Origin of the sequence: Lysobacter capsici, from assembly GCF_018732085.1 — a bacterium.
Classification (GTDB): Bacteria; Pseudomonadota; Gammaproteobacteria; order Xanthomonadales; family Xanthomonadaceae; genus Lysobacter; species Lysobacter capsici_A.
Genome location: NZ_CP076103.1, coordinates 5,333,979 through 5,391,649, shown reverse-complemented (window position 1 = coordinate 5,391,649; position 57,671 = coordinate 5,333,979). Strand labels below are relative to the sequence as shown.

Genomic DNA, 57,671 nt, shown 5'->3' with positions numbered 1-57,671 from the left:
GTTCGAGGACAGCGGGCGGCTGCGTGAGTGAGTGAACCTTGTGGGATTGAAACAGGCTGGTCCAACCGAGTCTGAGCGAACAGCGCCGGGGCTCAAGCTCCTCCCACAAGAAACCTCGTAGCGACGCAATCTTTTGTGGGAGGGGCTTTCAGCCCCGACGCTCTTCGCTCAGATCGCCGCGAAGTATTCGATGCCGAAGTCGCAATCGATCGGCTCGATTCGAACCGCTCGATGCGCGCGCCGTCCTTATCAGTCCTCGCGATCCAGATCGCCCCGCAACGCCCGATAATCGCGCGGCGCCATCCCCACCGTCGCCTTGAACTGCCGCGCGAACGCGCTTTGATCGGAAAAACCGCAGGCCAATCCGACCTGGGCGATGCTGGCGTCGCCGCGCAGATGATGCATCGCCGCCTCGATCCGCAGCTTGGTCAAACCCTGCTGCGGAGTCAGCTGGAACACGCGTTGGAAATGCCGCTCCAACTGCGCCACCGACAGGTTCGCCAGTTGCGCCAGCGCGGTGACGCGCAGCGGCCCGGCGTAATGCTGCTGCATGTGTTCGGTGACCCGGCGCAGGCGTTCGTAGGTGGGATCGCGTCCGTCGGGCGCACCCAGGTCGCGCGACAGGCCGACCAGTCCGCAGCCGCCGTCGGACAAGGGCAGCGGCCGTTTGCCGGTCAGGCACCAGCCCGGCTGCCGGTTCGGATACAGATGCACTTCCAGCTGGTTCTCGATGATGTCGCCGGCGAGCACGCGCCGGTCCTGCAAGGCATAGCGCCCACCCAGACGCGCGGGAAACACGTCGGTGACCGCGCGCCCGATCACGTCCTCGCGCCGCTTCAGGCCCAGGCGCCGCACCAGGGTCAGGTTGGCGTGGGTGTAGCGGCCGGCGGCGTCCTTGACGAAGAACACCACGTCCGGCAACGCGTCGCACAGGGTCTGCATCAGTCCGGCGTCGATCCGGACGGATGCGTCGTTGAGGCTGGCGGTGGGCGAGGGCATGGTGGCGGGAGAGGGCCGGACCGGCGGTGGATCGATTATGCCGAATTCCGCATCCGGCGCCGGCAAGCTGCGCTAGACCGCGTCCGGCCCCGGCCGCGAGCATGGACGCATGCACAGCCTCGACATCATCGACTCGCACACCGGCGGCGAACCCACCCGCGTGGTGATCTCCGGATTCCCCGATCTGGGCGCCGGCAGCCTGGCGCAACAGCGCGAACGCTTCCGCGACCAGTTCGATCATTGGCGCAGCGCGATCGCCTGCGAGCCGCGCGGCTCGGACACGGTGGTCGGCGCGCTGCTGTTGCCGGCGCAGGCGGCCGACGCCTGCGCCGGGGTGATCTTCTTCAACAACGTCGGTTACCTGGGCATGTGCGGGCACGGCACGATCGGGCTGGTGCGCAGCTTGCAGCATCTGGGACGGATCGCGCCGGGGCGGCACCGGATCGAAACGCCGGTCGGCACGGTCGGCGCGGAACTGCACGCGGACGGGCGCGTGTCGATCGACAACGTCGAAAGCCGGCGCCATGCCGCCAACGTCAGCGTGCAGGTCGAGGGCTACGGCGAAGTCAGCGGCGATGTCGCTTGGGGCGGCAACTGGTTCTATATCGCCAAGACCTCGCGCGAGATTTCGCTGGCCACGCAACGCGAATTGACCGCGTACGCCGAAGCGATCCGCCACGCCCTGGTGGCGGCCGGCATCACCGGCGCCGACGGCGCGCAAATCGATCACATCGAACTGGAAACCGCCTCACTCACGCCCGGTGTCGACGGGCGCAACTTCGTGCTGTGCCCGGGCCTGGCCTACGACCGCTCGCCCTGCGGCACCGGCACCAGCGCCAAGCTGGCGTGCCTGGCCGCCGACGGCAAACTCGCGCCGGGCGCGGTGTGGCGACAGGAAAGCGTGCTCGGCAGCGTGTTCGAAGGCCGTTATCGCGTGAGCGAACACGGCGTGCTGCCGACCATCACCGGCAGCGCCTACATCACCGCGCGCGCGCAGTTGCTGATCGACGACAACGATCCCTTCGCCTGGGGCGTGGTGGCGCGCTGAGCGATGGCGGCCTTCGACCTCATCGTGATCGGCGCCGGCATTGTCGGCACCGCCTGCGCCGAACTCGCCGTGCGCGAAGGGCTGCGCGTGGCCGTGGTCGAATCCGGCGCGGTCGGCGGCGGTGCGACCGCGGCGGCGATGGGGCATCTGGTGGCGATGGACGACGATCCGGCCGAACTGGCGCTGTCGCGTTATTCGCTGGGCTTGTGGGAACGTTTCGCGAGCTTGCCCGAGGCCGAATTCAGCCGCTGCGGCACCTTGTGGGTGGCGCGCGAAGCGAGCGAGTTCGCCGGCGTTCCGGCGAAGATCGCACGACTGGCCGCGGCCGGCGTGGTCGCGCGACGGATCGATGCCGATGAGTTGTATCGCCTGGAGCCTGCGTTGGTCGCCGGCCTGTGCGGCGGCATGCTGGTGGCCGACGAAGCGGTGGTGTATCCGCCGCGGGTCGCGCTGCACCTGCTCGGCCTGGCGCGCGCCGGCGGTGCGAGCTGTGTGCTGGGTCGGCGCGCGGTCGCGTTGAGCGCCGACGGCGTGCGCCTGGACGACGGCTCCACGCTGATCGGCCCGGTGCTGGTCGCGACCGGTTGCGCCGTGCCCGAGTTGCTGCCGCAATTGCCGATGCGTTCGCGCAAGGGCCATCTGGTCATCACCGAGCGTTACCCGGGGCGCGTGCATCACCAATTGCTGGAACTGGGTTACGCCGACAGCGCGCATGGCGATGCCGACAGCAGTGTCGCGTTCAATGTGCAACCGCGTCCGACCGGGCAGATCCTGATCGGGTCCTCGCGCGAGTTCGGCGTCGACGATCGCGACGTATCGCCGGCGATGCTGCGGCGCATGCTCGAACGCGCATTCGCGTTCCTGCCGATGCTGCGCGAATTACAGGCGCTGCGGGTGTGGACGGGATTCCGCCCGACCAGCTTCGACGGCCGGCCGTATATCGGCGCGGTCGCCGATCGCGCGCACACCTGGGTCGCCGCTGGCCACGAGGGCCTGGGCGTGACCACCGCGCTGGGTACCGCGCAGTTGCTGATCGACCAGGTGCTCGGCCGAGCGCCGGCGATCGATCCGATGCCGTTCCTGCCTTCGCGTGCGCTGCAATGAGCGAGCCGAGCGTGCATCTGCATATCGACGGCGTCGCGGTCGAAGTGCCGGCCGGGGCCAGCGTCGCCGCGGCGATCGCCACCAGCAGCGAAGTCGCACCGCGGTTTCGCCGCTCGCGTTCGGGCCAGCCGCGCGCGCCCTTGTGCGGCATGGGCGTGTGTTTCGAATGTAGGGTGACGATCGACGGCGCCGCGCACCAGCGCGCCTGCCTGACCGTCGCGCGCGAGGGCATGCAGGTGCGGTGCGATGACTGAGCACTGCGACGTGCTGGTGATCGGCGCCGGTCCGGCCGGGCTGGCCGCGGCATGCGCGGCCGCATCGCACGGCGCGAAGGTGGTGCTGGTCGACATGCAGCCGCGCGCGGGCGGGCAAGTGTGGCGGCAGGATCTGCGCAAGCCTGCGGTCGCGACGGCGCGTGCGGCCTTCGCCGAAGTGTCGGCGCGACCCGATATCCGATGCCTGCAACAAGCGCAGGTGGTCGCGGCGCGGCCCGGGCACGTACTGATCGAGCACGCCGGCACGGCGATGGAACTGCGTTACCGCGCCTTGGTGCTGGCGACCGGCGCGCGCGAACTGCTGCTGCCGTTTCCGGGCTGGACCTTGCCGGGCGTGACCGGCGCCGGCGCATTGCAGGCGTTGGTCAAGCAAGGCTGGCCGATCGCCGGCAAGCGCGTGCTGGTCGCCGGCAGCGGTCCGCTGTTGCTGGCCGCGGCGGCGACGCTGCAGGCGCATGGCGCGCAGGTGCTGGCGATCTGCGAACAAGCGCCGGCGGCGCAATTGCGCGGCTTCGCGATGCAGCTGTGGCGCTGGCCGTCCAAGCTGATACAAGCCGCCGGGCTGCGTACGCGTCTGGCCGGCGTGCCGTATCGCAGCGGCACCTGGGTGCGTGCTGCATCGGGCGATGAGCGCGTGACCGAGGTCGAGATCGAAAGTGCGCGCGGCGTCGAGCGTATCGCCTGCGATCACGTGGCCGTCGGGTATGGGTTGGTTGCGAATACCGAACTGGCGCAGAAGCTTGGCTGCGAACTGACTATGCAGGACCCGCACCCGCATGTGCGCGTGGATACGCGCCTGATGACCAGCGTGGCCGATGTGTATGCGGCCGGCGAAGCCTGCGGCATCGGCGGTGTCGACACCGCCCGGATCGAGGGCGCGATGGCCGGCTGCTTCGCCGCGGGCGCCGATAAAGAAGCCGAAGCGCTGCGCGCGCGTCGCGATCACGCCCGCGCCTTCGCCGAACTGCTGCCGCGCCACTTCGCCCTGCGCAAACAAGTCCACCTCGCCGCGACCCCGCAGACCGTGGTCTGCCGCTGCGAGGACGTGAGCCTGTCGCAACTGCAAGGTCAAGCCGACTGGCGCGCGGCCAAGCTCGCGACCCGCTGCGGCATGGGCAGTTGCCAGGGCCGCATCTGCGGCGCGGCGCTGGCCGAGCTGCGGGTGTTCGACAGCACGCTCGCCGTTTCGAATGCGCCCAATCCCAATCCCGTTCCCCCGACACCGGCCGCGTCCGCGCAGGGCGCGCGACCGCCGGTCTTCCCCACCCGGTTGGCCAGTCTGGCCGGGACTTTTTCTTCCGAACGCGAATCGTCCGAGAACCAATCGATCGCGCAAAAATAGCCTTAGCCCTGTCCCAGCTTCGCCTTTCCGAACGCCTTCACTTCAGTCCCGAACACAAGGAACCAACTCCATGGCCAACGCAACTTTCTGGCGCGGCGTCATCCCCGCGATCACCACGCCGTTCAACGCCGACGGTTCGATCGATCACGAGTTTCTCGCTCGCCACGCCAACACCCTGATCGACGCCGGCTGCGTCGGCATCGTGCCGCTGGGCTCGCTCGGCGAAGCGGCGACGCTGAGCTTCGACGACAAGCTCGCGATCCTGCGCACCCTGGTCAAGGCACTGGACGGCCGCGCGCCGGTGATTCCGGGCATCGCCGCCTTGTCGACCGACGAAGCGGTGCGGCTGGCGCGCGAAGCACAGGCGATCGGCTGCGCCGGCCTGATGGTGCTGCCGCCCTACGTCTACTCGACCGACTGGCGCGAGATGAAGGCGCACGTGAGCGCGGTGATCGCCGCCACCGATCTGCCGTGCATGCTCTACAACAACCCGGTGGCCTACAAGACCGACTTCGTACCCGAGCAGATCGCCGAACTCGCCGCGCAGCACGCCAATCTGCAGGCGGTGAAGGAATCCTCGGCCGACGTGCGCCGGTTCGCGGCGATCCGCGCCTTGCTCGCCGATCGCCTCGATCTGTTGGTCGGCATGGACGATGCGATCGTCGAAGGCGTGGCGATGGGCGCGACCGGCTGGATCGCCGGCCTGGTCAACGCGTATCCGAAGGAATCGGTGCGCTTGTTCGAACTCGCCCGCGACGGCGGCGCGCCTGCGGCGGCGGAACTGTACGCGTGGTTCCTGCCGCTGCTGCGCCTGGACACCGTGCCGAAGTTCGTGCAGCTGATCAAGCTGGTGCAAGAGCGCGTCGGCCTGGGCAGCGAGCGCGTGCGCGCGCCGCGCATGGTGCTCGACGGCGCCGAGCGCGCGGCGGCGCTGGCGGTGATCGAACACGCGATCGCCGTGCATCCGAACGCGGGGCGCTGAGATGAGCGCGCGCGCGCCGGTATTGATCGACGGCCGCTGGCAGGCATCGCGCGATGCCGGCGGCGACTTCCGTGCCTTCGATCCGGGCAACGGCGAAGCGGTCGGGCCGACGTTTCCGGTGTCGGGCGCGGGCGATGTCGAGGCCGCGCTGGCCGCGGCCGCGGCGGTCGCCGACGAACTGGCCGCCTGCGATCCGCAAAGAATCGCCGATTTCCTCGATGCGTATGCGCTGGCGATCGAGCACGACGCGGCCGATCTGGTCGCGCTCGCGCATCTGGAGACCGCGCTGCCTAACGAGCCGCGCCTAGCCAAGGTCGAACTGCCGCGCACCACCGGGCAGTTGCGCCAGGCCGCGCGTGCGGCGCGCGAGCGGTCCTGGACCCAGCCGACGATCGATACTGCCGCCGGTCTGCGCAGCCTTCTGGCGCCGCTGCACAAACCGGTGCTGGTGTTCGGGCCGAACAATTTCCCGTTCGCCTTCAACGCGGTGGCCGGCAGCGATTTCGCGTCGGCGATCGCGGCGCGCAACCCGGTGATCGCCAAGGTCCATCCCTCGCATCCGGCGACCAGCCGGCGCTTGGCCGAACTCGCGCATCGCGCGTTGATCGAAGCGGGTTTGCCGGCCGCGGCGCTGCAGGTGCTCTATCACCTGCCGCCCGAACTGGGCCTGCGACTGGCCGGCGACGCGCGCCTGGGTGCGTTGGCGTTCACCGGCAGCCGCCGCGCCGGCTTGGCGTTGAAAGCAGCGGCCGATGCGGCCGGCGTGCCGGTGTATCTGGAACTGTCGAGCATCAACCCGGTGTTCGTGCTGCCCGGCGCCTTGCGCGAACGCGGCGCGGCGCTGGCGCAGGAGTTCTTCGCGTCGTGCACGATGGGCGCCGGGCAGTTCTGCACCAATCCCGGCGTGGTGGTGGTCGCGCGCGGCGAACTCGGCGACGCCTTCGTCGAGGCGGCCGCGGCCTTGTTCGCGCAGGCGCCGGCCGGCGTGCTGTTCTCGCAAGGCGTGGTGGATCACTTTCGCGAATCGCTGGCGCAATGGCGGGAGGCCGGCGCGGACCTGATCGGCGGTGGCGCCGAGGCGGCCGACGCAGGGTATCGCGTGCAACCGGCGCTGTGGTCGGTCGACGCGGCGGCCTTCGTCGCCGACGCGCGCCTGCGTGGCGAGGCGTTCGGGCCGGCGAGCCTGATCGTGCGCACGCGCGACGATTACTACGACATGCTCTCGATTGCGCAAAACCTGGAAGGCAATCTGACCGCGACGATCTACGCCTCGGGCGACGACGCCTACGTGCAAGCCGCATTGGCCGCGCGACTACGGCCGCGCGTGGGACGACTGATCGGCAACCGCATGCCGACCGGGGTCGCGGTCAGCGCGGCAATGAATCACGGCGGACCGTATCCGAGCACCGGCCATCCGGGCTTCACCTCGGTCGGCCTGCCGGCCGCGATCCGGCGCTTCGCCGCGCTGCATTGCTACGATCAGATCGACGACGCGTTGCTGCCGCCGGAACTGCGCGATCGTAATCCTGGCGGGGTCGCGCGTTGTGTCGACGGACAATGGCGAACCCACGACATCGGAGCATCGGCATGAATCGCGGCGCATCGCAGATCGGCGGCCTGAGCCTGGAGCAGGCGCGCGCGCAACTTGGCCCATGGACGCAGCGCGCGCCGGCGATCGGCGAGGACGAATACCAGCAACGCATCGAACGCGCGCGCGCGCTGCTGCGCGCGCACGGCCGCGATGCATTGCTGATCGGCGCGGGCACCTCGCTGCGCTATTTCACCGGCATCACCTGGGGCGCGAGCGAGCGACTGATCGCGATGCTGCTGACCCTGGACGGCGATCCGTTGCTGATCTGCCCGGGGTTCGAAGCCGGCTCGCTCGCGCATGAGTTGAAGATCCCGGCGCAGCCGCGCTACTGGGAGGAACACGAAGACCCATACGCGCTGGTCGTCGACGGCCTGCGCAGCCGCGGCGCGAGCCGGCTGGCGCTGGACCCGGCGGCGGCGTTCGCGATCTTCACCGGGTTGCGCGCGGCTTCGCCCACGCTGGACCTCAGCGATGCCGGCGTCATCGTCGATGGCTGCCGCGCACGCAAGACGCCGGCCGAACTGGCGTTGATGAAGCAGGCGACCGCGATGACCCTGCAGGTCCATCGCCTCGCCGCGGGCTTGGCCGAGGCCGGCGTGACCACCACCCAACTGCGTCGTTTCATCGACGAAGCGCATCGCGCGTTCGGCGCCGACAATGGCTCGACCTTCTGCATAGTGCAGTTCGGCCAGGCCACCGCGTATCCGCACGGCATTCCCGGCGAACAGACCTTGCGCGAAGGCGAGCTGGTGCTGATCGACACCGGCTGCGCGGTGCATGGCTATCAGTCCGACATCACCCGCACCTACATCTGCGGACGCGCCGACGCGCAGCAGTCGCGAATCTGGGATCTGGAGCTGGCCGCGCAACAGGCCGCGTTCGCCGCGGTGCGTCCCGGCGTCAGCGGCGAGGCGGTCGATCGCGCCGCGCGCGAGGTGCTCGAACGCGGCAGCCTCGGGCCCGATTACCGACTGCCCAGCCTGCCGCATCGCACCGGTCACGGTTGTGGCATGAGCGTGCATGAAGCGCCGTATCTGGTGCGCGGAAATACGCGCGGCCTGGAGAGCGGCAACTGCTGCTCGAACGAGCCGATGATCGTGGTGCCCGATCGTTTCGGCGTTCGTCTGGAGGATCATTTCTACGTCACCGAAGACGGCGCGGCCTGGTTCACCGCGCCATCGCTGGCGATCGATCGGCCGTTCGCGAATTAGTCCGATCCGGGTGGTCGCGCCGCGGCTTGTGGCGGCGCGACTCGGCCCATCGAAACGAATGCTTCGGCATCTGTTGTGGGAGGGGCTTCAGCCCCGACGCGCTTCGCTCCGATCGAGTCGTAGTTTCGAAGCCTGTGATCGGAAAGCGTCGGGGCTGAGGCCCCTCCCACAAAAGACTTCGATGCTGGCGATGAGTAGCGAGCATATGGCCATAGGACTGGCGTTCGCGGATTAGTCCGATCCGGGTGGTCGCGTCGCGGCTTGTGGCGGCGCGACTCGGCCCATCGAAACGAATGCTTCGGCATCTGTTGTGGGAGGGGGCTTCAGCCCCGACGCGCTTCGTTCCGGTCGAGTCGGAGTTTCGAAGCCTGTGATCGGAAAGCGTCGGGGCTGAAGCCCCTCCCACAAAAGACTTCGATGCTGGCGAGGAGTGGTTGACTGTCGTGCATGGAGCATCGGCGCCGAAGCCATCTCTCACTTCTGCGCGTCGGGTCATGGTTTGGGCGAGGCCGCCGGGCCGTCCGGCACGTGCGCCGATCGCGCCGGCCTTGCCAGCCTGTCGACTCCGCCGTACGGCCGGATGCCGTGCGCTACCCAGGAGGTTGGCATGTTCGGTTTAAGATCATCGGCCCCACGTTCGCCTGTTGTCGCTGCGATTGGATCGGAGGCGATCCCTCGCGCAGTAATGAATCGCCTCGCCCGCATCGGCACGCGCTTCGCCGCGACGACGCTGTTGTCGCTTGCGACACTGACCGCGTTCTGCGCGCCCGCATCGGCAGCATCGGCATCGCCGTTGTCGTCGCCGCCGCGCCACGGCGCGAGCACGCCCAAGCGATTCGATCTGCCGCCGACCACCGGTCCCTACCGCGTCGGCACCACGATCCTGCATCTGGTCGACCGCTCGCGCATCGATCCCTTCGTCGGCGGTCCGCGCGAAATCATGGTGACCATCGCCTATCCGATCCAGCCACATGCGCAAGGCCCACGCGCGGCCTGGGTCGACCCGTCGCTGGTCGGCGAGATCGAGGCGTTGTACGACGACTACGGCTTCGTTCCCGGATCGATCGACTGGGCCGGCGCGCGTCGGCCGGCGATCGAAGGCGCGGCGTTGAAACCGTCGCCGCGCGGTTGGCCGGTGGTGCTGTTTTCGCCGGGCCTGCAGTTCTTCCGCGAACTCTACAGCGCCAGCGTCGACGACCTAGCCAGTCACGGCTATGTGGTCGCGTCGATGACCCACACCTACGAAGCCTTCTTTGCCGCGTTCCCCGGCGGACGCGTCGCGCGCGGCGTGGCGCTCACCGAGACGGTGGAATCCACCCAGATGTGGCTCGACACCCGCGTCGCCGACAGCCGCTTCGTGCTCGACGTGTTGAGCGCGATCAATCAAGGCCACAACCCCGATGCCGAACACCGGCGCCTGCCGGCGGGTTTCCGCGGCGGCCTGGATCTGTCGCGGGTGGGGTTCTTCGGCCATTCCTATGGCGGCACCACCGCGGCGGAGACGATGTTCTTCGATCGCCGCGTCGATGCCGGCATCGATTTCGACGGCCAACTGTCGACCACCTACGGCCCGCCGCAAAACCTGCCTTACGGTCCTACCCGCGCGGCGCGGTTCGGCCTGGACAAACCCTTCCTGCTGATGGGCGCGGCCGGTCATTCGCATCGACCGGTGCCCCACCAGGACCCTTCGTGGATCGACTTCTGGGCCAATCAGCGCGGCTGGAAGCGCGAGCTGCAGTTGCCGCTGGGCCTGCATTTCAGCTTCAGCGACTATCCCGCGATCGTGCCGCGGCTGGGCGATGCGGCGCCGGCGGGATTCCTGCAACTGGCCAACGGCAGCATGCCGGCGGCCGAGTCGGTGGCCGGTTCGCGCGCGTACGTGCGCGCCTTCTTCGATCTGCACCTCAAGCATCGGCCGACCCGGCTGTTCGACGCGCCGCATCCGGCGTATCCGAACTTCGAACTCGTGCCGTGAGCGGCCGCGGCGGCGCGACCTCGGTCCGCCGCCGCATCGCCCCGGCATCGCCGTCGGCGGCAGACACTTCAGGCACATCCGCGGCCGCGCGCTTTGCCGCATGATGGCCGACACCCGTCCGCAACCCATCCGAGCCTTGCGATGACCTCGAACCGCTCCTGCTTCGCGCGCGTACACCTGTCCGCGCTCACCGCCGCGCTCGCGCTCGGCCTGAACCTGACGCCGGCCTTCGCCGCCGAACCCGCGCCCGCGCAGGCCGCCACCAACGCCGCAACCCCGGCGAGCAGCGACGCCGCCACGCGTTTCAAGGCGCTGTACACGCGCGAATGGAAGTGGCGCCAGGCCCAGTTCGCCGGCGGCGACGACGAGGACGTGCAGGGCCAGCCGGCTTCGCGCCTGCCCAAGGTCGACCTGGCCACCCAGGCGATGCGCGAGCGTTATTGGGCGCAGGTGATGAGCGAGCTCGACGCGATCGACCCGTCCGCGCTCGGCGCCGAAGACCAGGTCAACTACGAAGTGTTCCGCCAGCAGATCCGCAGCCTGCTCGCCAACCAGCGACTGCGCGACTGGGAGATGCCGTTCAACAGCGACAGCGCGTTCTGGACCAACCTGGGCTTCGGCGCGCGCCGGCCGATCCGCGATGTCGTCGGCTACGAACGCTACATCGGCAAACTGCGCGACATCCCGCGCTACTTCGACGATCAGATCAGCAACATGCGCGACGGCCTCAAGCGCGGTTACAGCGTGCCGCGGGTGACCCTGACCGGCCGCGACGTGTCGATCAAGGAAGTGGTCGACGCCAAGCTCGAGGACAATCTGCTGTACACCCCGTTCAAGCAGATGCCGGCGAACATTCCCGCGGCCGAACAGGCGCGCTTGCGCGGCGAGGCGGCCAAGGCGATCGACGAATCGGTGCTGCCGGCGTATCGCAAGCTGCTCGCGTTCATGCAGAACGAATACATGCAGCAGGCGCGCACCACGCTGGCGGCCGAGGTGATGCCGGGCGGCAAAGAGCTGTATCGCGCGAAGATCCGCGAGTTCACCACGCTGGATCTGTCGCCGGCGGAGATTCACAAGATCGGCGTGGAGGAAGTCGCGAAGATCCGCGCGCAGATGGACGAAACCATCGTCAAGACCGGGTTCAAGGGCACGTTCCCGGAGTTCCTGCATTACCTGCGCACCGATCCCAAGTTCTATCCCAAGACCGGCGAGGAACTGCTGATGCGCGCCTCGTGGCTGGCCAAGCGCGTCGACGGCGAGATCGGCAACTACATCGGCCTGTTGCCGCGCCAGCGTTTCGCGATCCGGCCGGTGCCGCCGGACCTGGCGCCGTTCTACACCGCCGGCCGCGGCGGTCGCGACGTGTACCTGCTCAACACCTACGACCTGCCGTCGCGCCCGCTGTTCAATCTGCCGGCGCTGACCTTGCACGAATCCTCTCCGGGGCATTCGCTGCAGACTTCGCTCGCGGCCGAGCACGAAGGCCTGCCGGATTTCCGCCGTTACACCTATATCTCGGCGTACGGCGAGGGTTGGGCGCTGTATTCGGAGAAGCTCGGCATCGAGATGGGGCTGTACGACACGCCCTACGATTATTTCGGTTACCTGACCTATCAGATGTGGCGCGCGAGCCGGCTGGTGGTCGATACCGGCATTCACCACCTGGGCTGGACGCGCGAACAGGCGCAGGCGTTCCTGCGTGACAACACCGCGTTGAGCGAGCACGAGATCGAGACCGAAGTCGATCGCTACATCGGTTGGCCGGGGCAGGCGCTGTCGTATTACCTGGGCGAGATGAGCATCGTGCGTTCGCGCGAGAAGGCCGAGAAGGCCTTGGGTTCGGACTTCGATATCCGTGCGTTCCACGACGCGATCCTGGCGCTGGGTTCGGTGCCGTTGCCGGTGCTGGAGCGGCGGGTGGATCGGTTTATCGAGGAGAGCCGGGTCAAGGCGGCGGAGAAGAAGGCGGGTAAGGCGAAAGCTTCGTCTTGAGCCGATGCGGGTCGCGGGTTGTCGCTCGCGACCTGCGAGTCAGGAGTTGCGGGTTGCGGGTTCAACATCGTGCCTGCGCCGCAGGCGCGGTGTCGCGGTCGCGGCTCGCGCCGCTCCTACAGTCGCAAACGCGGTCGCGTATCCCCCTGTAGGAGCGGCGCGAGCCGCGACCGCGACACGTCGCTTACGACGTAATTACAACGCAACCGCGCCGCAGCATTCGCCGCGCACGACCGAAGAAAATTCTTCGGAAGATTTCCCGCAGAATGTCGCCGCTACAGCGACGAAACGCCCCCGCTCACGCCCCATCCCCCGGCGCCGGCAACCCCCACGACTTCCACAACCTCCGATACTCCGCCTGCGGCAACAGCACGAACACCGGCTGCGCCTGCGGCTGCAACCAGCCCAGCAGCTCGCTCATGCGCGCATCGTCCATCGCGGTGCAACCGGCGGTGGTCTCGCCTGGGGCTTTCCACAGGTGAGCGAAGATGCAGCTGCCCGCGCCGGGCACGCGCGAGGCGTTGTGCTCGATCACGAAGCCCTGGCGATAGCGCTGATCGCCATCGGCGTGCAGGTCGCGGCGCATCGGTTCGGTCGAGCCTTCGATCGCGGCCGCGCCGACCTCGTCGGCATCGACGATGCGGTTGTACAGCGGCGACTGGCTGACATCGATGCAGTAATCCGACGCGTGCATCGCCGCATAGGGCAGGGCGGTGGCGGAGCGGTCGGCGTAACCGAACGCGGTGCCGATGCGGAACATGCCGGCCGGCGCACGGCCGTCGCCTTCGCGTTTGACCGGTCCGTCGGTCTGCGGCGCGTGCAGGCCCAGGCCCCAGGCCGAACCGGCGCGGCCGATGGTGACCGCGGCGGCCTCGCCGACGGCGTGCCACTGCCCGCCGGCGCGTTCGAAGCGCTGCATGCGGCCCTGATTGGCGTCCCAGTCGGCGGTGGTGACGAGCACGAGTTGCTGCGCCTGCGCGGGGCCGTCGGGGACACGATCGGTGCGCAGGCCGGTGCAGGCGGTGGTCATGGCGGCGGCGATGGTGAAGATGGCGAGGCGAAGGTGGCGGCCGATGCTTCGGCGGTCCGGGGCGATTTTCGACATCGCCGCGATCTGAGCGAAGGGCATCGGGGCTGAAGCCCCTCCCACAAAAAATTCCGAGGCCGCGCGGTCGCTTGCAGGTTTCATGCCGATTCCCAGGTCGTTTGCGGCAGGGGCACCAGCCCCGCAGTCTTTCGCCAAAGCACAGCCGGCCCCGGAATGCTTTGTAAGAGAAATACCGGCTCCGAAGTCTTTTGTGAGAGCAGTATCAGCCTTGAGGTCTTCTGCGAGAGAAGCACCGGCCCCGAGGTCTTCTGCGAGAGAAGCATCAGCCCCGAGGTCTTTTGTGGGAGGGGCTTCAGCCCCGATGCCCTTCGCTCCGATCGCCGCGACACCACCGACCCGATCAAGCACTTCAATCCCACCCATATCGCATCCTCGCTGCCCATCGCACCCCACCCGCGCTCAGGTATCGAGCATGTCCTGGATGCGTTCGGCGTTGCTGTCGAGCTGGCTCAGGCGGCCCTGGCCGCGTTCGCACAGCAGAATGAAGATCAGATCGAGCAGGTGCTGCAGCGCCGATTGGTACAGCAGCGGCTCGACATGCGCGCGCTCGTCGTGCGCCGACACCAGCAGCGAGAAATCCGCATGCGCGCGCAGCGGGTTGGGCGTGTGCCGGGTCACCGACACGACCTTGCCGCCGGCTTCGCCGAAGGTCCGCGCCAGATGGCACAGCGAGGTCAGCTTGCCTTGCTCGGAGAACACCAGCAGCACGTCGTTCGCGGTCGCGGTCGCGGTGCTCGCGGCCATCAGCACCGGATCGAAATGGTGGACGCTGAGGATGCCGATCATCGCCAGCTTCATCGCCAGCGCGCGCGCCGGGATGCCGTCCTCGCCCAGGCCGATGATGAACACCCGGCGCGCGTCCTGGATCAGTTCGGCGATCGCGTCGATGCGCTCGGGCGGATTGATCAGCCGGGTTTCTTCCTCGGCGCGGGCCTTGCCGTGCCACAGCCGCTCGGCCAGCGCCGCATGCGGATCGCTCGGCGCGGCCTCGGCGGCGCCGTTGTCGTCGTGGCCGTCGCCGCGCGCGACCGCCTCGCCGATCGAATACTTGAGGTCCGGATAGCCCTTGAAGCCGAGCTTCTGGCTGAACTTGACCACGCTGGACTGGCTGATGCCGAGCGCGTTGGCCAACTGCTGCGAGGAGTAGTCGCGCAGCAGGTGCGCGTTCTCCAGCAGGTAGTCGGCGATGCGGCGCTCGATCGCCGACATCTGGTCGCGTTCTGAGCGGATCTTGAGCAGTGGCGACATCGGCAGGGGTCCGGTCCCGGGCGCGGCGGAAGGCTACAGCGTAGCCGGCTTCACGGCCGGCCGCGCGAGGGCCGCCGCAAGGGCAGGGTCAGGCGGCGCTCGCGGTCAGCGGTTCGAGCCCGCGGATTTCGCGGATGCCCAGGCCGGGGGCGTCGGTCACGGTAATCTCGGATTCGTTGAAGATCACCCCGCCGTCGACCGGGTTGAACGCGCACAGCGACGGCCCGTCCAGATCGACCTTGGTGATCACGTTCGACTTGGCCACCGCCAGATGCACCGCCGCGGCGACCGAGATGGACGTCTCGATCATGCAGCCGATCATGCATTCGACCCCGTACATCGCGCAGATGTCGGCGATCTGGATCGCCTTGGACAGCCCGCCGGTCTTCATCAGCTTGATGTTGATGATGTCGGCCGCGCGCATGCGGATCAGGTCGATCACCTCGGCCGGGCCGAACACGCTTTCGTCGGCCATGATCGGGGTGTGGACGCGGTCGGTGACGTACTTCATCCCGTCCAGGTCCTGCGCCTTGACCGGTTGCTCGACCAGTTCCAGCCGCACGCCGGCGTCTTCCAGGGTCTGCAGCGCGTACACCGCCTGTTTCGCGGTCCAGCCCTGGTTGGCGTCCAGGCGCAGCAGGGCGCGGCCCTCGACCGCGGCGTAGATCGCCTTGACCCGTTCGATGTCGACGCCGATGTCCTTGCCGACCTTGATCTTCAGCGATTCGAAACCGCGATCGACCGCGGCGATCGAGTCGGCGACCATCTTCTCGATGTAGTCGACGCTGATGGTCAGGTCGGTGGTGATCACCGGATCGCCGCCGCCGAGCATCTTGTACAGCGGCGCGCCGTACAGCTGTCCCCACAGGTCGTAGACCGCGATCTCGACCGCGGCCTTGGCGCTGGAGTTCTTCTCCAGCGAGCCCTGGATCAGGCCGGTGATGCGGTTGAGGTTGGCGATCTCCTGGCCGATCAGGCGCGGGGAGATGAACTTGCGGATCGCTTCGACGATCGAGCCGTGGGTGTCGCCGGTGATCACCGCGGTGGCCGGCGCCTCGCCGTAACCGACATGGCCGGTGTCGGTGTGGATGGTGATGACGATGTCCTCGACCGTGTCGACCGTGCGCAGCGCGGTCTTGAACGGGGTCTTGAGCGGGACCCGCAGCATGCCGAATCGGATGTCGGTGATCTTCATGTGGTCGTTGGCTTGGCTTGTTTCATCGTGATTCGGTGATGGGAGTGCGGCGTGTCGGGCAAAGTTCAATCAGCCCGACCGAGCGAAAACCGCGAAGTTTTTTGTGGGAGGGCTTTCAAGCCCGACGCTCTTGTGTCCGGTCGCCGCGATCGGATCGAAAAGCATCGGGCTTGAAAGCCCTCCCACAAAAGACTTCGGACTTTGGTGGCGGGCGGGTAACGATGTTCCTGAGCGCATGCAGTGTCGCCTCAAGGACGTATACGTTGAATGCTGGTGATCCGGTCCACGGTCGGCTGTTCGCGGTTGAACAGCAGCGGCACCAGCGGGGTCACCGACACGCCGTTGAGGTGGACCCGCGCCAGTTCGCCGGTGCGGTCGCGGAAGGTGATGCCGGTGGTGTCGTGGATCACGTACGGCCAGCCGTCCTCGTGGCCGACCACCATCATGACGTGGCCGGGGATGTAGATCAGGTCGCCGACTTCCAGGCTCTGGACGATCTTCAGGCGCTCGTCGTGGCTCAGGCTTTCGGCGAGGTCGATGCGGTTGTAGGCCGGGCTGACCGCCTGATCGCGGGTGTTGCGCGGCAGCTGCACGCCGAAGCTGCGGTAGATCTCGGAGACGAAACCGCTGCAATCGCGGGTGTTGTACGAATGGCCCCAGCCGTAGCGCTCGCCGAAGAACTTGAAGCCCTGGCGCACGAGGTTGGCCTGGGTCAGCGGCAGATAATCGGCCGAGGTGTCGGCGGTGCGGGGCAACAGCGCGGGCGAAAACCGCAGGCGCCCTTGATCGTCTCGATACGGCAACTCGATCACATGCGAAGCGTAGTGATGTTGGCCGTTGACCGGTTTGTCGCTCGGCCAGTCGGCCAGCAGCGGAACGCGCACGCCCATTTCCAGCTGCACGTCGGATACGCCGGGTTGCTCGGGCGTATGCACGGTGCGCGCGCTCGCGCCGGTGACCACCAGGTACGGGGTCTTGCGGGTGTAGTCGAAGATCGCCGCCTTGGCGCCTTCGGCGATGCGGTCCTTCTCGACCCAGGCCGCGTACAGCGGGCTGACCACGAACCAGTACTTGCCATCCTTGCTGGCATGCACGATCGCCACCGGCGTGCCCGGGAATAGCGCGCTTTCCTGGAACCGGTCGATGTCGCTGTCGCCCTTGGCGTTGAACACGCGCAAGTGGGTCGGGAAGGTGCGCAGGTCGGCGCGGCGCACGACCATGCCGTAGCGCGTGGCCTGGTTGGCGGGAATCGAATCCAGCGCGAGGTTGTCGCTGAGCGCGGCGAGGGTGGCGGCGGGAATGTCCTCGCCGCGTTCGTCGTACAGCGTTTCCTCGCGCGGTTGCGACATCGCCTCGATCCATTCGCGCACCTGTGCCTGCGTCAGGCGCGCGGGCAGATGTTCGATGTCGTGCACCGATGCGTCGAGTTCGTGCAGGCGCTGGTTCTGCGCGGCGATCGCGCCGGTGTCGAGGATCGTCGCGTCGGGTCGGGCTTGTTGGCGAATCCAGTAGTCGGCGTTCAATTGCCCCTCCTCGATGCCGATCACGCCGGTGGCGGGCACGCCGCTGGCGACACGTGCGAATGCGCAGACCGGCAACAACAGCGCGACGCCCAGGCAGGCGGCGGTGATGCGCTTGGCGATGGTCGCGCCTGAACGCGGTGCTGCACTGCAGCGAACAAACGCGCTCGCGGCACCACCATGGCTGCGGTCGATTACGGCGAGGTTGCGGCTTGAAGCGGTACCCATCGCGTCATGCTCCGGCGGCTGCGCGGCACGGCCGCGTGCCGTCACAGGCTCGATGCCGGTCGTCCGGCACCGACCCGGTCGCGCACGAGGCGCCAGCGGGTCGAACCGCAGAATACATACTTCCTTGAGAAAATAGATAGGGAATAATTTATTGACCGCCTGTGCCACTCATGTTACACAGCCATGAACCGATGGCCCCGCATGGGTGACACCAGGTATGGATCCCGTGACTGACCTGCTGTTTATCGCTCCCCGTGCGCGGGCCATCGTCTCGTTTTCGCGGCGCGGCCGCGCGGCCGCGCTCGCGCTGGGTCTGATGTTCGCGCTGCCGGCGTTGGTGCTGGGCGTGCAGATCGGTTCGGTGCAGGCACAGGAACAACGCCGCGACGCCGAGGAGCGTCTGGCCGCGATCGTGTCGTTGATCGACGTCGGCCACTTCGAAGGCGCACGCGCCGGCATCGCCCAGGCGCGCGCGCGGCTGAATCTGGACGCCGACCAGCGCCGCGCGCTCGATACGCAGGTCGAACGCATGCGCCGCATCCGTCTGGATTTCACCCTCGACGAAGCGCAGGCCAAGGCCAAGCTGCGCGAGCAGATCCCGGACATGCGCGATGCCGAGTTCGACGAATGGGACCGGCGCGGCCTGCTCGAATACATGATCATCGACGGCGACAAGCGCTACTTCCAGCGCGCGCCGTCGAACCTGTTCCGGCTCGACGCCGCCGCGCTCAAGCGCCGCAAGCCGGGCGCCAGGCCGCTCAGCGTCGGGCCGATGGAAACCTTGAACGCGCATCAGGCCGAAGTCCGCGACGGCGCGCTGCGCAGCGGCCTGGGCTACGCCGCGCCGCGGCGGGTGCGCATCACCCAGTCGCTGACGGTCAATGCCGACGCGGTGCCGGCCGGCAAGATGCTGCGCGCGTGGCTGCCGTACCCGCGCGCGCTGCCGCATCAGCAGGAAGCCATTCGCTTTATAAGCAGCACGCCGGCCGCGCACACGATCGCGCCCGAGTCGACCGCGATGCGCACCGTCTACATGCAACAGGTCGCCAAGGCCGGGCAGCCGACCCGGTTCGAGACGAGTTACGAACTGACCGTGTTCGGCCAGTACCGCGCGATCGATCCGGACAAGGTCGTGCCCGCGCCGGTCGACGACGCCACCCGCGATTACCTCGGCGAACGGCCACCGCATATCGTCTACACCGATGCGATGCGCAAGTTCTCGCGCGAGGTGGTGGGCGAGGAAACCAATCCGTACCGGATCGCGCAGAAACTCTACGCTGCGGTCGACCGCATCCCGTGGGCCGGCGCGCGCGAGTACTCGACCCTCTCCAACATCTCCGACTACGCCCTGCACGCCGGCCACGCCGACTGCGGCCAGCAGACCTTGCTGCTGATGACCTTGCTGCGTCTCAACGGCATCCCGGCGCGCTGGCAATCGGGTTGGGTGTTCGGCGACAACGGCTACACCAACATGCACGACTGGGCCTGGATGTACCTGGCGCCGTACGGCTGGGTGCCGGTGGACGTGACCACCGGCCGCTTCGATTCGCCCGATCCGCAATTGGCGAATTTCTATTTCGGCGGCTTCGATGCCTATCGGATCGCCTACAACGACGACTACGGCCGGCAGTTCGTTCCGGCCAAGCGGCACGAACGTTCCGAAACGGTGGACTCGCAACGCGGCGAGGTCGAGTGGGAAGGGGGAAATCTCTACTTCGACCAATGGGATTACGACTACAGCGCGCAGGTGCTGACGACGAAGGACTAAGCGTCGGCGGCCGCGCTCAACATCATTCTGGGGAGGCAGTACGCAATGAAAGGCAAGACCTTGGGTAAGTCCGCACTGTGCATGGCGATGGGGATCTGCCTTGCTTCGATGGCGCTGCAGCCGGCATTGGCCGCCAACACCGACGGCTCGCTGGCCGGCCGGGTCGCCGCCGGCGCCGAAGTGACGGTGCGCAGCGTCGACACCGGCTTCACCCGCACGGTGAAGGCCGACGCGAACGGCAACTACCGCTTCCCGTTCCTGCCGATCGGCACCTACCAATTGCAGGCGAGCAAGGACGGCGCCGCGGTCGGCGCGCCGATCGAGGTCGTGGTCAGCCTGGGCAACGAAGCCAACATCAACCTCGGCGATGCGACCAACCTCGGCGCGGTGCAGGTGATCGGCACGCGGGTGATCTCGCCGGTGGACGTGCGCTCGACCGAGTCGGCGACCAACGTCACCAAGGCTGAGATCGAACGCATCCCGGTCGGCCGCGACGCGCAGTCGGTGGCCTTGCTGGCGCCGGGCGTGATCCAGGGCCAGTACGGTGGCGCCTCGTTCGGCGGCTCGTCGGTGTCGGAGAACGCGGTCTACATCAACGGTCTCAACGTCACCGACTTCTACAAGCGGGTCGGGTTCTCGTCGGTGCCGTTCGGTTTCTTCAAGGAATTCCAGGTCAAGACCGGCGGCTATTCGGTCGAGTTCGGCCGCACCACGGGCGGGGTGATCAACGCGGTCACCCAGTCGGGCACCAACGAGTTCAAGTACGGCGCCGAACTGGTGTGGGAGCCCAAGTCGCTGCAGTCCGACGGCAAGGACCACTACGACGCCGACGGCAACCCGTTCCGCATCGCCAGCCGCGACAAGTACGACCGCACCAACCTCAACGTGCATGCGTCCGGTCCGATCGTGAAGGACAAGCTGTTCTTCTACGCGATGTACGAGTTCCGCGATTACCAGCCCGAGAGCACCAGCGATTCGGGCGGCACCTTCTTCAAGGGCAAGTCCGACAAGGGCTTCTGGGGCACCAAGCTGGATTGGCAGATCAGCGACAAGCACCTGCTCGAATTCCTGGCCTTCTCCGACAAGAACGAAACCACCACCGACAACTACCAGTTCGACCTGGCCAACGACCGCCGCGGCAATCGCATCAACACCCAGTTCAACGAGGCCGGCGGCACCAACTGGGCGCTGACTTACACCGGTTATCTCACCGAGAATTTCTCGATGAAGGCGCTGTACGGCGAGAACAAGCGCGACCGCATCCAGAGCAGCCAGAACGATCTGGAATGCGACGCGGTGCAGGATCGCCGGGTGGCCGGCCTGCCGCAGATCGGCTGCGTGTCCTCGGCGCTGATCGAAGAGGGGCTGGACAAGCGCGAAGCCGCGCGCCTGGATTTCGAATGGCAACTCGGCGATCACCTGTTGCGCTTCGGCCTGGACCGCGAGGTCAACACCTCCGACAACGTGAGCTTCTACCCCGGTCCGTCGCGCAAGTTCTATCAGATCTACTCGACCACGCCGGGCACGACCATCGAGAACGGCGGCGTGATGCCGGCCGGGGTCAACGCTTACGTGCGCGCGCGCCAGCAGGAAGTCAGTGGCACCTTCGAGTCGATCAACTCGGCCTACTACATCGAAGACAACTGGCAGATCACCCCGGACTTCATGCTCAACGCCGGCGTGCGCATGGAAGGCTTCGACAACAAGGACGGCGAGGGCAAGACCTACATCAAGATCGACGACATGCTCGCGCCGCGCCTGGGCTTTTCCTGGGACTTCAACGGCGACGGCCGCTCCAAGATCTTCGGCAACGTGGGCCGCTACTACCTGCCGATCGTCAACCAGATCAACGTCAAGCAGGCCGGCGCCTTCCTCGACGAGCGCACCTACTACGCGCTGGCCGGGTTGGAGGCGTTCGAGAAGAACGGATCGACCTATTACCGCCCGATCCTCGGCCAGCAAATCGGCCCGGTCGACAACAGCCAGGGCGACGGCAGCGTCGGCGACCTGCGCAGCGAGGTCGACGCCGACATCGATCCGGTGTTCCAGGACGAGGCCATCCTCGGCTACCAGTCGATGATCGACGAGACCTGGTCGTGGGGCGTGCGCGGCATCTACCGGCGCCTGCACAACGCCATCGACGACATGGAGATCACCTCCAACGGCATCGTGTGCAACGGCTCGCCCGGCGAGATCGGCTACGTGATGGCCAATCCCGGCAAGACGGTCAAGCTGTACACCGACACCAACTGCGACGGCGTCAACGACGGCTACGTCAACATCGACACCTCGCGCGCGGGTTGGGCGCTGTACGACGCCGACGGCAACTATGTCGGCGAGCGCGGATGGGTCAAGCCCAAGCGCACCTATCGCGCGCTGGAGTTCATGCTCGATCGCGCCTGGGACGACAAGTGGGCGTTCAACGCGTCGTACACGTGGTCCAAGAGCGAGGGCAACGCCGAAGGCCCGTCGAACTCCGACTTCGGTTTCGACAACACCGGCCGCACCGAGTCGTTCGACAATCCGTTCGTGAACTTGAACGGCGACGGCCCGCTGCCGAACGATCGTCGCCACCAGATCAAGTTGCGCGGCGCGTATGCGATCAACGACCGCTGGTCGGTCGGCGCGACCTTGAACGCGCAGTCGGGCCGGCCGATCAACGCCTTCGGCAAGGGCAGCCCATTCGACGGCACCAGCTACCACAGCTTCTATGTGTGCGTGGCCAACTGCCAGGCCGACAACTTCGCCGAGCGCACCTACCAACTGCGCAGCCGCGGTTCGGGCGGGCGCACGCCGTGGATCTTCGACATGGGCGCGAGCCTGAGCTATCAGCAGCAGTTCGCCCAGGCCAGCCTGCGGGTCAAGCTGGCGGTCTATAACCTGCTCAATCAACAGCGCAAGATCGAAGTCGACGATGAGTACGAGCAGGACATCGGCTTCAAGAACCCGCAGTACCTGTACGGCACCGGTTATCAGTCGCCGCGCTACGCCCAGCTGACCGTGTCCGTGGATTTCTGAGTACCCGTTCCCTCGACCCCTTGGCGGCCCCATGACGCGGGGCCGCGTTTTCTCTACCTCGACAGGGCCGCCACCGATGCGACGCGAATCACCACGGTGGACGGCCCTGCTTTTTTTAACCTGCGTCTTCGTGGCTCCGCCGTCATCGGCGCAGTCCGCGCGCGAGGCGGCGCTGGACCGGATCGTCGATCAGGTGCAGGCACGCTATCGCCTGCCGGGTTTCGCGATCGGCGTGGTCGATAACGGCGAAGTCGTCTATCGCCGAACCTCCGGCGAACTCGTGGCCGGCGAGGGCGGCAAGATCGGTCCCGACAGCCTGTTCAAGATCGCCTCGAACACCAAGTCGATGACCACCGCGACGCTGGCGCGGCTGGTCGATGCCGGCAAGCTGCGCTGGGACGATCCGGTGACGAAGTACCTGCCGGATTTCCGCATGCACGACGATTGGGTCACCCGCGAAATGCAGGTGCGCGACCTGTTGATCCACAACAGCGGCCTGCGTGCGGGAGCCGGCGATCTGATGCTGTGGCCCGAGCCCAACAGTTTCAGCCGCGCCGATATCCTGCACGGGCTGCGCTATCTCAAGCCGATCCACAGCTTCCGTTCGCGCTACGACTACGACAATCTGCTCTACATCGTCGCCGGCGAGGTCGCGGCGGCCGCGGGCGGCGCGCCGTACGAGACGGTGCTGCGCCGTGAAGTATTCGAACCACTGGGTTTGTCGCGTTGCCGGGTCGGCGCGTGGGATCGCGACGCGGTCGGCGACGTGGCCCAGCCGCATGCGCAGCGCCAGGGGCGTTTTGTCGCGGTGCGCCGCGACCCAGCCCGGATCGACGCCTCGACCATGGACCCGGCCGGCGGTGTGCGTTGCAGCCTCAACGATATGACGACGTGGGTGCGCGCCTGGCTCGATCCGCAACGCTCTGGCGCCGACGGCAAGCCGTGGCTGTCGCCCGAGCAACGTGCCGCGTTGTGGCGCGCGCAGATGCCGATGAACGTGTCGCAGCGCCAGCGCGAATGGAGCAACACCCATTTCGCCGCTTACGGTTACGGCTGGCGGCTGAGCGACGCCGATGGCGTGTTCAAGGTCTCGCATACCGGCACCCTGATGGGCATGTATTCGTTGGTGACGCTGCTGCCGGACAAGCGCAGTGGTTTCGTGGTGCTGATCAACGGCGACGCCGGCGATGCGCGCAGCGTGTTCGATCAAATGCTGACCCAACATTTCACCGCGCCGGGTTCGCCGCGCGACGCGGCTTGGTACATGGATGCGATCGCGCACGAAGCCCGGGCGCCCGCGCGCAACCGCGCGCCCGATACGTCCGCGCGCAAGCCGGTCAGGTCGGGGGATCTGGCCGCGTATCTGGGCGTTTACCGCGACCCGTGGTTCGGCGAGGTGCGGCTATGCGGGCGGGACCGCGATGTGCAATTCGCGGCACGCAAGTCGCCGCTGCTGACCGGTAAGATCGTGCGGGTCGGCCCGCGCCTGCTGGTCGACTGGGACGCCGAGGAAGTCGACACCGAGGCCTGGATCGATTTCTCCGGTGCCGGCGCCACCGCCACTTTCGTCATGAGCAAGGTCGATCCGGATGCGGACTTCAGCTACGACTACGAGGACCTGGCGTTCGCGCGTGTCGGCGATTGCGGTTGAAGCCTGCGCGCTGCTGGTGCTGATCGGTTGCGTCGCAGCGGTGCGCTCGCCCGATGCGCACCCGCCGCGTCGGCATGACGCCGCGGCCGTGCCAGCCGCTGCGACTGCGGTGGCGGAGCCGCCAATCACCGCGACTCCCGCCGCGTCTCCAGCCAAAGCAGTCGCGCCGCGCGTATCCACGGCGACCGACGCGGCGGCCGCGGGCATGGTCGAGATTCGCTCGCTGGTGCCCGATATGTCGCTGGAAATCCGCTACGCCGGCCGCGACAACTTCGTCGGCCGGCCGGTGGTCGGCTATGAGGCCGCGGGCTGCTATCTGCATCGGTCGGCCGCGCAGGCGCTGGCGCGGGTCGAGCGCGCGCTGCGCCCGCAGGGGCTGCGCCTGCACATCTTCGATTGCTACCGGCCGGTGCGCGCGGTGCAGGATTTCGTGCGCTGGGCCGGCGATCTGGGCGACCAGGGCACCAAGTCGCGTTACTACCCCAAGCTGGATAAAGGCGTGTTGCTCGGAGACTACATCTCGCCGACCTCGGGCCACAGCCGCGGCGCGACCCTGGACCTGAGCCTGATGGAACTGCGCGGCGATCGCTACGCATTGCTGGACATGGGGACGGGCTTCGACTACTTCGACGAACTGGCGCATACCGATTCGCCGCACGCGAGCGCGGCGCAGCGCGCCAACCGCGAGCGACTGCGCGCGGCGATGCGGCGCGAAGGCTTCGAGAACTATCCGCTGGAGTGGTGGCATTACACCTTCAAACCCGAGCCCACGCCGGATACGGCATTCGACTTTCCAGTGAAGTAAGCCAGGCAGCGCCGGCCCGACGCGGTGATATCCCCTTGCATGAGGTGGCAGCGTGAACATCAGGATGAACTCCGAGCGTGGCCTGCGTCGGCCGTTGCGGGCCTTGATCGCGGGCTTGGGCGTCGGCGCGCTGTTGAGCGCCTGCGCGATGACGCCGGATCGACAGGCGCATGGGACCGATGCGTTGCAACGCGAAGTCGATACCTTGATGCGCGACTACCAGGGCCAGGTCCCCGGCGCCAGCGTGCTGGTCCTGCGCGACGGCCACGCGCTGCTGCGGCGCGGTTACGGCCTGGCCGTGGTCGAGACCGGCCAGGCCGCGAGCGCGCAGACCAATTACCGCCTGGCCTCGGTGACCAAGCAGTTCACCGCCGCGGCGGTGCTGTTGCTGGCGCAGGACGGCAAGCTCGGCCTGGACGATCCGATCAAACGCTGGCTGCCGTCGCTGCCCAGGGCCGCCGATGCGATCACGATCCGCCAGATCCTGAGTCATCAATCCGGCCTGATCGACTACGAGGACGTGATGCCGGCGAGCTTCGACGCCGATCAGCGGCAGATGCACGACCTCGATGTGCTGCACGTGCTCGAAGGCCAGGACAGAACTTACTTCATGCCGGGGCAGGGCTATCGCTACAGCAACAGCGGTTACGCGCTGCTGGCGTTGACCGTGCAACGCGCGTCGGGGCGGAGCTTCGCCAGTTTTCTGCGCGAACGCATCTTCCTGCCCTTGGGCATGCGCGACACGGTGGCGTACGAGCGCGGCGTGTCCGAGGTCGCGCATCGCGCCTATGGTTACAGCGATGAGCGCGGTCAGTGGCTGCGCACCGACCAGAGTTCGACCAGCGCCGTGCTTGGCGATGGCGGCATCTATTCGTCGATCGACGATCTGGCGAAGTGGGACGCGGCCTGGTACGACGATCGTCTGCTCAACGAGGCGTCGCGCACGCTCGCGGTCACCGCGCATACCCCGACCGATGTGGCCGATGTCGGTTACGGCTATGGCTGGCGCATCACCGGCGAGACCTTGTGGCATTCGGGCGAGACCCTGGGTTTTCGCAACGTGATCGTGCGCTGGCCGCAGCGGCGGCTGACGGTGGTGGTGCTGAGCAATCGCAATGAGCCCGAGCCGTATCGGTTGGCGTTGCGGATCGCGGCGGTGTATTTGCCGGGGAGTCCGGTCAAGTCGCCTTGAGGGTGGGGAGATTTCGATAGCAGGCGCAGTCAGGGGTGGGGGTGGGGCGGACGCGGCGATCTGTCGGGGCGCGGTCGCGGCTCGCGCCGCTCCTACAGGTAGCGGTCGGGGATTCTCGATGTGGGTGGAACAGTGCGGATCGTTTGATCTGAAAGATAGTGCTTGCTATTAAATAGCGCGCTATGTAAATTGCGGCCCATGAAGAAGACCACCGCCACCGCCAAGCCGCCGCAGCCGACCCTGCTGCTGGACGACCAGCTGTGTTTCGCCCTGTACTCGGCCTCGCTGGCCTTGAACAAGGTGTACCGCAAGCTGCTGGGCAAGCTGGGCCTGACCTATCCGCAGTACCTGGTGATGATGGTGCTGTGGGAGCGCGACCGGGTCACGGTGTCGGAAATCGGCGAGCGCCTGTTCCTGGATTCGGCCACGCTGACGCCGCTGCTCAAGCGCCTGGAAACCGCCGGTCTGCTGACCCGCACCCGCGCGGCCAGCGACGAGCGCCAGGTCATCATCGAGCTGAGCAAGGCCGGGCGCGCGCTCAAGACCAAGGCCCAGGGCGTGCCGGCCGGCATGTCCTGCGCGCTGGAGGGCTGCACGGTCGAGCAGCTCACGGTGCTAAAGGTACAGCTGGAGTCGCTGCGCGAGAACCTGATCCGCAACGGCTGACGGCCCACGTGACCGGCGTCGCATCCGAACTTTGAAATCGCGCGCTATTGAATAGCGAGATATTGAAACACAAGCAAGCGAACATCGACGTACCAACCCAACTCATCCCCGCACCATCCCCTGTCCACGGAGCATTGCCATGTCCATCGAAAAAGTCCTCTACACCGCCCACGCTCACGTCACCGGCGGCCGTGACGGCCGCGCCGTTTCGTCCGACAACGTTCTCGACATCAAGCTGACCACCCCGCGCGAACTCGGCGGCGCCGGCGGCGAAGGCACCAATCCCGAGCAGCTGTTCGCGGCGGGTTACTCGGCCTGCTTCATCGGCGCGCTGAAGTTCGTCGCCGGTCGCGAGAAGATCGCGTTCCCGGCCGACGCGGCGGTCGACGGCAGCGTCGGCATCGGCCAGATCCCGACCGGCTTCGGCATCGAAGTCGAACTCAAGATCTCGCTGCCGGGCCTGCCGCGCGAACAGGCGCAGGAACTGATCGACAAGGCTCACGTGGTCTGCCCGTATTCCAACGCGACCCGCGGCAACATCGACGTGACCTTGACCCTGGTCTGATCGCGACGGCGGTCGCATCCGCGCCATGCGCGGGGGCGACCGGTTGCGCCGCCAGTGGTTTTGCGGCCCGGATGCGTGAGCATCCGGGCCGTTTTTGTTCGCTGGGTCGGTTCGCTCCAATGGTACGGCCCTCGGTCGTCATTCCCGCCTTCGCGGGAATGACGACTGGGAGAGGCGTGGGCGCAATGAAAGTCAATAGAACCCGGGCGGCGCGATATCGACGACCCAAATTTCGGCAAGCAGAAAAAACTACGCGATCTTTCACCCGACCCATGACATTCGGTGAGCATGCGTGAGCCTCGTACATCACCATGAATGCGCTCAGCTTCAAGTGATCGTTTGTGAGTTGCGCGGCAGCTCCGCGCTAATAAATTGCTAAGCGACTGCTCAGACTTGCATCGAAGTTTCGTTCTCTCCTACTCACGAGCCGGCTCGCTTTGCAACGCTGTCGAAACCACTCGTCGCTGTCGGATGTCGGGGCCCTGATCGCCCTGGCCGCCGCTGCACGGACGCGACGCGGCGCGATGCCGCCATAGCCGAAGGTTCCCGTCCTTCGACCGTCCCGTCCGAGTCCTTGATCGGCTAACGGAGAATCGGTCATGTCCGCTCGCGCGCAACGTCGTCTTCGCTTTCATCCCCTGAGCCTCGGCGTCGCGCAAGCGATCCCGTTGTTGATCGCGCTGCAGTTCTACAGCGGCCAGGCCGCCGCGGCCTGCACACCGGCCGTGCCGGTGGACGGCGACAACGTCAGTTGCACCGGCGCGCCGATCCTGCTTCCGCCCAATCCCAATTCGTTCCTGAGCAGCGCCAACAACCTCAACGTCACCGTGCAGTCCGGCGCGATCATGAGCACGCTGCCCGGCGGCACCGCGATGACCCTGGGCGGCAACAACATCACCCTCAACAACCTCGGCGCGATCGACGCCAATGCCGCCGGCTCGCTGGTGCTGGCGCGCGCGCTGACCATCGGCAACCTGATCGCGCCGGCCAACGGCAACGTCACCGTCAACAACCAGGGTTTGATCGAAGGCACCTTCGACGGCACCTTCGGCCTGCTCGGCACGGCGATGGTGGTCGCCAACAGCGGAACCACCACCGTCACCAACTCCGGCAGCATCGGCATCAACGCGCTGGGCCTGTTCGATCCGGTCAACTCGATCGCGGTGGCGATCTACGGCGGCGGCAACGTCAACTTCACCAACACCGGCACCATCACCGGCCGGGTCGCCTTCGCCAGCCCCGGAAGCGGCGGCAACACCTTCGTCAATGCCGGCACCATCAACGGCAGCGTCTCGCTCGGCACCACCTTGAGCAACGACACCTTCGTCGCGGTCACCGGTTCCTCGCTCGGCAATCCGCTGATCCCGCTGCCGCCGGTCGGCGTGCCGACGCCGACCTTGCCGCCCGGCCTGCTCACCTTCGCCGCGACCGGCACGGTCGATGCCGGCATCGGCGGCAACGATACGCTGGTGCTGCAGAACACCGTCGCCGGTCCCGGTTCGGGCACCGGCGGCACCGGTTCGATCTCCGGCCTGCAATACCTCAATTTCGAAAACCTCACCGTCAACAGCGGCACCTGGACGCTGAGCGGGGCGGTGGTCAGCGGCGGCGCCACGCTCAACGGCGGCCTGTCGATCTTCGACAACTCGCTGTCGTTCGGCCTCGGCCCGTTGACCGCGAACGGCGGCGCGATCCAGGCCTCGCTGCCGGGCCTGACCCTGGCGCAGAACGTGAATCTGACCGGCGGCCTGATCGTGCAGGGCGCGAACGCGCTGAGCCTGGGCGGCACGCTCAGCGGCGCCGGCGGTCTGATCAAGAACGGCGCGGGCAACCTGTCGCTGCTGGGCAACAACAACTTCAGCGGCGGGCTTGCGCTCAATGCCGGCGGTTTGAGCTTGGGCAGCGCGAATTCGCTGGGCACCGGCCTGTTCCTGGTCGGCGGACCGGCCACGCTCAATACCGCGTTCAGCGGCACGCTCGCCAATCAGGTGCAGCTCAACGGCGCGTTGACGCTTAACGGCGCGGGCGCGTTGACCCTCGGCGGCAACATCGGCGGCGCGGGTAGCCTCACGCTCAACAGCGGCGCGCTGTCGCTGACCGGCAGCAACAGCTACAGCGGCGGCACCGTCCTGCAGGCCGGTTCGATCGATCTGGGCAACAGCGGCGCGCTCGGCACCGGCGCGTTGACCGTCAACGGCGCCGGATCGCTGACCGGCGCGGCCGGCGTCGCCTTGAACAACGCGATCGTGCTCAACAACACCTTGAACTTTGGCGCCGGCGGTGGCGGCGGCGCGTTGACGCTCAACGGCGCCATCAGCGGCGCGGGCGGCCTGAGCCTGGCCGGCGCGTCGGGACTTACGCTCAATGGCGCCAATACCTTCGGTGGCGGATTCAATCTCGGCGGCGGCGCGCTGGTGGTCGGCAACAACACCGCGCTCGGCAGCGGCGCGGTCACGATCAGCGGCGCGGGCACGTTGGATGCGAACGCAGCGGTTGCTTTGGGCAACAACTTCAACCTCAACGCCGGGCTCGGCATCGGCGGCAGCGCCAATCTGGCGCTCAACGGTGCGATCGGCGGCCTGGGCGGCTTGACCAAGAACGGTGCGGCCAACCTCAGCCTCGGCGGCGCCAACACCTTCGCCGGTGGCTTGAACCTGCAAGGCGGCGGACTGAGCGTCGGCACCAATACCTCGCTCGGCCTGGGCGCGTTGACGGTCAACGGCGCGGCAACCTTGAACGCCAATGCCGGGGTGAATCTCGGCAACGCGGTGGTGCTCAACGCGGGGCTCGGCATCGGCGGCGCCAACAATATCGCCCTGGGCGGATTGGTCAGCGGCGCGGGCGGGCTGGCCTTCAACGGCAGCGGCACGCTTGCGCTCAACGGCGCCAACAGCTTCGCCGGTGGGGTCGATCTGGCCAGCGGGACCTTGAGCGTCGGCAACAATCTCGCGCTCGGCCTGGGCGGACTCAACGTCAGCGGCAGCGCGAACCTGAGCGCGGGCCTGCCCGGCATCGCGCTGGCCAACAACGTCACGCTCGGCGCGGGCGCGACCCTGGGCCTGGGCGGTGCCAACGCGCTCAATCTCGGCGGTGCGATCGGCGGCGCGGGCGGTCTGTCGATCAACGGTCCGGGCAGTTTCACCCTCGGCGGCGCCAACAGTTTCGGCGGCGGCGTATCGCTCGGTTCGGGCAATCTGCTGCTCGGCGGCAGCGCCTCGCTCGGCACCGGCGCGCTCAACGTCACCGGCAACGCGAGCCTGGCCAGCACCGGCGCGGCGCTCAGTCTCGGCAACGCGGTCAATCTCGGCGCGGGCGCGGGGCTGTCGCTCGGCGGCGCGGCCGATCTGAGCCTGGGCGGCGCGATCGGCGGCGGCGGTTCGCTGATCAAGACCGGCGCGGGCGCGTTGTCGCTCAACGGCGCCAACAGCTTCAGCGGCGGACTGGATCTGCAGGCCGGTACGCTCAACGTCGGCACCGACACCGCGCTCGGCAGCGGCGCGCTCGCGGTCAATGGCGCGGCCACGCTCAACGCGGGCGCGGCGGTGAACCTGGGCAACGCGATCAACCTCAATGCCGCGTTGAACCTCGGCGGCGCCAACAACCTGGGTTTGAACGGCGCGATCGCCGGCGCGGGCGGGCTGAGTTTCAACGGGCCGGCGACCTTGAGCCTGGGCGGCAGCAACAGCTTCAGCGGCGGCGTCAACCTTGGCGGCGGTTCGCTGAGCGTCGGCGCCAACGCGGCGCTCGGCAGCGGCGCGCTCAATGTCGGCGGCAATGCGAACCTCAACGCGAGCGCGCCGGGCATCGCGCTGGGCAATGCGGTCAATCTCGGCGCGGGCGTGACCTTGGGCATCAACGGCGGCAACGATCTGTCGCTCGGCGGCGGCATCGGCGGCGCGGGCGGCCTGGCGATGAGCGGCAGCGGCGCGTTGAACCTCGGCGGCGCCAACACGTTTGCCGGCGGCGTCGCGCTCAACGCGGGCACGCTCGGGATCGGCAACAACCTCGCGCTCGGCAGCGGCGCGCTCAACGTCGGTGCGAACGCGGGATTGACCGCGACCGCGCCGGGCATCGCGCTCGGCAACGGCATCAACCTCGCCGCGGGCGCGCAACTGGGCATCGGCGGCGGCAACGATCTCAGCCTCGGCGGCGCCATCGGCGGCGCCGGCAGTCTGGGTTTCAACGGCACCGGCACCTTGTCGCTGGGCGCGGCGAACAGCTTCAGCGGCGGCTTCAATCTCGGCGCGGGCACCTTGGCGCTCGGCAATGCCGGCGCGCTCGGCAGCGGTGCGCTCAATATCGGCGGCAACGCGAATCTCAGCGCCGGCCTGCCCGGGCTCGCGCTCGCCAACGCGGTCAACATCGGCGCCGGCAGCGCGTTGAGCATCGTCGGCGCGAATGGCCTGGACTTGAACGGCACGGTCGCCGGCAGCGGCACGCTGATCAAGACCGGCGCCGGCGCGCTCGGGCTCAACGGCGCGGTGCTCGGTTTCACCGGCGGCCTGTCGATCCAGGGCGGCACGCTCAGCGTCGCCAATCCGATCACCGCCGGTCTGGCTTCGGCCGCGGGCACGACCGCCAACTTCAGCGCCGGTGTCGACAACCTCAGCGTAACCGGCGCGGTCGCGGGCGCGGTCAATCTCGGCGGCGGCAACGATGTGTTGAGCGCCGCGCCGACGCAACTGGCCGGCCTCACCGGCGCGATCAACGCCGGCGCCGGCAGCGACACGTTCTCGGTCGTCGGCAGCGGCGAAGGCACGTTGCCGGGCGCGGCTCTGAGCGGTTTCGAAAACCTCGGCGTCGGCGCAGGCGGCACCCTGATCCTGCCGACCGGCGCGACCGGTGCGTTCGACACCACCTCAATCGGCGGCAACCTCGTGCTCAACGGCAACCTCGGCGGCAACGCCAACGTCGCCGCGGGCGGCGCGTTGATCGGCGATGGCGCACTGGCCGGTGCGTTGACCCTGGGCGGCGTGCTCGCGCCGTCCGGCGTCGTCGGCGGCAGCGGCGCGGCCGCGGGCACCGCGGCGGCCGGCGCTTCGCTCAATGTCGCCAGCCTGACCGTGAACCCCGGCGCCAGTCTGCAAGTGCGCCAGACCGGCGCGGGCGCGACCGACAGCGTGATCGTCGCCGGCGCGGCGAGCTTGAACGGCGGCCAGGTGGTGGCGATTCCGCAGGCCGGCAGCTACGCGCCGGTGACCGACTACCGCATCGTCGATGCCGGCACGCTCAGCGGCGCGTTCAGCGGCGTCAGCCAGACCGCGTTGCCGTTCCTCGACGCGAGCCTGGTGACGATCGGCAACGACGTGTTCCTGCGCCTGAGCGAGCACGATGCCGGCGGCACCGGCATCCGCTTCAATCAGTTCCCCGGTTTGAGCGGCAATCAACAGTCGGTCGCCAACGCGTTGCAGGCGATCGCCGATGCCGCCACACCGCAGTTGCCGACCCTGATCGCGGCCGCGCGCGGGCTCAGCGCCGCGCAGGCGCCGCGCGCGTTCGACACGCTCAGCGGCGAGACCTACGGTTCGATCGTCAGCGCACAGCGCTACAACGCCGAGCAGATGCAACGCAGCGTGGCGCGTCAGCTCGATCGCGCGCGCGATGCCGGCACCGAAGACGAGAGCACGCTCGGCACGGTGTGGGCGACCGCGTACGGCGGCCGCGCCGAATTCGACGGCGACGGCCTGGACGGCATCGACAACACCGTCGGCGGCATCGCCATCGGCCTGGAAGGTTCGCCCGGCGAACATTTCCGTTTCGGCGGCCACATCGGCATGGCCCATTCGAAGATGGAAACCGACCGCCGCGACGACAAGGTCGACGGCGATCTGTTCAACGTCGGCATCCACTGGCTGTATGCGCCCGGCGGGTTCTGGACCCAGGGCGCGGCCGGTTACAGCTACGCCAGTTTCGATGCCGAACGCGAGATCGCGGTGGGCACGTTCAACCGCCGCAGCGACGCGCATTTCAGCAACGACGGCGTGTACGCCATGCTCGAAGCCGGCTGGCGCTGGGACGGCGCGAGCGTGCGCGTGGAGCCCTTGCTCGGCGTGTACTACAACAAGGTCGAATCGGCGAGCTTCACCGAGCAGGGCGCGGGCGATGCGAATCTGATCGTGTCCACCGGCAGCTTCGACACCACCACCGCCGGCGTCGGCGTGCGTTTCTCCGGCGTGCCCGGCAGCGCCGCGCGCAAGTGGACGCCGACCGCCGACATCCGTTATCTGCACGATCTGCAGGACGATCAACCGTTCGCGCGCAACGCCTTCGCCGGCGCGACCGTGCCGGGCTTCGGCGTGAGCGGGTTCGCGGCCGAACGCAATCGCTGGAACGTCGGCCTGGGCCTGGCGTATCGCATGAGTCCGGTCAGCAGCGGCTTCATCGAATACCGCGGCGACATCGGCAGCGACGATCGCGCGCATTCGCTCAACCTGGGGTTGCGCCTGGGCTGGGGCGGCACCTCGGCGGTCGCGGCGGCGCGCGCGGCGCCGGTGACGACGAGCGTGGCGGTGGCCGAGCGTGGTTCGGTTGATCGCGCCTGGGGCAATCGCGGTTCGGCCGATGCGGCATCGGCGCGCGATCCGGGCGCGGCGGATAAGGCTTCGGCGGTTTCGCCGGCCGGTTCGGTGCCGGCGGCGTCTTCGTCGTCTTCGTCGGTGTCGGGCGCGGCGCGCTCGGGTTCGCACTCGGCCGGCCCGGCGGCTGCGGCCGCGGCGGCGGCAGGCACCGCTGCGGCGGCGATTTCGGCCGAACGTTCGGCGGGTTTCGCGGGAGCGGCCGCAAGCAACTCAGCATCAGGGGCGCGTGGATCGGGAGCGGCAGCCGCGGCAGCGGCCGGATCGAATGCGTCGGCAGCCCATGCCGCGCAGGCGGCCGGCGCTGTCGCGGGCGCGGTGGCCGCATCCCAGGCCGCTGCGACGACGCAGAACGCCGTTCAACCCGCCGCGCAGAACGCCGCATTCGGCCAGTGCAAGGTGCGTCCCGCCGCCAAGGCCAAGCCCTCGCGAGGGGTCGCGAAAGCCAAGGCGCGCGGCGCGCGGCCGATGTCCAAGACCCAGCGTGTCGCCTCGCGCGGCACCGGAACCCAGGCGAGCAAGCGCCGTCCCGCGCCGCGACTCGCCGCCGCAACATCGCGACCCGCCCCTCCGTCGGGCGCGATGACCCAGCCGACGACGTGGTGCGACGAGGCTTCGGCCCGGGTTCAATAAGCCGGATCGAATGCATCGACGCCGCCGGCCGGGTGGCGCTACCGGCTTCGGTACGCTGGACCGAAGTCGGTAGTTGCTTTATCGAACCCGTGCGTTGCTGGAGGTCTGTTGTGGGAGGGAGCTTTAGCCCCGATGCTCTTGGCTCAGGTTGCCGGACAGTCGGAGTGGGTTACATGAAGATTTGGGGGGGGCTGACCGGAAAGCATCGGGGCTAAAGCTCCCTCCCACAAAAGACCTCCCACATAAAGACCTCTTACGAAAGACCGTTCACAGAAACTTCCAACGAGCCGCTTTACCGTATCGCCGCCGCCAACCGCGGAATCCTCGCGATCACCACCCGATCGATCGCATAAACCAGCAACAGCGACGCCCCAAGCAACGGGAACAACACCCCGCAACCCAGCGCGATCAACGTGATCGTGCGCAACTGCGTCGGCGACGGTCCCGACGGCGCGCCCAGGCGTCCGCGCGGCCGCCGTCGCCACCACATCCAGGTCCCGCTGACACTCAGCACCACGATGCCGATGCACGGCAGCAGCATCACGAACTGATTGGCGCGGCCGAAGTAATTGCCCATGTGCAACTGCACGCCCAGTTCGACCGCCTGCGCGGCCCAGCCGTAATCGGCGAAACCGGTCCGGCCGACCACCGCGCCGCTGTAGCGGTCGATATGCACGGTGTACTGGCCTTGCGGCCGGTTCGGATAGACCACCGCGGTGTAGACGCCGTCGTCGGACTGCGGCAACGACAGCCGGTAGTCGCCGCGCAGTCCTTGCGTGGCCAATGCGCGCGCGACGGCATCGATGCCGATGTCGGTTCGCATCGCGCTCGCATCGCCATGCGCGTGGTGCGCATGCAGCGAGGCCGGCATCGGCGCATCGCGCAAGGTCCACGGGGCTTCGTCGATCGCCTGCGACACGGTGGTCGCCGGTTTCGTCGCGGTCGGGCCGTGATGGCGATGTTCGGCCGGATAGCCGATGCCCAGTTGCTGGGTGCCCGCACGCAGCAGATCGCCCCACACTCCGGCCCAGGGCAGGCCGGTCAGGATCAGGAATACGACCAGCGCCGCGACCCAGGCGCCGACGCTCGAATGCAGGCTGCGCCAGAACACCCGGCCGCGCGCCCGCCAATCCGGCCACAGCGCGCGGCGCCAGCCGCGTTCGCGCGGCCACCACAGGTACAGGCCGGTCGCGATCAGCAGCAGCGCCCAGCACGCGGCGAGTTCGACGATCGCATCGCCGACCCGACCGAGCATCAGTGAGCCGTGCATGGTGTCGGCGAAGCCGACCAGGGTGTGGGTGTAGACGAATGCGCCGTGGACGCGTGCGGTGCCCGGATCGACGAATACGCGCAAGGGCTCGCCCTGCGCCGGCGTCACGAACACCTGCGCGGTGCGCCGCGGATCGGCGGGCAGGTCGATGCGGGTGACGGCGCCGGGATGCGCTTGCCGCGCGGCCGTGATCAATCGCGACAGCAGCAGATCGGCCGCGCGCTGCGGGGCGAACCGCAACGAAGCGTGTACGGTGTCTTCGATCTCGTCGTTGAACAGATAGATCGAACCGGTGATCGCGAGGATCAGCAGCAGCGGCGCGACGAACAGCCCGGCATAGAAATGCCAGCGCCACACCGCGCGGTAGGACGCGCGGCCGAGATGTTGGCGTTCGCTTGCGGTAGCGTCACTCATCTCAGAACGATCTCGACCAGCTCAGTTCCAGCGTGCGCGGCGCGCCGAGGTAGACCTGGCTCGCACTGTAGCCCGACCAGTCGGCATAGAACGCATCGGTGAGGTTGCGCACCCGCGCGGTGTAGCGGCCGTGGGCGGTGTCGAGCGAGGCCGAGGCATCGGCGATGGTGTGGGCGCGAACGCGATAACGGTTGGCGTTGTCGGTGTAGAAATCGCCGACATGGCGCAGGCCGAGGCTCAGGCTCAGCGGCGAGCCGTCGGCGCGGTAGAACAGGTCCACGCCGGCGATCCGCTCGGGCACGTTGGACGGACGATTGCCGCTGCGATCGGCGCCGCCGGCCTCGATCAGGCGATCGAAGCGCGCCGACAGCAGCGCGGCGTTGGCGTCGATGCGCAGGCGCGAGGTGGCTTGAGCGCTCAGCGAGAACTCGATCCCGCGCGAGGACTGGCGGCCGTTCTGCACGCTGATCTGCGGCTGCAACGGATCGCGGGTCAGGATGTCGTCCTGGCGCAGGCGGTACGCCGCCGCGGTCAGATGCAGGCGTTGCTCGAACAATGCAGTGCGCACGCCGACCTCGATCGAATCGCCCTGGCTCAGGTCGAACGCGTTGTTGCGCTGGTTGATGGTCAGCAGCGAACTCACCGGCAGCACCGCGCTGCTGTATTGCGCGTACACCGGGGTGCCGGGCCGCAGATCGAACACGCTACCCAGTCGCCACGAGGTGGGGCTGAAGTCGCGATCGAAGCGGCTGCTCAGGCCGCTGTCGAGGTCCAGGTTGCGCCGGTTCAAGCGGATGCTCTCGTGGCGCAATCCACCGACCAGCAGCCAGCGCGGGCTCAGGTTCAACGCGTCTTCGACGAATACGGCCGCGACCCGCACGCGCGTGCTGAAATCGTTGCGGCCGTCGCGGTAAGCGGCCGCGCTGTCGGCGGGCAATTGCCCGCGGTCGTGCGCGAGCAGGTCGACCGGCGCGGCCTGGCCGAAGCGGCGCAGGTTGAAGAAATCGGTGTCGCTGTATTCGAATCCGGCCGCGAACAGGTGCCGGCGTCCGCCCAGGCGGCCGTCATGGCGCAGGCTCAGGCGTTCGTTCCAGACCTTGTGCCGGTGATGGATGCGCGCGCTGCTGCGATCGAGCAGGCCGCTGGCCGGGTCGTAGCTGAAGTCCTCGCTGTTGTCCCAGCGCCGGCGCGCGTCGAAGCCGCTGGCCTCGTTGCGCAACGACCATCGCTCGCTCAACTGATAGTCCAGGCGGGTGCGCAGCCAGTACGAACGCGAATCCATGCGGCCGTCGCGGACGTTGTAGTTGCGGTCGCGCGCGGCGCGGTCGATGACGAGGCCGGCGTCGTTATCGACCAGACCGCTGGGATCGGCCGCGACCGCCCGCGGCACCAGCGGCGCGCCGAAATACGCGGTGTCGAAATCGTCGCGCTGGTAGTCGAGCGCGACCCGCGCCGACAGCGTGTCGCGCGGCTGCCACAGCAGCGAGCCGCTGAAGGCCTGCGCTTGCGAGGCGGTGTCGTCGACGTGGCCGTCGGAGCGATTGGCGCTGAGCACGCCGCGCACCGCCAAGGTATCGCTCAGCGGCAGATTGCCGTCCAGCCCCAGTCGCGCGCTGTCGTGACTGCCGTAACCGAGCAGGACCTCGCCACTGCGGCGATCCGGTTGCGCGCTCTTGGACACGAAGTTGACCGCGCCGGCCAACACGCCTTCGCCGTAGAGCACCGAGGCGGGGCCCTTGAGCACTTCGACCCGCTCGAAATTGAAGCTGTCCCAGTTGCGCGAGGAAAACCCCGAGCTGGTCAGGCGCACGCCATCGAACAGATACGACACCGCGCCGCTGGCGAAGCCGCGCATCGAGGCCACGCCCGGTTGCCCGGGCAGGTTGCCGGCCATCACCCCGGGCATCGCGCGCAGCACCTCGACGCTGTCGCGCAGGCCGCGCGCCTGGATGTCGTCGTGGTCGAGCACGTCGAGGGTGGCGGGTACTTCGTCGGGGTCCAGGCCCAGCCGGCTGGCGGTGGCGACCGAGGCGTCGCGCGCGCCGTCGCGCTGCGCGTGGACGCGCACGGCGTCGAGGGTGGTGCTGGCCTCGCTGGCGGATTCGGCGGTGCTGGCGGCGCCTGCGTCGAATGCGGCGCAAGCCAGCAGCGAGCATGTCAGCAACGAAATAGCCGGAGTGTTCGAAGGGAGAATCGGTGAGTGCATGCGAGGCGATCGGGGCGGGCCGCGCGGCGTCCGAGCCGCACGGACGCGGCGGGCCGGGACGCGGCGCGATTGAAAACCAAGGGGCGGCCGCCGTGGCGGCGGACAAGCGCACGATGCTAGCGGCGCGGTCGCGCATCGGGCTGCGGCAAGTTGCCGCAGTGAGCCGGTGCCGGGGTTGCATCGGTGCCGATGCGAAAGTGGCCGCGCCGCATTGGCCGCGGGTCCGGTCCCGTCGCCGCGTCGCTGTCGCTGCGTACTAGGCGAGATGCGAACGAAGGCCTAATCTGCAACGCCAGGCGCGAGCCGATCGCGCCCCATCGCCCGTCGGAGAATCGCCATGCCGCAGATCGAAGGCCCGTTCAACGTCAAACTGAGCCCGCAGCCGGTCCACGAAGAGGCCGAAGGCAAGTTCGGGCGCATGTCGATCGACAAGCAGTTCCACGGCGAACTCGAAGCCGCCAGCCGCGGCGAAATGCTCGCGGCGATGACCGCGGTCAAGGGCTCGGCCGGTTATGCCGCGCTGGAAAAAGTCGAGGGCACCCTGGCCGGGCGCAGCGGCAGCTTTCTGTTGTTGCATCGCGGGCTGATGGATCGCGGCACGCCGGACCTCAGCGTGACCGTGGTGCCCGACTCGGGCAGCGGCGAACTCAGCGGGTTGACCGGCCGCATGAAGATCGAGATCCGCGAGGGCGGGGCGCATTTCTATGTGTTCGATTACGAGCTGCCGCCGATTTCGTGAATCTCGCTGCGTGTAGCGGGAGGTTTTGTGGGCGCTCTTTGCAGTAGGCCTTTTGCAGGAGCTCCTTTGTGGAAGGTCTGTTGTGGGAGGGGCTTGGGCCCCGACGCTGTTGGCTCAGATCGCGGGCGCAATCGGGTGTCGTGCTTGAAGCTCGATGGTGTCGCGGCGACCTGAGCGGAAGGCGTCGGGGCTCAAGCCCCTCCCACAACAGACCTCCCACAAAGACCTCGTCGATCGCGCACGGCCCCGCAGCGACACGCGCCGGACAAATACGCGGCAGCCAATCGATAGGCAGGATCGCGTCGACTCCGTTCGGCGCCGCCGCGCCGCCGACCGACTCAAGTGTCACCTGCGGGACAATCCGTCGCAGCCCTGCAAGCCGCGACACGCACGATCCGTGCGAACTTTGGCGCCGATCCGCCGTGGTCCGACGCGCGCGGGCACGCGAGGCCGATCGCCGTCGAGGCGGCCGACCCGCTTTGTCCCGCCGTTCCCGCCAATCCTCCGCTGCGCGCCCGGCGCCGGCGGTCCAGACTGCCGAACCTGCCCATGCGTTCCATCGCTTTGCCGCTGTGCGTTTTGTTCGCCGCCGCTGTCGTGCAATCCGGCCAAGCCCGCGCCGACGGCCGCGAAGCCTGCACCAACGGCCACACGCGCCTGCCGCCCACGGTCAACCTGCGCCTGGACAACGATCTGTTCGGCGGCCAGGACCAGGGCTACAGCAACGGCGTGCAGCTGACCCTGGTCTCGCCGAACCTGGCCGATTACACCGACGATCCGTGCATTCCGCGGCTCGCGCGCTGGATCAATCGCCATCTCGATGCGCTGCAGCCGGAAGGCTTCGAGCAGCGCAACATGATCGCCACCTTCGCCCAGGGCATTTTCACCCCGACCGATTTCAGCCGGCACGAACTGATCCCGGACGATCGCCCCTACGCTGCCGCGCTACTGTTCGGGCTGGGCTACAACGCGCGCAACGGCGATTACCTGCAGACCACCCAGTTGCAGTTCGGCATCGTCGGGCCGTCGGCCTTGGGCAAGCAGGTGCAGGACGCGGTCCACAAGGCGCTGGGCGACGAGACCTTCAAGGGCTGGGACAACCAGTTGCACGACGAGCCGGTATTCCGGATCGCCCATGAACGCATGAATCGCTATTCGGCCGGCGACGCGCACAACGGCGCCTGGGGCTGGGATGCGATCACCCATTACGGCGGCAGCTTCGGCAATCTGACCACCTACGCCAACCTCGGCGCGGAACTGCGTTTCGGCCTGCGCCTGCCCGACGATTTCGGCAGCACGCCGCTGCGCCCGGCCGGCGAGAACACCGCGCCGACCCAGCACTACAACACCGGCAACCGGCCGTTCGCCGCGCATGTGTTCGTGACCTCGGACGTGCGCTGGGTGCTGCGCGACATCACCCTCGACGGCAACACCTTCCGCGACAGCCACAGCGTCGACAAGCGCTCGTTCGTGGGCGAGGTCGGTTATGGCGTGGCCTTGATGCGCGGGCGCTGGAAGCTGGCGTTGGCGCGCTATCACCGCACCCGCGAGTTCGACGGGCAGAAGCAGACGCCGGTGTTCGGCAGCGTGACTGTCAGTCGGGCGTTTTGAAACCGGCGCGGCCGATCTCGCGAGGTCTTTTGTGGGAGGGCCTTCAGGCCCGATGCTTTTCGCTCAGGTCATGCCCGAATCTTGAGGTCGGGCGCTTCGCGCTGATGGTGATGGCGATCTGAGACGAGAGCGTCGGGCCTGAAGGCCCTCCCACAAAGACATCCCAAAAAGGCATCCCACAGCGACCTGCCACAACAGACCGCTCGGCAACCCGTGCTTACTCCAGCGTGATGCCCGCCGCCGCCGGGCTGCGATCCTTCAAGCCTTCGCTGGCCTGCGCCCACCATTCGCGATGCTCCTCGCTCGCGCAGTAATCGGCGTAGGACACCGGCGCGATCGTCGCCAGCGAATAATCCGGCCGGCCTTCGGCCAGCATCGCGCTCATCGCGCGCAGCAGCGGCAGCGACGGCAGCAGGTCTTCGACGAACAGGAATTGGCCGGCCTGGTTCACTTCCAGGAAATGCGCCTCGCCGTCGGCGTCGATCGCCAGGTCGATGCAGCCGAACACCAGGCCGAGTTCGCGCATCAGCATCGCCAGCTTGCCTTGATCGGAGGCCGACAGCTCGCCGGGTTCGGCGCGTAAACCTTGTACCGCCTGGCCGACGCGCCAGTCGACGAAGCCGCCGTCGTGACGCGCGTGCAGCCGCGCGGCGAAGTAACGATCGCCGATCGCGGTCACGCGCAGGTCGCAGCGCTTGTCGACATAGACCTGGTAGATGCCGGGGCAGTGCAGCAGGCTGGCGTCGTCCTCGAGCATGGCCGGCTCGACGATCCGCGCGTAGGTGCTGAACATGCGCCCGGTTTCGGCGTCCTTCCAGGTGTGGGTCATGAACGGTTTGTAGACCACGCGGCCGTGGCGCTGGACGAAGCGGCGGATCTCGTCGGGATCGTGCGACACCAGCGTGGCCGGAAAACGCAGCCCGCAGCGATGCGCGGCGCGCAACTGCACGAGTTTGTTCTCGGCCATCGCAGCGGCCGCGGGACGATTGACCCACAGTCGGTCCGCGCCCTGGTCGGTCAGCGCGTACACGTTCTTGAGGAAGCGGCCCCATTCGCCGCGCAGGAACGGCGCGTCGCTGTTGTGCGCGCGCGGAAACGATTCAGGATTGCGCGGGCGCCGGTACCAGACCGTGCCGGCGCGGTCGTGATCGAGCGCGCCGCTCATGTGCAGGCCGTTGTCGGCGTCGCAATGCAGCGACATCGGCCCCAGTTCGGATTCGGCCAGCGAGGTCACCCAGATCGCGTCGATACCGCTGGCGCGCAGCGCCCAGCGCGCGGCCGAGGCGTGGATGTCGTGGGCTAACGAGGAAAGAATCAGCGGGCGGCGATGAGGGGGCATGCGGCGATGGCTCGATCCGGTCGCGATTGGGTTGAAAACAGCACGCCCCGACGGGCGGGGCGTGCCGAAGGTTGCGCAGTCGCGTCGATTTCCGCGTACGTCGCTCGCGCGCGAGTCCATCGACGCGTTACGCGTTCGATCCTTGTGTCCCGATCGGATCGAACCGATCAAGTCACGCCGATCGAATCACAGCAGGTCAAATCACAGCAGATCCGGATCGCCCGGATCGTCGCCGTTCGGACCGGTGGCGTGGGTGGTGTCGCCCTTGCCGCCGGAAATCGCGGCGATTTCGTCGAGCGAAAGTTCGCGCGCCGCGATGCGGGCGAGCGGACGGGCGGTGTCGTTCTGAGGCAGATTCGCGTCTTGCTTGCTCATGAAGCGTTCTCCTGAAACGTGATTGCCGAGAAGAGTTGGAAGGCCGTCCCGGCGTCGGCACGAGCGTGGATGCTAGCAACTAAGAAAGTCGTGTTTTCCCCATCGCCATCGCAATTTCATCGTGAATGCGCGACACGGTCGGCGATGCGGATTCCTTGTTCGCAATCGATTCACTCACGCCGTCGCGCAGCGCGATCACGCGGTCCGCGCTGCGTATCGTGTCGGGTCGATGGGCGATGACGATGCGGGTGATATGCAGCGATGCGATCTCGCGATTGATCTCGTGTTCGCGCGCCACGTCGAGGTGGCTGGTGGCTTCGTCGAGCAGCAGGATCGCCGGTTGCTGGTACAGCGCGCGCGCCAGCAGCACACGCTGCTTCTGTCCGCCCGACAGCGACGAGCCCAGGTCGCCGACCAGGGTTTCGTAGCCCATCGCCATGGCGGCGATATCGGCGTGGATGCGCGCCGCGCGTGCGGCGGCCTCGATACGTTCGCCGTTTGCGGCCGGATCGAAGAAGGCGATGTTCTGCGCGATCGAACCGGCGAACAGCACGTCTTCCTGCATTACCGCGCCGAACAGTTCGCGGTACGCGGCCAGCCCGTAACGCTGGATATCGACGCCGCCGATGCGGATCGTGCCGCTGCTCGGCCGAAGCAGGCCGAGGATCAACTTGGCCAGAGTGGTCTTGCCGCAGCCCGACGGACCGACGATCGCGACCGATTCGCCCGCTTCGATGCTGAAGCTGCAATCGCGCAGGATCCACGGTTCGTCGGCGGCATAACGAAAACTCACGCCGTCCAGTTCGATGCGCGGCTGCGGCGCCGGGCCGGCGTAGTCGGTATGCACATGCGGTTCCGGTGCTTCCAGCGCGATATCGGCGATGCGCTGGCCGTGCAGGCCGAGCAGGCGCAGATCGACCAGTTTGTCGATCAGGCTGCCGGTGCGGGTCGCGAACAGATCGGCGTAGGCGACGAACACCACCATCATGCCGGCGGTGAAGCGGCCCTGCAGGGTCAGCCAGGCGCAGATCCAGATCAGCAGCACGCGCTGCGCGCCGAACACCAGCTTGGACAAGGACGAGAACACCGCGGTGGTGCGGCTGATCGCGGCTTCGCGGTTGGCGACCTCGACGCTGGCGTTGGCGATGCGCGCGCGGCGTTCGTCCTGCTTGTTGCCCAGCTTGATCGTCTGCACGCCCTGGATCGATTCGATCAACAGGCTCTGCTGCTGCGCGACCTGGATCAGCTGTTCTTCCTTGAGCCGGCGCAGGCGCCGGAACGCGAGCCAGCGCAGGCCGGCGTACAGCGCGAACGCGGCCAGCACCAGCGCGGTCAGCGGTGGGCTGTAGAACAGCAGCAGGCCGAGCACCAGGACAACGGTGATTCCATCCAGCAGGCTTTCCACGAAACTGCCGGTCAAGGTCTGCTGGATCGCCTGCACCGAGACGAAGCGCGACATGACCCCGCCGACGTGGCGCTTCTCGAAGAAATCCAGCGGCAACCGCATCAGGTGGCCGAACAGATTGGCCAGCCACTGCGAATTCAAGGACGCGCCCAGGTCGGCGATCAGCCAGCCGCGCATGGCGGTGATCGCGGCCTGGAACAGCACCACGGTCAGAAAGCCGATGCCGAGCAGATGCAGCAGTTCGACATCGCCCGAGACCAGCACCCGGTCGATCACCCACTGCATCGCCAGCGGCAACACCAGGGTGAACGCTTCCAGGCTGAGCGCGAGCGCGAGGATCTGCAGGGCGGCGCGGCGCAGGCCGACGATATGTCCGGCCAGTGCGCGCAGGCTCAGCCGTTGGCGTTCGCGCATCGGCGCGAAATCGGGCTTGCGCGACAGCTCCAGGGCGATGCCGGTGTAGTGGCGGCCGAACTCGGCCAGCGGCAGCGATACCGCGCCTCGCGCCGGGTCGTGCAGTTCGGCGTGGCCGCGGGCGATGCGCTTGAGCACGACGAAATGATTGAGTTCCCAGTGCAGCACGCAAGGCAGCTGCAGATCGGCGAGGTGCTCGATCTCGGCGCGCAGCGGGCGGGTGTCGAAACCGAGCGCGCCGGCGATCTTGATCAAACGCGCCAGGGTCGCGCCGCGCGGCGACACCGGAAAACGGCGGCGCAGGCTGGCCAGATCGATGTCGTGGCCGTGGTGGATCGCGATCATCGCCAGGCAGGCCAGGCCGCATTCGGCCAGTTCGTTCTGCTGGATCACCGGCAGTGCGCGGGTGCGGCTCATCGCGCGTCACCTCGTGTCGCCGGCAGCGCAATCCCGCTCGGCGCGAACACGAATTCGTACAACCGCCGCCGCTCCAGTTGCAGTTCCGCGTCGACCCGCATCTGCGCGTGCAGGGCGTGAGTCGCGACGTTCTGCCGATCCAGATCGACCAGCACGCGCCAGGCCGGCGCATCGGCGGGCCGGCCGGTGCGTTCGCGGATTTCGTGCGTCGATAGCGGCGCGCGCGCGATCTGCGCGACCCGTCCGCGCTGCAGGCCGTAGGTCTGATAAGGAAACGCCGGATAGCGCAGCGTCACCGGCGTGCCAGCCGCGATCAGGCCGATCGCGCGATCGGGCAGCCACAGTTCGGCTTGCAGCGGCACGTGTTCGGGCTGCAGCGAGAACAGGCGTTGACCCGCGCCGATCGCCTGGCCTTCGGTCAGCGCCCAGCCGCTGATCCGGCCGGCGCGCGGCGCGAGCACGGCGATGCGGCGGCGGCCTTCGTTGCGGGCGTCGTCCTGGGCGATGTCGGCCAGTTCGCGTTCGATCCGGCCGCGGCGTTCGCTCAGGCGTTGCGGCAGCTCGGTCAGCGCGGCGCGCGCGTCGGCGAGTTCGCGCGCGGCGTCGAGGCGTTCGCGTTGCGCGTCCCGGACTCGGCTCAGGCTGTCGATGCGGTTGGTTTCGTATTGCTGCCACTGCACGTCGCTGAGCAGCTTGGCCGCGCGCAGCGGTTGCACCTGCCGCGACAGGCGCTCGGCCTGCGCGGCTTGTTCGCGGCGCAGTTGCAACTGCGCGTCGGCCAGGTCGATGCGGCGTTGCGAGTCGATAATGCGTTGTCGCAGCGAATCGGTGTCGCGGCCGCGTTCGCGTTCGATCGCGTCGCGGTCGGCGAGCAGGCGCTCGCGTTGCAGCGCAAGCTCGGCGCCGACCGCCTGACCGACCCCGGCGCCCAGCGCCGGGCTGTCGAGTTCGGCCGAGATTTCCAGCAAGGTTTGGCCGCGCGCGACGGTTTGACCTTCGACCACGTGGCTGCGCGCGATGCGGCCGCCGGCCGGCGCGCTCACGTTCAACAGGCCGCCGCGCGGGATCAATTGACCGCTCGCGCTTTCGCTGCGGGTGTAGCGGCCGAAGCCGAGCAGGGCCAGCAACGCGATCAAGGCCGCCACCGCGAGCGCAGCCATCGGCCAGCCCATGCGCGATACCGGCAGGCGGATGCTGCCGAGCCAGCGCTGGTTCCTGGCGTCGAGCATTTCGCGTCTGAACAGGTCTTCGTGCATGAAGACTTCAGCCGCGCGCTGTGCGCGTCATGGATGCGTTCGGGCGAGTCCAGGCGATCACGAGCGTTGCGCGCACTCCGGCCGATCAGGTTCGGCCGTTGAGTGTCGTACATGACCGCGGGACCGGCCACACGGCATTGTCCAAGCCGGTCACGGTTTCGGCGACACATGACAAGGGTCATTCGATGGCCGGTACATCGCTCGCGCATTCATGCGATCGCGCGAATCGGTTGCCGGAATGCGCGGAGTATTTTGTGGGAGGGAGCTTCAGCCCCGACGCTGTTCGATCAGCTTGCGAAGGGTTTGTCGTGACCTGAGAGAAGAGCATCGCGGCTGAAGCTCCCTCCCACAAAAATCCGGGGCAGTTCGCGGCTCATCGCGAATCCGGCAGGTCTTTGCGCAGTCGCGGCCAGTGGCCGATGGTCAGCGCGCGCAACAGCCATTCGATCGGCCCATACGCGTGCTGTCGCAGCCACCAGCGGCTCAGCGACAACTGCGCGCCGAACAACGCGATCGCGATCGCTACGCAGCCCAGCGGCGAAACCCGTCCCATCATTCCAAAGCCATAGCCGGTGAACACCAGCGCGCACACCAGCGACTGCAGCAGATAATTCGACAGCGCCATGCGTCCGGCCGGCGCCAACGCCGCCACCGCGCGGCGGCCGTGTACGCCGTCGAACACGGCCATCGCCCAGGCGGCGTAGGCCAGGCTCAGCCAGGGCGCGGTCAACACGCTCAGCGCGAGCGCGAGCAGTTCCAGCGGCCCGCCCGGCGCGAACACGGTGATCGCCGCGAACACCAGCGCCGCGGGCAGGCCGATGCCCAGCCCGTATCGCCGCACGCGTCGCATCAAGGGTCGATAGCGATCCAGCCGCGCGAGCAACTGGCGCCGGCCGGCGATCAGCCCGAACAGGAACATCGCCAGCGCGCACGGTGCCTGCAGGCAGGCCAGCACGATGGCCGTCGAGCCCAGTTCGCGCAGGCGGGCATCGATCACCTGGCCCGGATCGCCGGTGAATCTCGACTGCGTTGTCTGTGCGGCTTGCGAAAGTGTCGCGACCTGCGCGCTGCCGGCGTCGCCGTCGATCCACAGCAGCAACGCCAGCCCGCCCCAGACCGCGGCGGTCAGGCCGATCAAGCCGCTGGCGCGGCGCAGCGCGAGCTGTTCGGGGATATCGCGCATCGCCAACAGCAGCAGGCCGAGCACGGCGTAGGTGCTCAGAATGTCGCCATGAAACAACAGCAGCGCATGGGCCAGGCCGATCGACCACAGACCGAGCAGACGCCGGGCCATGCGCGGCACGAACGCCGCGTCCGCGCGTCGCGCCGAATCGAGCTGCAGCTGGAAGCTGTAGCCGAACAGGAACGAGAACAGCAGATAGAATTTCATCTCGAACAGCGCGGCGATCAGCCCGTGTGTGAGGCGGTCCGACGGCGCATCGAAGGCCGGATCGGGCGCGCCCAGGCCGAACCAGGGCGAGGCGAACACGCCGATGTTGACCATGAGGATGCCGAACAGGGCGAATCCGCGCAGGGCGTCGAGATGCTCGATGCGCTGCGCATCGCGGGACGAGGAAGGCATGAGGCGGCGCGATGGGAAGGGTACGGCCATGCTCGGCGCGGCCTGGCTTGCGCGCATCGGGCCGCCGTTGGGACGCGACCGGGACGTTTGGCGGATTCGCCGCGCGCGGAAACTGGAATACTGAGCGCATGAACGACACCGCCGCACGCCCGACGCCTGCCGCACGCGCGCCGGTACGGCGCTGGTGGAGCGGGCTGTTCTGGAAATGCCTGCTGTCGATGCTGATCGCCTCGTGGGTCAGCACCGGCCTGCTGTCCTTGCTGGGCCTGTACCTGGAGCGCCGCGAGGTGCGCGAGCACATGGCGCCGCCGGTGCTCGAAAGCGCGATGCGGCGCGAACTGCAGCGCCTGGGCCCGCTGCCCGACCAGGGCAAGCTCGCGCCGGCGCAGTGCGAGGCGCTGGTGCAGGCGCTGCTGGTGCGGATCGTCGGCATGGATTCGGCCAAGTGGATGGCCTCGTACAGTTTCGCCGGCGGCACCGCCGACGGCCGCATCGCGATCCGCTACCGCGATCGCGACGGCCGGATCTGCCAGTTCCCGGCCCGGCCCAGCGCGCCGCTGCAACAGGTGCTGGAAGACAGCGAGCACGAGGCCGCGACCACCCGCGCCGCGGTGCCGCGCCGGCACGAGCGCGAGGGCGACTGGATCAGCGTCGTCGCCTTGCCCCTGGCCGATCGCCCGGGCGCGACCTTGAGCGTCGGCCAGCATGCCGGTGGTTCGCTGGCGAGCTTCATGCGCATGGATTCGGGCGCGTTCGAAGGCTTGATGATCTATCTGGTGGTGATCAGCGCGATGTCGGCGGTCGCGGTGGCGACCTTGCTGACTCGGCGCATCCGCCACGCCGAGAACGCCGCCGATGCCTGGGCCGCGGGCGAACTGCACGCGCGCATCCACGACAGCGGCCTGGACGAGTTCGGCCGGCTGTCGCAGCGTTTCGATCGCATGGCCGATGCGCTGGGCGAAGTGATCCAGGTGCGGCAGGCGCTGGCGGTGGCCGAGGAGCGCAACCGGCTGGCGCGCGATCTGCACGACACCGCCAAGCAGCGCAGCTTCGCGCTGGGACTGCAATTGAGCGTGCTCGATCATCTCAACGAACGCGCGAGCGAGAGCGCCGGAGAAGGCGGCGGCGATCCGCGCCAGCGCGCCCTGATCAAGGCCGCGCTCGGCCTGACCGGGCAGCTGCAGCGCGATCTGGCCGACGTGATCCAGCGTTTCTCGGCGCCGACCGTGGCCGAGCAAGGGCTGCGCAAGGCGCTGGAAGACACCTTCTCGCATCTGCTCGGCGGCAGCGAGATCGAATGGCGGCTGTTGCTCGACGGGGTCGCCGAACGCGGCCTGGGCGAGTATCCGCAGCACGCCGGGCAGCTGTTGCTGATCGCCACCGAGGCCGCCTCCAACAGCCTGCGCCACAGCGGCGCGCGCCGGATCGAGGTGGTGCTCAACAACTCCGGCAACCGTTACGGCTGGACCATCCAGGACGACGGTTGCGGCTTCGCGCCGAGCGAGCACGAAACCACCGGCATGGGCCTGGCCAACATGCGCCTGCGCGCGCGCACCTTGCCGGGCGGTCGTTTCCGCATCGCCAGTTCCTCCAGCGGCACCGTGGTCACGGTGTCGTTCACGCTCGACCCGCCGCAAGGAGTACAGCCATGACCACCTCGGTGTTGTTGGTCGACGATCATGAAGTGGTGCGCAAGGGCATCCGCAGCCTGCTGATGCTGACCGACGATTTCGAAGTGGTCGGCGAGGCCGGCGGCGGCGCCGAAGCGATCGAGCTGGCGCGCGATCTGGCGCCTGACCTGATCGTGATCGACCTGATGATGCCCGACGTCGACGGCGTGACCGCGATCCGCGCGATCAAGAGCCTGAGTCCGCGCAGCGCGATCGCGGTGCTGACCTCGACCGATCAGGACGACCTCGCCTTCGCCGCGATCGAGGCCGGCGCGCAGTCGCTGCTGTTCAAGAGCATGCTCGGCGACGAGTTGCTCGCGACCTTGCGCCGCATCGCCGGCGGCGAGGCGGTGATCCATCCCTTCGTCGCCCAGCGCATCCTCAAGGCGGTGCGGCGCAAGCGCGAACCGCGCGAGGACCCGTTCGCCTGCCTGACCGAGCGCGAACTCGACGTGCTGCGCAAGCTCGCCGAAGGCGGCAGCAACGCGCGCATCGCCGCGGCGCTCAACATCGGCGAGAAGACGGTCAAGTCGCACCTGGGCAATGTGCTGGCGAAGTTGCATCTGGCCGATCGCACCGAAGCGGTCGCGTTCGCGTGGCGACGCGGATTGATGACGGGCGAGGCCGACGACGGGCTGTGAGTGCACGCGTGCCGTGAGTGGGCGCGCGTGTCGCCGATTCGACAGCCACGCGCGTGTGGTGTTGTCGCCGTCGCGATGAACGCGATCGTCGATGCGTTCGAGACGATCGCGAAAACTCGAATTTTTGCGGGTTTTTCGCCAAAAGGCAGATTCGGCAAAGTGTTCCTGCGCTCGCGTGCATCGCCCGCAAGCGTCGAAAGTCATGCAACGAATACGCGCTCTCAGGGTAGGGAGCCGATGGTGACGCTGCGTTAGTGGTTACAGAGGTCGCCCTAGCGATCCACGCAGCAACGATGCCGACACGCGCATCGAGCCATTGCCGGCGCCGCCCTGCGGCGCCTTCGACATGACAGGGGTTCATCGACAGATGCAAGGCACTACCCGCGCTACGCGCATTCAACCGCGCGCGCACCGCGCGCATACCCGTTCTCTTCTTTCGTTGGCGATCGTGGGTGGCCTGCTGGCCGCTTCGCCGATGGTTTTCGCGCAGGACACGATGGGCCAGGTCGGCAATCCCGACAGCTGGCGCAGCGAGGAATTCAAGCGCGACTGGGGCCTGGAAGCGATCAACGCCCACTACGCCTACGCGCGCGGCCTCACCGGCAAGGGCGTGCGCCTGGGCCTGTTCGACTCGGGCACCGCGCTCGCGCATCCGGAGTTTTCCGGCCGCAACACCACCAGCATCGCGTTGAGCAACGATCCCGAATGCGCCGATCCGTCGGTGGTGGCCGGCCTGGGCGCTTGCGGCGCGACCCGCGGCGACCGCCCGGGCAAGTCGTATTACGGTCTCGGCCCGGGCGTGCCGCCGGCATTGGCCGCGCGTCTCATCGCCGCGGGCTTGCCGTATGGCTTCGTGTACGAAGAGCACGGCACTCACGTCGCCGGCACCATCGGCGCGAACCGCGACGGCACCGGCACGCACGGTGTCGCGTTCGGCGCCGACCTCACCGCCGCGACCGTGTTCGGCGATACCTACAACGAATGGCGGCTGGACCCAGACGGCTTCTACCGTCCGCGTCCGCTGTACCGCACCGATCCGGAAGATCCGGCGACGCAAAGCATGTTCGATCAAGCGCAGGCACTGGGCACGCGCGCGATCAACCACAGCTGGGGCCCGACCCGCCGCAACACCACCGAGGCGCAGTTGGAGGCGTACTACGCGCAGCAAGGCGCGGGCTACGAAGTGTTCGCCGGCATCTATCAGTCCAAGGACGGCAAGCCCGCGTCCGACCTGATCCAGGTGTGGGCGGCCGGCAATCAGGCCGGTGGCCTGGCCAGCATCGCCGCGACGCTGCCGCGCTGGCACAAGGAGATCGAGCCGTACTGGCTCAGCGTCGCCAACGTGCGTCTGCCGGGCGAAGGCGAAGAGGGCTACGTCATCGACGAAAGCTCGAGCATCTGCGGCTTCAGCAAGGACTGGTGCGTGTCCGCGCCGGGCACCGACATCGACAGCACCATCATCGCCGGCCGCATCGACGGGCGTATCGATGAAACCGACGACTACCTGCGTTTCCTGATCGACAACGAAGCGCCCGAATACGATTACGGCCTGCTCACCGGCACCTCGATGGCCGCGCCGCACGTCACCGGTGCGCTCGGCCTGTTGTTCGAACGCTTCCCGTACCTGAGCAGCGCGCAGGTGCGCGATGTGCTGCTGACCACCGCGACCGACATCGGCGCGCCGGGCGTGGACGAGATCTACGGCTGGGGCATGCTCGATCTGAAGAAGGCCATCGACGGCCCGGGCCAGTTGCGCGTGGACACCGACGTGGTGATGAACCAGCGTGCCGGCGGCGCCAAGGTGTGGGAAGGCGCGGCCTGGGACGACTGGCGCAACGACATCGGCGGCCCCGGCCGCTTGACCAAGTCCGGCGTGGGCTGGCTGCGTCTGAGCGGCAATAACGACTTCGCCGGCCTCACCGTGCGGCAGGGCGTGCTCGAACTGACCGGCAACAACACGTATGCGGCGGAAGTCACCGGCGGCGCGCTGATCGTCAACGGCAGCCTGAGCAGCGACCAGACCCTGGCGGTGCGCAGCGGCGGCATCCTGGCCGGCAGCGGCCGCATCGTCGGCAACGCGCGCATCGAAGGCGTGGTCTCGCCGGGCAATTCGATCGGTACCTTGAGCGTACAGGGCGACTACACCCAGGCGGCCGGCTCGATCTACGACGCCGAATTGTCGGCCGGCGGCCAGTCCGACCTGATCAGCGTCAGCGGCAAGGCGACTCTGGAAGGCGGCACCCTGGTCGTGCATCACGCGCCGGGCCAGTACCTGCTCGGTCAGTCGTTCAACCTGCTCACCGCCGGCGGCGGCGTCAGCGGCCAGTTCGCCGCGCTCGATCAGACCGCGTTCTCGCCGTTCCTCAAGTTCGGCCTGAGCTACGCGGCCAACCAGGTCGGCGTGGCGGTGACCCGCGGCGCCAGCCTCGCGTCGGCGGCGCAGACCGAGAACCAGCGCGCGGCGGCGGCCGCGGCCGATCAACTCGCGATCGGCCAGGGCATTCCGCAGCCGTTGACCCAGTTGTTCCCGACCCAGGCGGTCGCGGCGCTGGATTCGCTCAGCGGCGAAGGCCATGCCAGCCTGCGTTCGATCATGGTCGACGATCAGCGCCATATCCGCGATGCGGCGCTGGTGCGCGCACGCGCTGGACGCGGCGCGTTCGCCGCCGATGGCGATGGCGAATCCTCGCAGGGCGCGTGGGTCGAGCTGATCAAGTCCGGCGGCACCCTCGACGGCGACGGCAATGCCGCGCGCAACGAGTACAACGGTTCGGCGACGCTGGTGGGTTACGACTACCGCTTCGACGGCGGCTGGCGCATCGGCGTGCTCGGTGGCACCGGACGCAGCGACAGCAACGACGACCGTCTCGACAAGGGCCGGGTCAAGAGCCGTCACCTCGGTGTCTACACCGGTCAGAACTGGGGCGGCTTCGGCCTGAGCGCGGGCGTCACCTTCGCCCGTCAGGACGTCGATCTTGAACGCCGCATCGGCTTCAACGGTTTCAGCGACCGCACCCGCGCGTCGTACGACGCCGACAGCAAGCAGGGCTTCGTCGAAGGCGGCTATCGCTTCAATGCCGGCGCCTGGGAGTTCGAACCGTATGCGCAGTTCGCCCAGGTGCGGGTGAGCAGCGACGGCTTCCAGGAAACCGGCGGCGCCGCCGCGCTGACCGGCCGCAGCGCCGACAGCCGGGTCAATCTGTCGACCGTGGGCCTGCGCTTCAACGTCAACCTCAAGGGTTCGCAGCAGGACGACAGCTGGCTGAGCCTGCGTGGCGGCCTGGGCCGTCGTCACGCCACCGGCGATCTGACCCCGCAGACCTCGGTCGCCTGGCGCGGCGCCAATGCGTTCACCGTGCAAGGCGCGCCGCTGGCCGACGACGCGACCTTGCTCGAAGCGGGCATCGCCGCGCGCTTGAGCGCCAATGGGTTGCTGGAGTTGAACTACAGCGGTCAGATCGCCGATGAGGCGAACGACCATGGGGTCAATGCGCGGTATTCGTTGCGGTTCTGAGGTTGGCGCCCGTTTTTGGGCGGTAGTGAGTGATGAGGAAGCCGCGACGGTTTTGGCCGTCGCGGCTTTTTTTTGGGAGGACGCTTGTGCTTGTGGATAAGAGCAAATCCCCCCTGGCCCCCCTTTTTCAAAGGGGGGAACCCGTCGTGTGGGGGGCGGCTAGGGTTGCGGTTGTTCGGCTTCGGTCGAGTTCGAAGCATCGAGCAGTCGTCAGCCCGGTCACTACAAACCCCAACACCCTCCATCGAAGTTCCCCCCTTTGAAAAAGGGGGGCAGGGGGGATTTGCTCTTCGATCAGCCACCGCGCCGCCACGCCACAGCGTTGCAAACCAAGCCGCTTATCCCCGTCCTCGCAATCGGCGATGATGGCCAACATCAAGCTGCACGCGCGGCCCCATCACCAGGAGAAGAAAAATGTTCGAGCTTTCGGCATTGCTGGCCTTCGCCGGCCTGGCCCTGGTGATGGTGCTGACCCCAGGCCCGAACATGGTCTACCTCGTCTCGCGCTCGATCTGCCAAGGCCGCAAGGCCGGCCTGACCTCGCTGGCCGGGGTCGGCGTGGGCTTCTTCTTCTATCTGTTCGCCGCCGCCTTCGGCATCACCGCGCTGCTGTTCGCGGTGCCTTACGCCTACGACGCGCTGCGCATCGGCGGCGCGGCCTATCTGCTGTGGATGGCCTGGCAGGCGATCCGCCCCGGCGGCCGCTCGCCGTTCCAGGTCCGCGACCTGCCGGCCGACAGCCCGCGCCGGTTGTTCGTGATGGGCCTGCTGACCAGCCTGCTCAATCCCAAGGTCGCGATGTTCTACCTCGCGCTGTTGCCGCAGTTCATCGACCCGCACAAGAGCGTGATGCTGCAATCGCTCGCGCTGGGCAGCCTGCAGATCGCGATTAGTGTCGGCGTCAACGCGCTGATCGTGGCCGGCGCCGGCGGCATCGCGAACTTCCTGGCCGGACGGCCGCGCTGGGTCGCCGCGCAGCGCTGGGTCATGGGCGGCGTGTTGTCGGCGCTGGCGGTGCGCATGGCGGTCGACGCGCGCCGCTGAGCGGGGTGCAGATAGTTCAGGGGTGTCGCGGGTCGCTTAGGCGCACCGCCGAGCGCGCCGCTTATGGCGCCAGACCGGCGGCCTGATCGCGCGCGCGCTGGATGATCGCGCGCACCTGAGCCCGGTCGCGGTGACGCGAGATCGCCACCGCGCCCAGCGCCAGCGCGCGTTCGCGCATCTGCGCGGTGACGTCGTAGTGGCAGCCGCTGAGCTTGTTCTGGAACGATACCCGCGGCCGCCCCAGGCGTTGCGCGAACTCGTGCAGTTCATCGAGGGTGTCGGCCATGAGATGCGCCCAGCGCTCGCCGCGCCAGGGCCAGACGGCATCGTCGACGTACACGGTCACGCGGTTCTCCAAGACAGGCGTCGCACGATGCATCCGCGACAGGGCCGGCCCAGTATCCGACAATCGCCGTGTCGCGAGCGAACCCCCGCCGCTCGCCGGAGTCGCCATGCACCTGTCGAGCATCCATCACGTCGCGCTGATCTGTTCGGATTACCCGCGCTCCAGGCGGTTCTACACCCAGGTGCTGGGCCTGCGCGTGCTCGCCGAGGTCTACCGCGAGGCGCGCGGCTCCTACAAGCTCGATCTGGCCCTGCCCGACGGCAGCCAGCTGGAGCTGTTCTCGTTCCCCGATCCGCCGCCGCGGCCGTCCTATCCGGAAGCCTGCGGCCTGCGCCATCTGGCCTTCGCGGTCGCCGACATCGACGCCTGCGTGGCCGAGCTCAAGGCGCAGGCGATCGCGGTCGAGGACGTGCGCGTCGACGAGTATACCGGGCGCCGTTACACCTTCTTCGCCGATCCCGATGGATTGCCGATCGAGTTCTACGAGCACGAATGATCGGGGCGCGCGGTACGCAGCCGGGATGACGGCAGGCGGGTGGAGTGCAGCGGCCGGGTCTGCGCCGAGCATCGTCCGCTATCGAGGCGAGGGCGCCGCCACCGCTCGTGCGTTCCGGCGATGCGACGACCGCGCGGTCGAATCGGCGCATCGGCCTGAACAGGACCGAGTCGGCCGCGATCGCCGTTCCTACGCTCCGGCATCACACGGCCGGTCGCACACTGGCGCCGCGTTGCTGCGGTAGACACCGCGCCGTCTCTCGTCGCCGGAGTGTTCGATGCGCCTGGAAGGCAGTCAGGAAACCTTGCTGATCACCCTGTACGCGAAGGCCATGGACAACCGGGCCACGCCGTCGATCCTGCACGACGCCCTGGCCGACGACCTGATCCGCCGCATCGACTACGACTTCAAGCGCTTCGGCCTGAGCGGCTACGACATCCGCGGCCTGGCCCTGCGTTCGCGCATCATCGACAACTGGACCCGCGCCGCGCTGCAATCGCGCCCCGACACCCTGGTGCTGCATCTGGCCTGCGGCCTGGACGCGCGCGTGTTCCGGGTCGATCCGGGCCTGGACGTGGACTGGATCGACATCGACTTCCCGCAGGTGATCCAGTTGCGCCGCGACTTGCTGCCGCAACGGCTGGGCCGTTACCGCACCCTGGCGACCAACGTGATGGAACCGGACTGGATCGAGAAACTCGATAACCAGCGCCCGGTGCTGGTGATCGCCGAGGGCCTGTTCCCGTATCTGGACGAATACCGCGCGCGCGAACTGATGCGGCGCCTGATCGAGCGCTTCCCGCAGGGCGGGCAACTGCTGTGCGACGTCTATGGCCGGCTCGCGCTGCGTATGTTGCGCAACGCGCAGATGATCCGCGCGACCCAGGCGCGCATCGGCGAATGGGGACCGGCCGGCGCGGCGGACCTGGAAACCTGGCATCCGCGCCTGCAGTTCGTCGACGAGCCGGCGTATGCGCAATTGCCGGAGATGCAGGCGTTGCCTTTGGCGCAGCGTTGGTTGTTCAAGTTGTACGGGCGTTCGCGGTGGTTGCGCAGTCTGGGGCGGGTGGTGAGGTATCGGTTTTGAGTCGCGTCGGCGATCGAGTCGGCTTGCGAGAGATTGTTTCGACACGGCTGGTGCATCGGCCTAATCACCCTTGGCGCTCGGCTCTTGGCCCTTTGGCTTTGATTTTTTGCTTCCTGCTTGAGTCTGATGTCAGATTTCGCTTCCAGCGCTGCGAGGCTTGTAACTCGCGTTAGCAACGGCACACCCGGAGGGCGACGCGCATGGATGCGCGTCGCGCGCCACCGGGGCATGGATGTCCCGTGTGGCGCGTGCCCGCGTCCGCACCGAACTTGCGAGCCTTTGATTCACAACAAGGCATTTTTCTTTGTTTACCTTTCTTTTGTTGCTTTAGACAAAAGAAAGTAACTCGGCCGCTTGCGGACGAAAGCTGTTGATCTTGCCTTCGGCTTCAAAGGCTCTACAGCTTCAAGGCTTCAGAGCTTTGAAGCCTTTTAGGAGCTGCAAGCAGGATCAAAAGCTTCCGCCACTAAAGCGGCGGGTCACTTTCTTTTGTCAAAAGCGACAAAAGAAAGGTAACCAAAGAAAAACGCTTTTTTGTGAATCAAGTGCCCGCGCGTGCGGAGCAGACGCAGGTATGCGCCACACGAGACATCCTGTCTCGGTGGCGCACGGCGCACATCCATGTGCGCCGCCCTCCGGGTATGCTTTTGTTCTCGCGAGTCAGTCGCTTCGCAGCACTGGATGAACTGCACGACTTCAGGCTCAAGCCACATGGCCTACCTGTAGGAGCGGCGCAAGGCGCGACCGCGCCATTACGACTGCGACGTAACTGGCTTCGCGTCTGCAACCCCGCGGTCGCGACTCGCGTCGCTCCTACAGGAAGCCCATGCGATCACCTCGGCGACTCGCATCGGCCATAAACGACACAAACCCCACGCTGCCGCACCACGCAAGCTTCGTCGCCAATTGAATGCCAAACACTCACCCCGCCAACGCCGGATCCGGCTTGCGAAACGCGATCCCCAACCGATTCCACGCGTTCATCGCAATCGCCGCATGCGTCAACGCCACCAGGTCCGCATCGCTGAACTGCGCACGCGCCTGCGCATACACCTCGTCCGATACCGGCGCCTGATTAACCAAGGTAATCGCATCGGCCCAGGCCAGCGCGGCGCGTTCGCGTTCGGTGAACGGACCTTCCGGCCAGACCCGCA

At 67.8% G+C, this 57,671-nt stretch carries 41 protein-coding genes and 1 pseudogene (2 of these 42 cut by a window edge); 26 read left to right on the top strand and 16 right to left on the bottom strand.

Going from position 1 to position 57,671, the window contains the following annotated elements:
- On the top strand, nucleotides 1-31 hold the final stretch of the coding sequence (locus KME82_RS22460; RefSeq protein ID WP_215495984.1) for an arginase family protein. It extends 911 nt beyond the left edge of the window; 31 of the gene's 942 nt are visible here — the last part of the coding sequence; the start codon falls outside the window, past its left edge; its stop codon occupies nucleotides 29-31.
- 218 nt (nucleotides 32-249) lie between these two features.
- Here KME82_RS22460 and KME82_RS22455 read toward each other — a convergent pair whose 3' ends face one another.
- Nucleotides 250-999, bottom strand: coding sequence for a helix-turn-helix domain-containing protein (locus tag KME82_RS22455; RefSeq protein ID WP_430538755.1), 750 nt, complete (start codon nucleotides 997-999; stop codon nucleotides 250-252).
- Nucleotides 1,000-1,108: 109 nt separating this feature from the next.
- On the opposite strand from KME82_RS22455, the gene KME82_RS22450 reads away from it, so the two are divergent.
- The 9 genes from KME82_RS22450 to KME82_RS22410 all read left to right on the top strand — a co-directional run bounded on the left by KME82_RS22450 (nucleotide 1,109) and on the right by KME82_RS22410 (nucleotide 12,519).
- A complete protein-coding gene (locus KME82_RS22450) occupies nucleotides 1,109-2,047 on the top strand; it encodes a 4-hydroxyproline epimerase (protein ID WP_215495983.1) in 939 nt (312 codons plus the stop codon).
- A 3-nt stretch (nucleotides 2,048-2,050) separates the two neighbouring features.
- A complete protein-coding gene (locus tag KME82_RS22445) occupies nucleotides 2,051-3,151 on the top strand; it encodes an NAD(P)/FAD-dependent oxidoreductase (RefSeq protein WP_215495982.1) in 1,101 nt (366 codons plus the stop codon).
- Complete coding sequence (locus KME82_RS22440) at nucleotides 3,148-3,405, top strand: 2Fe-2S iron-sulfur cluster-binding protein (protein ID WP_215495981.1); 258 nt, start codon at nucleotides 3,148-3,150, stop codon at nucleotides 3,403-3,405. The genes KME82_RS22445 and KME82_RS22440 overlap by 4 nt, the downstream gene beginning before the upstream one ends.
- Nucleotides 3,398-4,768, top strand: a complete 1,371-nt coding sequence (locus KME82_RS22435; RefSeq protein ID WP_215495980.1) for an NAD(P)/FAD-dependent oxidoreductase — start codon at nucleotides 3,398-3,400, stop codon at nucleotides 4,766-4,768. The genes KME82_RS22440 and KME82_RS22435 overlap by 8 nt, the downstream gene beginning before the upstream one ends.
- 70 nt (nucleotides 4,769-4,838) lie before the next feature.
- Complete coding sequence (locus tag KME82_RS22430) at nucleotides 4,839-5,750, top strand: dihydrodipicolinate synthase family protein (RefSeq protein WP_215495979.1); 912 nt, start codon at nucleotides 4,839-4,841, stop codon at nucleotides 5,748-5,750.
- A gap of 1 nt (nucleotide 5,751) precedes the next feature.
- Nucleotides 5,752-7,341: an aldehyde dehydrogenase family protein gene (locus KME82_RS22425; protein ID WP_215495978.1), complete on the top strand. Its 1,590-nt coding sequence runs from the start codon at nucleotides 5,752-5,754 to the stop codon at nucleotides 7,339-7,341.
- Complete coding sequence (locus KME82_RS22420) at nucleotides 7,338-8,552, top strand: M24 family metallopeptidase (RefSeq protein ID WP_215495977.1); 1,215 nt, start codon at nucleotides 7,338-7,340, stop codon at nucleotides 8,550-8,552. The genes KME82_RS22425 and KME82_RS22420 overlap by 4 nt, the downstream gene beginning before the upstream one ends.
- A 685-nt stretch (nucleotides 8,553-9,237) precedes the next feature.
- Nucleotides 9,238-10,527 carry an alpha/beta hydrolase family protein gene (locus tag KME82_RS22415; RefSeq protein WP_215495976.1) on the top strand — a complete coding sequence of 430 codons (1,290 nt, stop codon included), beginning with the start codon at nucleotides 9,238-9,240 and terminating at the stop codon, nucleotides 10,525-10,527.
- Nucleotides 10,528-10,668: 141 nt separating this feature from the next.
- Nucleotides 10,669-12,519 (top strand): DUF885 domain-containing protein, encoded by a 1,851-nt coding sequence (locus KME82_RS22410; protein WP_215495975.1) that lies wholly within the window; start codon nucleotides 10,669-10,671, stop codon nucleotides 12,517-12,519.
- Between the two features lie 298 nt (nucleotides 12,520-12,817).
- Here KME82_RS22410 and KME82_RS22405 read toward each other — a convergent pair whose 3' ends face one another.
- The 6 genes and pseudogenes from KME82_RS22405 to KME82_RS22390 all read right to left on the bottom strand — a co-directional run bounded on the left by KME82_RS22405 (nucleotide 12,818) and on the right by KME82_RS22390 (nucleotide 17,818).
- Entirely contained in the window at nucleotides 12,818-13,624 is an 807-nt protein-coding gene (locus KME82_RS22405; protein WP_215495974.1) for a L,D-transpeptidase family protein, read from the bottom strand.
- A gap of 279 nt (nucleotides 13,625-13,903) precedes the next feature.
- Nucleotides 13,904-13,990, bottom strand: a pseudogene (locus KME82_RS27260) (DUF6053 domain-containing protein); the annotation flags it as partial.
- A 36-nt stretch (nucleotides 13,991-14,026) separates the two neighbouring features.
- A complete protein-coding gene (locus KME82_RS22400) occupies nucleotides 14,027-14,875 on the bottom strand; it encodes a MurR/RpiR family transcriptional regulator (RefSeq protein ID WP_215495973.1) in 849 nt (282 codons plus the stop codon).
- A gap of 88 nt (nucleotides 14,876-14,963) precedes the next feature.
- A complete protein-coding gene (locus KME82_RS22395; RefSeq protein ID WP_036113525.1) occupies nucleotides 14,964-16,070 on the bottom strand; it encodes a dipeptide epimerase in 1,107 nt (368 codons plus the stop codon).
- Between the two features lie 69 nt (nucleotides 16,071-16,139).
- Nucleotides 16,140-16,307: a DUF6053 domain-containing protein gene (locus tag KME82_RS27255; protein WP_430538754.1), complete on the bottom strand. Its 168-nt coding sequence runs from the start codon at nucleotides 16,305-16,307 to the stop codon at nucleotides 16,140-16,142.
- Nucleotides 16,308-16,318: 11 nt separating this feature from the next.
- Nucleotides 16,319-17,818, bottom strand: a complete 1,500-nt coding sequence (locus tag KME82_RS22390; protein ID WP_215495972.1) for an SH3 domain-containing protein — start codon at nucleotides 17,816-17,818, stop codon at nucleotides 16,319-16,321.
- A gap of 316 nt (nucleotides 17,819-18,134) precedes the next feature.
- Between KME82_RS22390 and KME82_RS22385 the strand changes: the two genes are divergently transcribed.
- From KME82_RS22385 to KME82_RS22350, 8 genes are all read left to right on the top strand, one after another.
- Complete coding sequence (locus tag KME82_RS22385; protein ID WP_252255859.1) at nucleotides 18,135-19,586, top strand: transglutaminase-like domain-containing protein; 1,452 nt, start codon at nucleotides 18,135-18,137, stop codon at nucleotides 19,584-19,586.
- Nucleotides 19,587-19,631: 45 nt separating this feature from the next.
- The gene (locus tag KME82_RS22380) at nucleotides 19,632-22,604 is read left to right on the top strand and encodes a TonB-dependent receptor (RefSeq protein WP_215495970.1); all 2,973 of its coding nucleotides are present in this window, start codon (nucleotides 19,632-19,634) and stop codon (nucleotides 22,602-22,604) included.
- A 76-nt stretch (nucleotides 22,605-22,680) separates the two neighbouring features.
- Nucleotides 22,681-24,255, top strand: coding sequence for a serine hydrolase (locus KME82_RS22375; RefSeq protein ID WP_215495969.1), 1,575 nt, complete (start codon nucleotides 22,681-22,683; stop codon nucleotides 24,253-24,255).
- A gap of 109 nt (nucleotides 24,256-24,364) precedes the next feature.
- The gene (locus KME82_RS22370; protein WP_430538865.1) at nucleotides 24,365-25,060 is read left to right on the top strand and encodes a M15 family metallopeptidase; all 696 of its coding nucleotides are present in this window, start codon (nucleotides 24,365-24,367) and stop codon (nucleotides 25,058-25,060) included.
- Between the two features lie 64 nt (nucleotides 25,061-25,124).
- Nucleotides 25,125-26,252, top strand: coding sequence for a serine hydrolase domain-containing protein (locus KME82_RS22365; protein WP_430538753.1), 1,128 nt, complete (start codon nucleotides 25,125-25,127; stop codon nucleotides 26,250-26,252).
- A 198-nt stretch (nucleotides 26,253-26,450) separates the two neighbouring features.
- On the top strand, nucleotides 26,451-26,918 hold the full coding sequence (locus KME82_RS22360; protein WP_215495967.1) for a MarR family winged helix-turn-helix transcriptional regulator: 468 nt from the start codon (nucleotides 26,451-26,453) through the stop codon (nucleotides 26,916-26,918).
- 139 nt (nucleotides 26,919-27,057) lie between these two features.
- A complete protein-coding gene (locus KME82_RS22355; RefSeq protein WP_215495966.1) occupies nucleotides 27,058-27,483 on the top strand; it encodes an organic hydroperoxide resistance protein in 426 nt (141 codons plus the stop codon).
- A gap of 599 nt (nucleotides 27,484-28,082) precedes the next feature.
- Nucleotides 28,083-34,691: an autotransporter domain-containing protein gene (locus KME82_RS22350; RefSeq protein ID WP_215495965.1), complete on the top strand. Its 6,609-nt coding sequence runs from the start codon at nucleotides 28,083-28,085 to the stop codon at nucleotides 34,689-34,691.
- A gap of 292 nt (nucleotides 34,692-34,983) precedes the next feature.
- Here KME82_RS22350 and KME82_RS22345 read toward each other — a convergent pair whose 3' ends face one another.
- Both KME82_RS22345 and KME82_RS22340 read right to left on the bottom strand, forming a co-directional pair.
- Complete coding sequence (locus KME82_RS22345) at nucleotides 34,984-36,375, bottom strand: PepSY-associated TM helix domain-containing protein (RefSeq protein WP_215495964.1); 1,392 nt, start codon at nucleotides 36,373-36,375, stop codon at nucleotides 34,984-34,986.
- A gap of 1 nt (nucleotide 36,376) precedes the next feature.
- Complete coding sequence (locus KME82_RS22340) at nucleotides 36,377-38,539, bottom strand: TonB-dependent receptor (protein ID WP_215495963.1); 2,163 nt, start codon at nucleotides 38,537-38,539, stop codon at nucleotides 36,377-36,379.
- A 379-nt stretch (nucleotides 38,540-38,918) separates the two neighbouring features.
- Between KME82_RS22340 and KME82_RS22335 the strand changes: the two genes are divergently transcribed.
- Both KME82_RS22335 and KME82_RS22330 read left to right on the top strand, forming a co-directional pair.
- Nucleotides 38,919-39,320: a DUF3224 domain-containing protein gene (locus KME82_RS22335; protein ID WP_215495962.1), complete on the top strand. Its 402-nt coding sequence runs from the start codon at nucleotides 38,919-38,921 to the stop codon at nucleotides 39,318-39,320.
- A gap of 549 nt (nucleotides 39,321-39,869) precedes the next feature.
- On the top strand, nucleotides 39,870-40,931 hold the full coding sequence (locus KME82_RS22330; protein ID WP_215495961.1) for a lipid A deacylase LpxR family protein: 1,062 nt from the start codon (nucleotides 39,870-39,872) through the stop codon (nucleotides 40,929-40,931).
- Between the two features lie 217 nt (nucleotides 40,932-41,148).
- Here KME82_RS22330 and KME82_RS22325 read toward each other — a convergent pair whose 3' ends face one another.
- The 5 genes from KME82_RS22325 to KME82_RS22305 form a co-directional block, all read right to left on the bottom strand.
- Nucleotides 41,149-42,270 carry a hypothetical protein gene (locus KME82_RS22325; protein ID WP_215495960.1) on the bottom strand — a complete coding sequence of 374 codons (1,122 nt, stop codon included), beginning with the start codon at nucleotides 42,268-42,270 and terminating at the stop codon, nucleotides 41,149-41,151.
- Nucleotides 42,271-42,471: 201 nt separating this feature from the next.
- Nucleotides 42,472-42,645 (bottom strand): hypothetical protein, encoded by a 174-nt coding sequence (locus KME82_RS22320; RefSeq protein WP_215495959.1) that lies wholly within the window; start codon nucleotides 42,643-42,645, stop codon nucleotides 42,472-42,474.
- A 79-nt stretch (nucleotides 42,646-42,724) separates the two neighbouring features.
- Nucleotides 42,725-44,881, bottom strand: a complete 2,157-nt coding sequence (locus KME82_RS22315; RefSeq protein WP_252255470.1) for a peptidase domain-containing ABC transporter — start codon at nucleotides 44,879-44,881, stop codon at nucleotides 42,725-42,727.
- Nucleotides 44,878-46,137, bottom strand: coding sequence for an HlyD family secretion protein (locus tag KME82_RS22310; RefSeq protein WP_215495958.1), 1,260 nt, complete (start codon nucleotides 46,135-46,137; stop codon nucleotides 44,878-44,880). The genes KME82_RS22315 and KME82_RS22310 overlap by 4 nt, the downstream gene beginning before the upstream one ends.
- 373 nt (nucleotides 46,138-46,510) lie before the next feature.
- Nucleotides 46,511-47,719 (bottom strand): DUF418 domain-containing protein, encoded by a 1,209-nt coding sequence (locus KME82_RS22305; protein ID WP_215495957.1) that lies wholly within the window; start codon nucleotides 47,717-47,719, stop codon nucleotides 46,511-46,513.
- 128 nt (nucleotides 47,720-47,847) lie between these two features.
- Here KME82_RS22305 and KME82_RS22300 point away from each other — a divergent pair, with 128 nt between their 5' ends.
- The 4 genes from KME82_RS22300 (at nucleotide 47,848) to KME82_RS22285 (ending at nucleotide 54,588) form a co-directional block, all read left to right on the top strand.
- Entirely contained in the window at nucleotides 47,848-49,371 is a 1,524-nt protein-coding gene (locus tag KME82_RS22300) for a sensor histidine kinase (RefSeq protein WP_215495956.1), read from the top strand.
- Nucleotides 49,368-50,030: a response regulator gene (locus KME82_RS22295; RefSeq protein ID WP_215495955.1), complete on the top strand. Its 663-nt coding sequence runs from the start codon at nucleotides 49,368-49,370 to the stop codon at nucleotides 50,028-50,030. The genes KME82_RS22300 and KME82_RS22295 overlap by 4 nt, the downstream gene beginning before the upstream one ends.
- 448 nt (nucleotides 50,031-50,478) lie before the next feature.
- Nucleotides 50,479-53,544 (top strand): autotransporter domain-containing protein, encoded by a 3,066-nt coding sequence (locus KME82_RS22290; protein WP_252255857.1) that lies wholly within the window; start codon nucleotides 50,479-50,481, stop codon nucleotides 53,542-53,544.
- A gap of 414 nt (nucleotides 53,545-53,958) precedes the next feature.
- Entirely contained in the window at nucleotides 53,959-54,588 is a 630-nt protein-coding gene (locus KME82_RS22285; RefSeq protein ID WP_215495953.1) for a LysE family translocator, read from the top strand.
- A gap of 61 nt (nucleotides 54,589-54,649) precedes the next feature.
- Here KME82_RS22285 and KME82_RS22280 read toward each other — a convergent pair whose 3' ends face one another.
- Nucleotides 54,650-54,934: a DUF4031 domain-containing protein gene (locus tag KME82_RS22280; RefSeq protein WP_036113610.1), complete on the bottom strand. Its 285-nt coding sequence runs from the start codon at nucleotides 54,932-54,934 to the stop codon at nucleotides 54,650-54,652.
- A gap of 106 nt (nucleotides 54,935-55,040) precedes the next feature.
- Between KME82_RS22280 and gloA2 the strand changes: the two genes are divergently transcribed.
- Entirely contained in the window at nucleotides 55,041-55,430 is a 390-nt protein-coding gene (gloA2, locus tag KME82_RS22275; protein ID WP_215495952.1) for an SMU1112c/YaeR family gloxylase I-like metalloprotein, read from the top strand.
- Nucleotides 55,431-55,707: 277 nt separating this feature from the next.
- Complete coding sequence (locus tag KME82_RS22270) at nucleotides 55,708-56,517, top strand: class I SAM-dependent methyltransferase (RefSeq protein ID WP_215495951.1); 810 nt, start codon at nucleotides 55,708-55,710, stop codon at nucleotides 56,515-56,517.
- A 921-nt stretch (nucleotides 56,518-57,438) separates the two neighbouring features.
- On the opposite strand, the gene KME82_RS22265 is transcribed toward KME82_RS22270, so the two are convergent.
- A protein-coding gene (locus KME82_RS22265) for a carboxymuconolactone decarboxylase family protein (RefSeq protein ID WP_215495950.1) crosses the window boundary here: on the bottom strand, nucleotides 57,439-57,671 show its 3' portion. Its footprint extends 214 nt past the window's final position; only the last 233 of its 447 coding nucleotides appear in the window; its start codon lies beyond the right edge, outside the window — the gene reads right to left on this strand; its stop codon occupies nucleotides 57,439-57,441.

Bases quoted from the DNA above. Each gene is read 5' to 3' on its own strand.
- KME82_RS22455 (WP_430538755.1), bottom strand. From the start codon at position 999: ATGCCCTCGCCCACCGCCAGCCTCAACGACGCATCCGTCCGGATCGAC.
- KME82_RS22450 (WP_215495983.1), top strand. From the start codon at position 1,109: ATGCACAGCCTCGACATCATCGACTCGCACACCGGCGGCGAACCCACC.
- KME82_RS22445 (WP_215495982.1), top strand. From the start codon at position 2,051: ATGGCGGCCTTCGACCTCATCGTGATCGGCGCCGGCATTGTCGGCACC.
- KME82_RS22440 (WP_215495981.1), top strand. From the start codon at position 3,148: ATGAGCGAGCCGAGCGTGCATCTGCATATCGACGGCGTCGCGGTCGAA.
- KME82_RS22435 (WP_215495980.1), top strand. From the start codon at position 3,398: ATGACTGAGCACTGCGACGTGCTGGTGATCGGCGCCGGTCCGGCCGGG.
- KME82_RS22430 (WP_215495979.1), top strand. From the start codon at position 4,839: ATGGCCAACGCAACTTTCTGGCGCGGCGTCATCCCCGCGATCACCACG.
- KME82_RS22425 (WP_215495978.1), top strand. From the start codon at position 5,752: ATGAGCGCGCGCGCGCCGGTATTGATCGACGGCCGCTGGCAGGCATCG.
- KME82_RS22420 (WP_215495977.1), top strand. From the start codon at position 7,338: ATGAATCGCGGCGCATCGCAGATCGGCGGCCTGAGCCTGGAGCAGGCG.
- KME82_RS22415 (WP_215495976.1), top strand. From the start codon at position 9,238: ATGAATCGCCTCGCCCGCATCGGCACGCGCTTCGCCGCGACGACGCTG.
- KME82_RS22410 (WP_215495975.1), top strand. From the start codon at position 10,669: ATGACCTCGAACCGCTCCTGCTTCGCGCGCGTACACCTGTCCGCGCTC.
- KME82_RS22405 (WP_215495974.1), bottom strand. From the start codon at position 13,624: ATGTCGAAAATCGCCCCGGACCGCCGAAGCATCGGCCGCCACCTTCGC.
- KME82_RS22400 (WP_215495973.1), bottom strand. From the start codon at position 14,875: ATGTCGCCACTGCTCAAGATCCGCTCAGAACGCGACCAGATGTCGGCG.
- KME82_RS22395 (WP_036113525.1), bottom strand. From the start codon at position 16,070: ATGAAGATCACCGACATCCGATTCGGCATGCTGCGGGTCCCGCTCAAG.
- KME82_RS27255 (WP_430538754.1), bottom strand. From the start codon at position 16,307: ATGCGCTCAGGAACATCGTTACCCGCCCGCCACCAAAGTCCGAAGTCT.
- KME82_RS22390 (WP_215495972.1), bottom strand. From the start codon at position 17,818: ATGGGTACCGCTTCAAGCCGCAACCTCGCCGTAATCGACCGCAGCCAT.
- KME82_RS22385 (WP_252255859.1), top strand. From the start codon at position 18,135: ATGTTCGCGCTGCCGGCGTTGGTGCTGGGCGTGCAGATCGGTTCGGTG.
- KME82_RS22380 (WP_215495970.1), top strand. From the start codon at position 19,632: ATGAAAGGCAAGACCTTGGGTAAGTCCGCACTGTGCATGGCGATGGGG.
- KME82_RS22375 (WP_215495969.1), top strand. From the start codon at position 22,681: ATGCGACGCGAATCACCACGGTGGACGGCCCTGCTTTTTTTAACCTGC.
- KME82_RS22365 (WP_430538753.1), top strand. From the start codon at position 25,125: ATGAACTCCGAGCGTGGCCTGCGTCGGCCGTTGCGGGCCTTGATCGCG.
- KME82_RS22360 (WP_215495967.1), top strand. From the start codon at position 26,451: ATGAAGAAGACCACCGCCACCGCCAAGCCGCCGCAGCCGACCCTGCTG.
- KME82_RS22355 (WP_215495966.1), top strand. From the start codon at position 27,058: ATGTCCATCGAAAAAGTCCTCTACACCGCCCACGCTCACGTCACCGGC.
- KME82_RS22350 (WP_215495965.1), top strand. From the start codon at position 28,083: ATGTCCGCTCGCGCGCAACGTCGTCTTCGCTTTCATCCCCTGAGCCTC.
- KME82_RS22345 (WP_215495964.1), bottom strand. From the start codon at position 36,375: ATGAGTGACGCTACCGCAAGCGAACGCCAACATCTCGGCCGCGCGTCC.
- KME82_RS22335 (WP_215495962.1), top strand. From the start codon at position 38,919: ATGCCGCAGATCGAAGGCCCGTTCAACGTCAAACTGAGCCCGCAGCCG.
- KME82_RS22330 (WP_215495961.1), top strand. From the start codon at position 39,870: ATGCGTTCCATCGCTTTGCCGCTGTGCGTTTTGTTCGCCGCCGCTGTC.
- KME82_RS22325 (WP_215495960.1), bottom strand. From the start codon at position 42,270: ATGCCCCCTCATCGCCGCCCGCTGATTCTTTCCTCGTTAGCCCACGAC.
- KME82_RS22320 (WP_215495959.1), bottom strand. From the start codon at position 42,645: ATGAGCAAGCAAGACGCGAATCTGCCTCAGAACGACACCGCCCGTCCG.
- KME82_RS22315 (WP_252255470.1), bottom strand. From the start codon at position 44,881: ATGAGCCGCACCCGCGCACTGCCGGTGATCCAGCAGAACGAACTGGCC.
- KME82_RS22310 (WP_215495958.1), bottom strand. From the start codon at position 46,137: ATGCACGAAGACCTGTTCAGACGCGAAATGCTCGACGCCAGGAACCAG.
- KME82_RS22305 (WP_215495957.1), bottom strand. From the start codon at position 47,719: ATGCCTTCCTCGTCCCGCGATGCGCAGCGCATCGAGCATCTCGACGCC.
- KME82_RS22300 (WP_215495956.1), top strand. From the start codon at position 47,848: ATGAACGACACCGCCGCACGCCCGACGCCTGCCGCACGCGCGCCGGTA.
- KME82_RS22295 (WP_215495955.1), top strand. From the start codon at position 49,368: ATGACCACCTCGGTGTTGTTGGTCGACGATCATGAAGTGGTGCGCAAG.
- KME82_RS22285 (WP_215495953.1), top strand. From the start codon at position 53,959: ATGTTCGAGCTTTCGGCATTGCTGGCCTTCGCCGGCCTGGCCCTGGTG.
- gloA2 (WP_215495952.1), top strand. From the start codon at position 55,041: ATGCACCTGTCGAGCATCCATCACGTCGCGCTGATCTGTTCGGATTAC.
- KME82_RS22270 (WP_215495951.1), top strand. From the start codon at position 55,708: ATGCGCCTGGAAGGCAGTCAGGAAACCTTGCTGATCACCCTGTACGCG.